The organism is Gemmatimonadaceae bacterium, assembly GCA_036273715.1.
In the GTDB taxonomy this organism is placed as follows: Bacteria; Gemmatimonadota; Gemmatimonadetes; order Gemmatimonadales; family Gemmatimonadaceae; genus JADGGM01.
On record DASUHB010000037.1, the window covers coordinates 1 to 57671 of the forward strand.

The 57671-nt window shown below is 68.4% G+C and carries 53 protein-coding genes and 1 other RNA gene (1 of these 54 running past the window's edge); 18 read left to right on the forward strand and 36 right to left on the reverse strand.

The annotated features are described in order from the left end of the window. The 5 genes from VFW04_08415 to VFW04_08435 form a co-directional block, all read right to left on the reverse strand. The coding region (locus VFW04_08415) for a hypothetical protein (GenBank protein HEX5179337.1) at positions 1 to 618 on the reverse strand (618 nt) is incomplete at its 3' end. Between the two features lie 164 nt (positions 619 to 782). Next, positions 783 to 2132 carry a hypothetical protein gene (locus VFW04_08420; GenBank protein HEX5179338.1) on the reverse strand — a complete coding sequence of 450 codons (1350 nt, stop codon included), beginning with the start codon at positions 2130 to 2132 and terminating at the stop codon, positions 783 to 785. 9 nt (positions 2133 to 2141) lie between these two features. Continuing rightward, positions 2142 to 2516: a hypothetical protein gene (locus VFW04_08425; protein HEX5179339.1), complete on the reverse strand. Its 375-nt coding sequence runs from the start codon at positions 2514 to 2516 to the stop codon at positions 2142 to 2144. A gap of 44 nt (positions 2517 to 2560) precedes the next feature. Next, positions 2561 to 2845, reverse strand: coding sequence for a magnesium chelatase domain-containing protein (locus tag VFW04_08430; protein ID HEX5179340.1), 285 nt, complete (start codon positions 2843 to 2845; stop codon positions 2561 to 2563). A gap of 115 nt (positions 2846 to 2960) precedes the next feature. Further along, the gene (locus VFW04_08435; protein HEX5179341.1) at positions 2961 to 4202 is read right to left on the reverse strand and encodes an acyltransferase; all 1242 of its coding nucleotides are present in this window, start codon (positions 4200 to 4202) and stop codon (positions 2961 to 2963) included. Between the two features lie 213 nt (positions 4203 to 4415). On the opposite strand from VFW04_08435, the gene VFW04_08440 reads away from it, so the two are divergent. After that, positions 4416 to 6764, forward strand: a complete 2349-nt coding sequence (locus tag VFW04_08440) for a response regulator (protein HEX5179342.1) — start codon at positions 4416 to 4418, stop codon at positions 6762 to 6764. A 19-nt stretch (positions 6765 to 6783) separates the two neighbouring features. On the opposite strand, the gene VFW04_08445 is transcribed toward VFW04_08440, so the two are convergent. The 10 genes from VFW04_08445 to VFW04_08490 all read right to left on the reverse strand — a co-directional run bounded on the left by VFW04_08445 (position 6784) and on the right by VFW04_08490 (position 21680). After that, positions 6784 to 9357 (reverse strand): ABC transporter permease, encoded by a 2574-nt coding sequence (locus VFW04_08445; protein ID HEX5179343.1) that lies wholly within the window; start codon positions 9355 to 9357, stop codon positions 6784 to 6786. A gap of 220 nt (positions 9358 to 9577) precedes the next feature. Continuing rightward, positions 9578 to 10021, reverse strand: coding sequence for an NUDIX domain-containing protein (locus VFW04_08450; GenBank protein HEX5179344.1), 444 nt, complete (start codon positions 10019 to 10021; stop codon positions 9578 to 9580). Between the two features lie 44 nt (positions 10022 to 10065). Next, positions 10066 to 11349, reverse strand: coding sequence for a hypothetical protein (locus tag VFW04_08455; GenBank protein HEX5179345.1), 1284 nt, complete (start codon positions 11347 to 11349; stop codon positions 10066 to 10068). Continuing rightward, on the reverse strand, positions 11298 to 12434 hold the full coding sequence (locus tag VFW04_08460) for a hypothetical protein (GenBank protein ID HEX5179346.1): 1137 nt from the start codon (positions 12432 to 12434) through the stop codon (positions 11298 to 11300). Before VFW04_08460 ends, VFW04_08455 begins: the two co-directional genes overlap by 52 nt. A gap of 44 nt (positions 12435 to 12478) precedes the next feature. Beyond that, complete coding sequence (locus VFW04_08465; protein ID HEX5179347.1) at positions 12479 to 13768, reverse strand: DUF445 domain-containing protein; 1290 nt, start codon at positions 13766 to 13768, stop codon at positions 12479 to 12481. A gap of 74 nt (positions 13769 to 13842) precedes the next feature. After that, positions 13843 to 14724, reverse strand: a complete 882-nt coding sequence (locus tag VFW04_08470) for a hypothetical protein (GenBank protein HEX5179348.1) — start codon at positions 14722 to 14724, stop codon at positions 13843 to 13845. A gap of 67 nt (positions 14725 to 14791) precedes the next feature. Beyond that, positions 14792 to 15166, reverse strand: a complete 375-nt coding sequence (locus tag VFW04_08475; protein ID HEX5179349.1) for a plastocyanin/azurin family copper-binding protein — start codon at positions 15164 to 15166, stop codon at positions 14792 to 14794. Positions 15167 to 15366: 200 nt separating this feature from the next. After that, positions 15367 to 16137, reverse strand: coding sequence for a LytTR family DNA-binding domain-containing protein (locus tag VFW04_08480; GenBank protein ID HEX5179350.1), 771 nt, complete (start codon positions 16135 to 16137; stop codon positions 15367 to 15369). Next, entirely contained in the window at positions 16134 to 17456 is a 1323-nt protein-coding gene (locus VFW04_08485) for a histidine kinase (GenBank protein ID HEX5179351.1), read from the reverse strand. The genes VFW04_08480 and VFW04_08485 overlap by 4 nt, the downstream gene beginning before the upstream one ends. A gap of 150 nt (positions 17457 to 17606) precedes the next feature. Continuing rightward, positions 17607 to 21680, reverse strand: coding sequence for an ATP-binding protein (locus VFW04_08490; GenBank protein ID HEX5179352.1), 4074 nt, complete (start codon positions 21678 to 21680; stop codon positions 17607 to 17609). A gap of 25 nt (positions 21681 to 21705) precedes the next feature. Between VFW04_08490 and VFW04_08495 the strand changes: the two genes are divergently transcribed. The 8 genes from VFW04_08495 to VFW04_08530 all read left to right on the forward strand — a co-directional run bounded on the left by VFW04_08495 (position 21706) and on the right by VFW04_08530 (position 30630). Further along, the gene (locus VFW04_08495; GenBank protein HEX5179353.1) at positions 21706 to 22446 is read left to right on the forward strand and encodes a creatininase family protein; all 741 of its coding nucleotides are present in this window, start codon (positions 21706 to 21708) and stop codon (positions 22444 to 22446) included. A 30-nt stretch (positions 22447 to 22476) separates the two neighbouring features. Continuing rightward, positions 22477 to 23184, forward strand: coding sequence for a hypothetical protein (locus tag VFW04_08500; GenBank protein ID HEX5179354.1), 708 nt, complete (start codon positions 22477 to 22479; stop codon positions 23182 to 23184). A gap of 134 nt (positions 23185 to 23318) precedes the next feature. Then, positions 23319 to 24791 carry a TolC family protein gene (locus VFW04_08505; protein HEX5179355.1) on the forward strand — a complete coding sequence of 491 codons (1473 nt, stop codon included), beginning with the start codon at positions 23319 to 23321 and terminating at the stop codon, positions 24789 to 24791. An 11-nt stretch (positions 24792 to 24802) separates the two neighbouring features. Beyond that, positions 24803 to 26104, forward strand: coding sequence for an efflux RND transporter periplasmic adaptor subunit (locus VFW04_08510; protein ID HEX5179356.1), 1302 nt, complete (start codon positions 24803 to 24805; stop codon positions 26102 to 26104). Continuing rightward, positions 26101 to 26895, forward strand: a complete 795-nt coding sequence (locus tag VFW04_08515) for an ABC transporter ATP-binding protein (GenBank protein HEX5179357.1) — start codon at positions 26101 to 26103, stop codon at positions 26893 to 26895. The genes VFW04_08510 and VFW04_08515 overlap by 4 nt, the downstream gene beginning before the upstream one ends. Positions 26896 to 26898: 3 nt before the next feature. Then, a complete protein-coding gene (locus tag VFW04_08520) occupies positions 26899 to 28143 on the forward strand; it encodes an ABC transporter permease (protein HEX5179358.1) in 1245 nt (414 codons plus the stop codon). A gap of 4 nt (positions 28144 to 28147) precedes the next feature. Then, on the forward strand, positions 28148 to 29407 hold the full coding sequence (locus VFW04_08525; GenBank protein ID HEX5179359.1) for an ABC transporter permease: 1260 nt from the start codon (positions 28148 to 28150) through the stop codon (positions 29405 to 29407). Between the two features lie 32 nt (positions 29408 to 29439). Then, positions 29440 to 30630 carry an ABC transporter permease gene (locus tag VFW04_08530; GenBank protein HEX5179360.1) on the forward strand — a complete coding sequence of 397 codons (1191 nt, stop codon included), beginning with the start codon at positions 29440 to 29442 and terminating at the stop codon, positions 30628 to 30630. A 60-nt stretch (positions 30631 to 30690) separates the two neighbouring features. On the opposite strand, the gene VFW04_08535 is transcribed toward VFW04_08530, so the two are convergent. Both VFW04_08535 and VFW04_08540 read right to left on the reverse strand, forming a co-directional pair. Further along, the gene (locus VFW04_08535; GenBank protein ID HEX5179361.1) at positions 30691 to 33408 is read right to left on the reverse strand and encodes an ABC transporter permease; all 2718 of its coding nucleotides are present in this window, start codon (positions 33406 to 33408) and stop codon (positions 30691 to 30693) included. Next, entirely contained in the window at positions 33405 to 33776 is a 372-nt protein-coding gene (locus VFW04_08540; protein ID HEX5179362.1) for a helix-turn-helix transcriptional regulator, read from the reverse strand. Before VFW04_08540 ends, VFW04_08535 begins: the two co-directional genes overlap by 4 nt. A gap of 199 nt (positions 33777 to 33975) precedes the next feature. Here VFW04_08540 and VFW04_08545 point away from each other — a divergent pair, with 199 nt between their 5' ends. The 3 genes from VFW04_08545 to VFW04_08555 are packed head-to-tail and all read left to right on the forward strand — an operon-like array spanning position 33976 to position 36852. Continuing rightward, on the forward strand, positions 33976 to 34356 hold the full coding sequence (locus tag VFW04_08545; GenBank protein HEX5179363.1) for a hypothetical protein: 381 nt from the start codon (positions 33976 to 33978) through the stop codon (positions 34354 to 34356). 19 nt (positions 34357 to 34375) lie between these two features. Further along, entirely contained in the window at positions 34376 to 35617 is a 1242-nt protein-coding gene (locus VFW04_08550) for an ABC transporter permease (GenBank protein HEX5179364.1), read from the forward strand. Beyond that, on the forward strand, positions 35614 to 36852 hold the full coding sequence (locus VFW04_08555; GenBank protein HEX5179365.1) for an ABC transporter permease: 1239 nt from the start codon (positions 35614 to 35616) through the stop codon (positions 36850 to 36852). Before VFW04_08550 ends, VFW04_08555 begins: the two co-directional genes overlap by 4 nt. 110 nt (positions 36853 to 36962) lie before the next feature. On the opposite strand, the gene VFW04_08560 is transcribed toward VFW04_08555, so the two are convergent. Continuing rightward, positions 36963 to 37373 carry a plastocyanin/azurin family copper-binding protein gene (locus tag VFW04_08560; GenBank protein HEX5179366.1) on the reverse strand — a complete coding sequence of 137 codons (411 nt, stop codon included), beginning with the start codon at positions 37371 to 37373 and terminating at the stop codon, positions 36963 to 36965. A gap of 166 nt (positions 37374 to 37539) precedes the next feature. Here VFW04_08560 and bshB1 point away from each other — a divergent pair, with 166 nt between their 5' ends. The 3 genes from bshB1 to VFW04_08575 are packed head-to-tail and all read left to right on the forward strand — an operon-like array spanning position 37540 to position 39652. Then, on the forward strand, positions 37540 to 38259 hold the full coding sequence (gene bshB1, locus VFW04_08565; protein HEX5179367.1) for a bacillithiol biosynthesis deacetylase BshB1: 720 nt from the start codon (positions 37540 to 37542) through the stop codon (positions 38257 to 38259). After that, a complete protein-coding gene (locus VFW04_08570; protein HEX5179368.1) occupies positions 38256 to 39035 on the forward strand; it encodes a tryptophan 2,3-dioxygenase family protein in 780 nt (259 codons plus the stop codon). The genes bshB1 and VFW04_08570 overlap by 4 nt, the downstream gene beginning before the upstream one ends. After that, positions 39032 to 39652, forward strand: coding sequence for a cyclase family protein (locus VFW04_08575; GenBank protein ID HEX5179369.1), 621 nt, complete (start codon positions 39032 to 39034; stop codon positions 39650 to 39652). The genes VFW04_08570 and VFW04_08575 overlap by 4 nt, the downstream gene beginning before the upstream one ends. Positions 39653 to 39667: 15 nt before the next feature. On the opposite strand, the gene VFW04_08580 is transcribed toward VFW04_08575, so the two are convergent. Beyond that, on the reverse strand, positions 39668 to 40060 hold the full coding sequence (locus tag VFW04_08580; GenBank protein ID HEX5179370.1) for a hypothetical protein: 393 nt from the start codon (positions 40058 to 40060) through the stop codon (positions 39668 to 39670). A gap of 66 nt (positions 40061 to 40126) precedes the next feature. On the opposite strand from VFW04_08580, the gene VFW04_08585 reads away from it, so the two are divergent. Genes VFW04_08585 through mnmA form a run of 3 tightly spaced genes read left to right on the forward strand, consistent with a single transcriptional unit; the run spans position 40127 to position 43239 of the window. Next, positions 40127 to 40912, forward strand: coding sequence for a helix-turn-helix transcriptional regulator (locus VFW04_08585; protein HEX5179371.1), 786 nt, complete (start codon positions 40127 to 40129; stop codon positions 40910 to 40912). Between the two features lie 51 nt (positions 40913 to 40963). Continuing rightward, on the forward strand, positions 40964 to 42127 hold the full coding sequence (locus tag VFW04_08590) for a cysteine desulfurase family protein (GenBank protein ID HEX5179372.1): 1164 nt from the start codon (positions 40964 to 40966) through the stop codon (positions 42125 to 42127). Beyond that, positions 42127 to 43239 (forward strand): tRNA 2-thiouridine(34) synthase MnmA, encoded by a 1113-nt coding sequence (gene mnmA / locus VFW04_08595; protein HEX5179373.1) that lies wholly within the window; start codon positions 42127 to 42129, stop codon positions 43237 to 43239. Before VFW04_08590 ends, mnmA begins: the two co-directional genes overlap by 1 nt. Before the next feature lie 37 nt (positions 43240 to 43276). Here mnmA and dnaJ read toward each other — a convergent pair whose 3' ends face one another. The 17 genes from dnaJ to VFW04_08680 form a co-directional block, all read right to left on the reverse strand. Further along, complete coding sequence (dnaJ, locus tag VFW04_08600; protein ID HEX5179374.1) at positions 43277 to 44419, reverse strand: molecular chaperone DnaJ; 1143 nt, start codon at positions 44417 to 44419, stop codon at positions 43277 to 43279. Between the two features lie 16 nt (positions 44420 to 44435). After that, the gene (locus VFW04_08605) at positions 44436 to 45008 is read right to left on the reverse strand and encodes a nucleotide exchange factor GrpE (GenBank protein ID HEX5179375.1); all 573 of its coding nucleotides are present in this window, start codon (positions 45006 to 45008) and stop codon (positions 44436 to 44438) included. A gap of 140 nt (positions 45009 to 45148) precedes the next feature. Continuing rightward, positions 45149 to 46405, reverse strand: coding sequence for a competence/damage-inducible protein A (locus tag VFW04_08610; GenBank protein ID HEX5179376.1), 1257 nt, complete (start codon positions 46403 to 46405; stop codon positions 45149 to 45151). Positions 46406 to 46438: 33 nt separating this feature from the next. Further along, a complete protein-coding gene (locus VFW04_08615; protein HEX5179377.1) occupies positions 46439 to 47074 on the reverse strand; it encodes a CDP-alcohol phosphatidyltransferase family protein in 636 nt (211 codons plus the stop codon). Between the two features lie 31 nt (positions 47075 to 47105). Then, positions 47106 to 47783 (reverse strand): GTPase domain-containing protein, encoded by a 678-nt coding sequence (locus VFW04_08620; GenBank protein ID HEX5179378.1) that lies wholly within the window; start codon positions 47781 to 47783, stop codon positions 47106 to 47108. A gap of 17 nt (positions 47784 to 47800) precedes the next feature. Next, complete coding sequence (locus tag VFW04_08625) at positions 47801 to 48286, reverse strand: roadblock/LC7 domain-containing protein (protein HEX5179379.1); 486 nt, start codon at positions 48284 to 48286, stop codon at positions 47801 to 47803. 12 nt (positions 48287 to 48298) lie between these two features. After that, positions 48299 to 48571 (reverse strand): hypothetical protein, encoded by a 273-nt coding sequence (locus VFW04_08630; protein ID HEX5179380.1) that lies wholly within the window; start codon positions 48569 to 48571, stop codon positions 48299 to 48301. After that, a complete protein-coding gene (gene recR / locus VFW04_08635) occupies positions 48571 to 49158 on the reverse strand; it encodes a recombination mediator RecR (GenBank protein HEX5179381.1) in 588 nt (195 codons plus the stop codon). The genes VFW04_08630 and recR overlap by 1 nt, the downstream gene beginning before the upstream one ends. Positions 49159 to 49160: 2 nt before the next feature. After that, positions 49161 to 49478 (reverse strand): YbaB/EbfC family nucleoid-associated protein, encoded by a 318-nt coding sequence (locus tag VFW04_08640; GenBank protein HEX5179382.1) that lies wholly within the window; start codon positions 49476 to 49478, stop codon positions 49161 to 49163. 40 nt (positions 49479 to 49518) lie between these two features. Further along, the gene (locus VFW04_08645) at positions 49519 to 52188 is read right to left on the reverse strand and encodes an ABC transporter permease (GenBank protein HEX5179383.1); all 2670 of its coding nucleotides are present in this window, start codon (positions 52186 to 52188) and stop codon (positions 49519 to 49521) included. A 19-nt stretch (positions 52189 to 52207) separates the two neighbouring features. Beyond that, positions 52208 to 52552, reverse strand: coding sequence for a PadR family transcriptional regulator (locus VFW04_08650; GenBank protein HEX5179384.1), 345 nt, complete (start codon positions 52550 to 52552; stop codon positions 52208 to 52210). A gap of 98 nt (positions 52553 to 52650) precedes the next feature. After that, positions 52651 to 54423 carry a DNA polymerase III subunit gamma/tau gene (dnaX, locus tag VFW04_08655; GenBank protein HEX5179385.1) on the reverse strand — a complete coding sequence of 591 codons (1773 nt, stop codon included), beginning with the start codon at positions 54421 to 54423 and terminating at the stop codon, positions 52651 to 52653. Between the two features lie 136 nt (positions 54424 to 54559). Next, positions 54560 to 54655: signal recognition particle sRNA small type (ffs, locus tag VFW04_08660), an RNA gene on the reverse strand. Between the two features lie 77 nt (positions 54656 to 54732). After that, positions 54733 to 55746: a GntG family PLP-dependent aldolase gene (locus VFW04_08665; protein ID HEX5179386.1), complete on the reverse strand. Its 1014-nt coding sequence runs from the start codon at positions 55744 to 55746 to the stop codon at positions 54733 to 54735. 42 nt (positions 55747 to 55788) lie between these two features. Next, positions 55789 to 56703 (reverse strand): YihY/virulence factor BrkB family protein, encoded by a 915-nt coding sequence (locus VFW04_08670; protein HEX5179387.1) that lies wholly within the window; start codon positions 56701 to 56703, stop codon positions 55789 to 55791. 50 nt (positions 56704 to 56753) lie between these two features. After that, entirely contained in the window at positions 56754 to 57245 is a 492-nt protein-coding gene (locus tag VFW04_08675; protein HEX5179388.1) for a YtxH domain-containing protein, read from the reverse strand. Between the two features lie 20 nt (positions 57246 to 57265). Then, positions 57266 to 57671 carry the 3' end of a sigma-54 dependent transcriptional regulator gene (locus VFW04_08680; protein ID HEX5179389.1) on the reverse strand. It continues 1061 nt past the right edge of the window, so only the last 406 of its 1467 coding nucleotides appear in the window; the start codon falls outside the window, past its right edge; its stop codon occupies positions 57266 to 57268.

Genomic DNA, 57671 nt, shown 5'->3' on the forward strand with positions numbered 1-57671 from the left:
CGTGGTGCGCGCACCCAACGTGACCCGGCTCGCTGCACGACGTGCGGCCTCACCCGCGAACGGCAGTCCGCCGCCGAGGGTCGCCATTGCCAGGCCGCCGGCAAGCGGATCGTTCGGCGTGTACGCGGCGCCGACCGGGAATGCGCCGACTGCGCCGCCGGCCGCACGACCGAACAAGGCAGCGCTACCGGCGTCAGTCACCGGCGTCAGGAGGCGCCGAGCGAACACGCTCGTGCCCTCGGCCAGCGGCAGGCTCGCAGCGTTGGCCACGGTCTGTGTCGCCGCCTGGCGAAATTCCTGCGGCGTGATGCTGCTCGGCGTGTTCGCTGCCGTGACGGTCGTCCCGGGCGTGAGTCGCGGCGTGACACCGGGCACGATGCCCACCTTGCCCCCCAGGTACTCCGTCGGCGTGATCTGCGTGCCTTGGACCGGCGCGAGAAACGTGCGGTACGCCGATTCGAGCGGCGCCGTAACCATGCCCTCGGCGGTCGTGATGGGGTGCCTAACCGCCCCCGTTGCGAATTCGCCAACCTGCTGGATGGCGCGCTCGGGAAGGTTCGCCGAGGCGGCGTATCGCTGTGGCGTTGTCGGAAGCGCGGCTGTGACATCGGGCCGCACCCCAGGGGCGGAGCCGGTAAGCGAAAGCCGCGGCGACGGGGTCGGCCCTGGCGTTAGCGAGCGATCGACGCCGAGCCCAGCGTACGGATCAGCCCCGCCGCCGGCGGCCGGCGCACTTTGGCCCAGGTCCGCGTAGGGGTCCTGCTCAGGCCTAACCGGAGGACTCATCGCGGCGCCTTCTGGCGTGCGACGCGCTGCTGGTAGATCGCCGCAGCCTGCTGGAACTGGCGGGCCTGTTCGGCAGGATCGCTGACGTTCTGCGCGATCCGGCGCACGGCCGCATCGTAGAGCGCCCGCTCAGAGGCGCCACCGGCACCCTGACTGACCGTCGGGTCGCCAGGGCTCCGGGGCAGGTACGTCGCCGTCGGCCGCGTGCTGGTCGACTGGTTGGGGACCTGCCGGTTGCCTAACGTCGTGCTCGGCGCAACGCTTCCCATCGGACGAAGCGTCGGCGTGAGGTTCGAGGCCTCCGTGCCGGAACGCGGAACGTGCGGCGCCACCGACGAGCCGCTCGAGAATGGCCGCGCGCCGGGCGTGGTGACGAGGCCTGTCGGCGCGTTGTTCAGCGAATCCAGCCGCGACTGATCGGTCGTGAGTCGTGCCTGCGCTGCGGCGCGCCGGTTGTAGAAGGCAACCGAATCACTCGGGTTGAGGAACCCGAAGGCCGGTGGCTTGGGCATGCTGCGCGTATCGGCATCCACGGCCTGCTGCGCCGCCCGCACAGCCGCGGCGCTCTCCGTGGCGCGCCGATGGGCAGCGAGATCGCTCTGGGCGGCCTGTCGAGTCGCGAGTGCCGCCGCTGCGGCCTGTCGCCGCTCATCTAGCACCGGGGCCTGCGTCGCGAGCGTCGACATGGTGCGGGCGCCTAACGGCTGGCCGGTGGCTGGGTCGACCGGCCCCTGACCGCCGTAGAGAAACTGGTCAGTCTGCCTCGTTTGGTCGCCGCGTGCGTTGATGTCGGCGAGTTGCCCTTGGTTCCGGGCGTTCACGACGCCGGTTCGCAGGTAGTACTCACTGCCCGGCTGGTAGTTGCCGTTAGGATCGACACCGCCGTAGCGCTGCTCCAATCCCTGATTACGGATCTGCCCTCCGTAGATCGCCGCCATGAGCCGCCCGTTGAGTTCGGCCTGGGCGTAGGGCAGCGACTTCGTGATGTCGTAGTAGCCTGGCACGGTCGTGGTCTTGTAGGAGCCCGTGGTCCGGGCCATCGCGTCGGGTGAGCCCATGACCGTGCCGTTAGAACTCGCGCCCATCGTGGAGGTGCCCGGCGTTGGCGACGGCACGTTGCCCACCGAGACCATCGAGGGCTGCGCGAGGCGACCCGGCGTGTAGACCTGCTCTTGGTGCGCGGGCTGGTAGCCCGCCTCGGCTTGCTGGAGCCCGAACTTCTGCCGCTCCAGGTCCAGCATCCGCCGCTGGTAGATCGCGTTGGCGATCGCGCCCGTCCCTTGCTCCAAGCCCTGCGCCCACGAGGGGTAGGGCTGCATCGGGGTGACGCCAAAGACTCCGGCCATAGTGGCTCCTTACGTCAAGAGAGAGTGAAGGGCGACGCCGTTAGGCGAGACGACATCGGCGAGTGCGTCCCGCACTGCCGCGAGATCGACGTTCTTGGCCAGCCGCCTCTCGATCGGCGTACCCGAGAGTACCGCACCGACCGCCTCGACCGAGGCGTGCAGGGTGCAGTAGGTGCTGATTACGTCGCCGATGCGATCGAGAAGGCGGGCACGCAGCTCAGCGGTGTGCACGACGACCGCGGCGATTGTACGAAGCGTCGCGGGATCGCTCAGCGATGCGTCAAGCTCGACGCCGAGGATGTGCAACGCGCTCACAGGGTCATCGAGAATGAGCGCCGTGGCTGCCACGACCTGCGCCTCTTCACGACGTTCGGCATCGGTCATGTCACCGCCCCTCCCCGGCCGCGCGTGCGCGGCGCCCCGTACCGTTAGCCGGCCGCAGTGCTGGCAGCCGAATTACGCGCCGGACGAAGCGCCGATCTTTTTGCCGTTGTCCATCCGGCCGGTGCGAGGTTCACGGTCACCCGGCGAGGCGGGAGCGTGAAACCGGAGTTGACTAACGCTGCGCCGACGCGTTCGCGGCTTTCTTTCACCGCGCCGGCGGGGAGGCCGACGATGGTCCAGGCCGGCAGGCCGCGCGCGGCGTCGACCTCGACGGTGATGTCGTAGGCTTCGATGCCGAGGATGGCGGCGGATTGAATCGCGGCAAGCATGGGGGCAACTTGCCGTGCATCGACGCGCGGACCCGCAGCAAATGCGCGCGCGACGGCGCGAAACATTGCGCTGATGGAACGGCGGCGGACCGCAGTGCGAGCAGTGCGGTCGCTGTCAGCCGGCGCCCGCGATCGCCGCACCCGGCGCACCGGCCGCCTGTGGCTGCTCGGCTTGCGCCGGATCGCGCGGCGCTCGCACGGATGGCGCGTACGCGAAATACCGCTTGAGCTTGAGGAATTGTTTCTCGTAGACGTTCCAGCTCACGAAGGCAGCCGCGAAGGCGAGCAGCCCGCATAGCACGCCTAACGCAAGCGACGGCAGGATGTGCGAGCCGAACACCGCCGGCACGCGGTTCCCGGGGAACACCAGCGGCTGCACGTGCGCCCAGATCGGCACGTGGAAGACGTACATCGCATAACTGTACTTGCCTAACGCACGCAGCCAATGGGCGCCGAGCACGCGCGCCGGAATGGTGCCGCGCACCGCCGTCGCGCCCGCGGCCACGAGCCCGCCCCACCCGATCGCCATGATCGTGTAGCCCGGCCCTTCCTCCCACCCGCCGTACGTCCACAACCCGCCGTGCGCGTGGAACACCGCCACCGTGATCGCCGCCGCCATCACGCCAAGCCCGATGAAGATCCGCGAGCCGACGTACGCGAGACGGTGGTCGGCCAACACGATCGCCAGGAGCGCGCCCACCGCCAGCGAATCGAGACGCGCCGGCGTGAGCGCATACGGAGCGATCAGCGCCGCGTGGTGCGCGCGCAGCCACAACCGGAACACGGGCGCGCCGACGATGACGGCGCCGCAGACGATCGCCAGGCGGCGCCGCGTGAGCAGCAGCACGAGCGTCGGCCACAGCAGGTAGAACTGCTCCTCGACGGCCAACGACCAGAACGGGCCCGTCCAGAAATAGTTAGGCGGCTCGGTGCGCCGCACGAACGCGAGCCACCAGTTGTCCAGGTAGCTCCACCACCACCCCTGCTCGTGCCACAGGTAATGATCGTCGGCCGTCGTGCCCCGATGGACGACGAGCAGGAAGTACAGCGCCAGAAATCCGTAATACAGCGGGAAGATCCGCAGCGCCCGGCGGCCGTAAAACGTACGGTAGTAGTGCGGCGCGCCCTTCGCGTCGAGCAGCAAGGTCGTGATCAGCAGACCCGACAACACGAAGAACAGGTCGACGCCCGCCCAACCGGCGCCTAACACGCGGTGGACAAGGCGGTCGCCCGACGTGGCGTCGGGCATGCGCAGCGTGAAGTGAAACGCCATTACCGCGAGGATCGCCACGCCGCGCACGCCGTCCAGCGCGGGCACGTGGCGCCGTGCGGGATGCAACTCCGTCGGCTCTGCCATGGAGCAGGGTGTCGACTGCCAGGAGCGTGCCGTCCTCGACGCCATTGCCGGGGACGTCGCGCACGATGACGGACGCGTGCCTCTACGCGTCATCTCAACGAGAGTCAGCGGAACCCGTCCCGACGTTTCAGCCCGCCACGGCTGGCGCGCTACCCGGTTTCCATCTAGATACACGAGCACTGCCGTGCCTCCACAATGCCGCGCCCGTCTGCAATGACCAACGTCCAGCCCCCCTCCGTCCTCGACCGAGCGAACGTTCGCGCGGTCGTCCGCCGGCTGTTCGGGCTCGGTCTCCTGGCGCTCGGCGGTGTGATTGCGACGCTCTCGTTGATCGCCATCGTTCAACTGGTGAGCCGGAGCGAGATCCTGCAGGGACGCCAGGTGACGCTGCTCGCCCGCGACATCAACACGCTCCTGATCGACCGACAGGCCGGCGTGCGCGGCTACCTGCTCACCACCGACACGACGGGCCTCGCGTCGGGCATCGCCAGCCGCGCGCAGCTGTACGCCTCGCTGGATTCGCTGCGCTCGGTGACCGGTGATGATCCCGCATGGCAGGGCCGCATCGATCGGCTGCGGCGGCTCGTCGGACGCTGGGACGCGTCCTTCGTCGATCCGGAGCTGGCGGCGGCCGGCCGCGGCGATTTCGACTCGGCGCGGCGCATCGCGGCTCAGAGCACGGCGCTCACCGACAGCGCGCGCCAGACGTCGGCCGACCTGGTAGCGCGCGCCGTATCGCGGCTGCGAGAACGCGATCGCAGCATGGTCGCCGTGCGTTGGGCCTCTGCCGGGACGCTGCTGCTCGAGATCATCGGGCTCTTCCTGATCATGCGGCGCATGCGCTCGCGGCTGCTCGCGCAGGCGGAGGAAGTGTTCCAGCAGCAGGAGCACCTCGAGATGCAGGCGACGCAGCTCGAGGAACAGCAGGCCGAGCTCGAGCAGCAGATGGCGGCGCTGCAGCAGATGACGGGCGACCTCGAATCGTCCAACGCTGAGTTAGGCAGCGCGCTCGATGCCGCGGCCGCGGCCGGCGAAGCGCTCCGCGAGCGCGATGCGGAGCTGCGCCGGACCAACGCTCGGCTGGGTGCGCTGTTCGAAGCCGCGCCGCTGGCGGTCTGCGCCGTGGATGCGCAGGGCGTCGTGCGCCAGTGGAATCCCGCCGCCCAACGCATGTTCGGGTGGACCGCGGCCCAAGCCGTTGGGCAGCGACTGCCGATGTTTCCCGGCAGCGGCGAGCTGCCCGTGCTCAACGGCGACACGCGCGCCGTGAAAACCGACGTGCCCGGCGTGGCCACCCGCAGCGACGGCAGCACGTTCGAGGTGAGCATGTCCTGGGGACCGGTCGACGACGACCCGGCCAACGGCTACGTCGTGACCTTCGCCGATATGACCGACCGCAAACGCCTCGAAGCGCAGCTCATGCAGGCGCAGAAAATGGAAGCGGTCGGCCGGCTCGCCGGCGGCGTGGCGCACGATTTCAACAACATGCTGACGGCGATCAAGAGTTACAGCCAGCTGCTGCTGCAGGATGTCGCCGCCGACGATGCGCGCCACAAGGACATCCAGGAGATCGACCTCGCCGCGGACCGCGCCGCCCGCCTGACGCGCCAGCTGCTCGCGTTCAGCCGCCAGCAGATGCTCCAGCCGCGCGTCCTGGACGTGAATCAAACCGTGAGCGAGCTGGAGAAGATGCTCCAGCGCCTCTTGCTCAAGGACATCACGCTGTCGACGCGGCTCGCGCCCGAGCTGCACGCCGTGCGCGCCGATGCCGGTCAGCTGGAGCAGGTGATCGTCAATCTGGTGGTGAACGCGCGCGACGCGATGCCCGATGGCGGGCGCCTAACGGTACGGACGCAAAACGTCACGCTCGATGCGGCATCGGCGCGGGAGGGCTGGTCGTTCGCGGTGCGCCCGGGCGCGTACGTGTTGATCTCCGTGACCGACACGGGGCTCGGCATGGACGAGGCGACCAAGTCGCGCATCTTCGAGCCGTTCTTCACCACGAAGGATCGGCACAAGGGCACCGGGCTCGGCCTGTCCACGGTGTATGGGATCGTGAAGCAATCGGGCGGATACATTCGCGTCATCAGCGCGCCCGGCGAGGGGTCGACCTTCGAGGTGTTCCTGCCGGTGGCGGACGGCGCCGCCTCGCCCGCCGGACAGCCGCCGCGGCCGCAGACGAGCGGCGGCAGCGAAACGGTGCTGGTGGTGGAGGACGACGACGGCATCCGCGCGGTGATCAAGCGCATTCTCGAGCGAGCGGGGCATCGGGTGCTCGAAGCGACCAACGGCGCCGAAGCGCTTCGGATCTGCGATGCGTCGGGCGACTCGATCGACCTCGTGCTGTCGGACATCGCGATGCCGGAAATGCAGGGTCCCGACCTGGCGCGGCGCATCCGCGAGCTGCACCCGCACATGGCGATGCTGCTCATGTCCGGCTACGCAGAGTCGGCGAGCCAGCAGGAGGGGTTCCTGACGGACGGCGTGGAATTCCTGGGCAAGCCGTTCTCGCCGGACGCGCTGACGCGCAAGATCCGGCACATCCTGGACGGAGCCGCCTAACGCCTAACGGCGCCCGCCGCTATTCGTGGCGGAGGGCCACCATCGGGTCCACGCGCGTGGCGCGGCGGGCGGGCATGAGCGCCGCCAGCACCCCGACGATCGCCAGGCCGGCCACGGTACACGCGAACGTCGGCACATCCGTCGGGCTCACATCGAAGAGCAACGTACGCATCACGCGCGTGAGGCCGAGCGCGATGACGATGCCGGCCGCGGCGCCGGCGGCGACCAGGCGCAGGTGCTCGCGCAGCACCATGCGCAGGACGTCGCTCCGCTGCGCGCCTAACGCAACGCGGATGCCGAACTCGCGCGTCCGCCGCGTCACCGTGTACGCCGCCAGGCCGTACATCCCGATCGCCGCCAGCGTCATCGCGACCGCCGCGAAGAGCGACACCAGCGCCATCGTCAGACGCCGCGCCGCCGTCTGCCGCTCGATCAGTTGTTCCAGGCTCACGATCTCGCCGATCGGCTGCTGCGGATCGGCGCGCGACACCGCTTCGCGCACGGCCCCGGCGAGCTGCAGCGGATGGCTCGACGCGCGCACCGACACCCACGCTTGCAGCAGCGGCCCGGACTGCGCCACCGCCTCATAAAGCTCGGGCTGCGGCGGCGCGTCCATGCGACCCGAGCGCAGGGCGGCGATTTCGCCAACCACCGTCGCCGGCGCCGACCCTCCGCCGCCGCCGTGCAGCGGCATTTGCTTGCCGATCGGCGACTGACCGGGCCACAGCTGTTTGGCGAGCAGATCGTTCACGATGATGACGCTCGGCGAGCCGGCGCGGTCGGACGGGCCGAAGACGCGCCCGGCGAGCAGCGGGATGCGCAGGGTGGTGAAGTACTGCGCATCGACGACATCGAGGCCGATCATCAGCACCTGATCCGGATCGTCGGCGCGCACCTCGCGCGGATCCATGCCTAACATCATCGTCGCGCCGCTGAGCGGCAGCGTGCGGGAGAGCGAGACGCCCATCACGCCGGGCCGGCGCATCAGGTCTGCTTCCACCTGGTCGAAAAAGTCCTGCTGCTGCTGCACGTTCTGATAGCGCGACGGCGTGAGGCGGATGCGCGCCGCGAGCACGTTCTGGGGATCGAATCCGGGGCGAACCTCGCTCAGCCGGACGAAGCTGCGGACGAGGAGTCCGGCCCCCACGAGCAGCACCAGCGCGAGGGCCATTTCGGTCACCACGAGCACGCCGTGCGAGCGCCGGCGCGCGCCGGTGCTCGCTGCCGAATCGTCGCGCAGCGTGCGCTCGACATCGGGCGACGCGGCGCGCAGTGCGGGCACGAGCGAGAAGGCGACGCCGGTCGCGAGGGCTAAGGCCAGCGTGAACGCGAGGGCGCGCCCGTCGATGTCGATTGTGCCGACGCGTGGCAGCACGCCCGGCCAGGTGCCGAGAATCCCGTCGAGGCCCCAGGCGCCTAACGCCAAACCGGCGCCGGCGGCGGCCAGCGAGAGCACGACGCTCTCGGTGAGCAGCTGCCGCACGATGCGTCCCCGGCCTGCGCCTAACGCTCGGCGGACGGCGATCTCGCGTCGCCGTCCGCTCGAGCGCGCCATGAGGAGACCGGCGGCGTTCACGCAGGCGATCAGCATCACCACGCCAACGGCGCCGAAGAGCACCAGGATCAAGCTGCGTCCGCTGCCCACCACCGACCGGCTCAACGCCTGCAGCGTGAAGGACGGCGTGTCGAGTTGGTCCTTGAGGCCGCCCGCCGCTCCGCCCGGCGGTCCGCCGGACCGCGCGATCACGACTCGTCGCACGGCGCCGCTCGGCGCTCCGGCGCCTGGTGGCGGACCGGCCGCGGGACCGTTCGCTCCGGCGGACCTGGCATCGCCGGCTTTCGGCGCGGACGTCTGAGTGGATGCCTCCGCCAATCGCTTGGAGAACAGCGCGAGGTCGGCGCCGGCGCGTTCGACCGACGCGCCAGGCGCCAGGCGGCCCACCACGCTGAACGCGAAATAATCGGCATTCACTTCGAGGTCGGGATTGTCGGCGAACGCGACGCCGATGGGCAGCCACAACTCGGTGCGCTCATCCGGAAACCGCGCCGCCGGCGGAAGGACGCCGATCACCGTGTACGCACGGCCGTCGAGCATGATCGTCTTACCTAACACAGAGCGGTCCCCGCCATAGCGGCCCGTCCAGGTCGCGTAGCTCAGGACCGTCACCGGCGCGTGCACATCGGCCGCCGTGAAAGCACGCCCGATCACCGGATGCACGCCCAGCACCGAGAACAGGTCCGGCGAGACTACCGCCGCCTGCACCTCGATGGGATCGCCGATGCCGGTCATGTTCGATCGCTGCGTCGTGTAGACCGCAACGCCAGCGAAATCCTGCCGCATCTTGCGGATGTCTAACGCATGTGGATACGAGAGACCCATCCGCCCCGGAAAATTGCCGCCCAGCCCGTTGGACCAGATATCGACCAACCGGTCGGACTGGGGGTACGGCAGCGGCCGCAGCAACACCGCATCGACGACGCTGAAGATCGCGGTACTGGCGCCGATGCCCAACGCAAGCGTGAGCACGGTGACGGCGGCGAATCCGGGGCTGCGGAAAATCGTGCGGAACGCGTACCGGAGGTCGTTGAGCATGTGGATGAATGTCGGCGGCCGGGGTGGACGCGGCGCCGTGTGCGCCGCGGTAGATCAGTCGCGAGCCTGCGTGTGCGCGAGGGAATAGTCGTGCCGCGCACCGCGCAGCCAGCATCTTGCACGCGCATCAGATGTTACCCGGTGCAGCCCTCCGTCCGTTGGCAGCACCGGTGTCCGGCTTTGGGATCGGTCGTGCCGGAATCGAACGCCCGTCCGTGCGTCACGGCGGCGGCTCGGTGAGTCCCGATCCGTGAGGCGAGGCGCTCCGCACCTCGATCGGCAGCGCCACGTCACGATCCAGCGCGAGCGGCACGAGCCAGCGCAGATTGTCGATCACGTTCGCGGGCAGCGCATGCACCGGCGCCCGGAACACGCGCTGATCCTCGGCGGTGCACGCGCTGCTTGCCGCGTCGTCAAAGGCACGAAGCACGTGCATCGTGTACTGGGGATCGCGCCAGACGAGCACCGTGTCCCACGCGGCGACATCGACACCTGCTTCCTCGCGCACCTCGCGGCGGGCGGCCTCCGCGGCGCTCTCGCCCGGCGCGAGCTTGCCGCCTAACGCATTGACGCGCCCGCGCTGCCACGCCGGCCGCGTTTTGTCCATCAGCACGACCTGTTCGCGATCGGGTGTGAAAAGAAGCGCGAGAACGTAAGCGTACATGCCGGAACGGGAGCCGCCCGCGTCGCCGCGCGCGCGTCCCTGCCCTACTGGTACATGATGAAGACGGGAATCGGCTTCAGCCGCAGCACCTGCTCCGGCGTCAACATCGGCTTGTCGTTCTTGTAGAAGACCTTGAATCCGGCGAACTGCACCGGGTGGTCGAATATGTAATGCAGGTACGAGCTGCGCTTGAGCGTCGGCGCGCCGAAACCATCCATGTCAATCACCATCTGCACGCGCGGATCGAGGTGGATGCGCTCGTGGTTGGTGAGCATCGGACGGGTAAACCGGTGCACGATCAGCATTTTTGGCGGCAGCTGGTACTGCGTGACTAACGCGGCCAGCGTGTCGGCGGCCACGTTCACCTGCGACGCGTCGAGCGTGCCGATCACGTGCCCTGGCACTTTGGTCGGCAACATCGCGAACTCCGGATCGAGCGCCAGGTGCACCGTCGGGCGCTGCAGATACTTGATGAGCGGCGCGATCTCGCTGCGCACCGAGCTCCGCCCCACCTGCACGTCGAGGATCAACAGATAGCCGCGGCGCTCCGCCCACGACGCCACTTTGTCGATCACCGAGTCGGGCATCCGGGCGCGATACATCCCATCGCGGCCCGCCGCCCCCTGGGCAACGGTCACGATCAGCTCGAGCGCCGGCAGCACGGGCGTCGTGCTGTCCGCATGCACGTACGCATCGGCCTGGCGCTGCAAGCGGTCGAGCATCGAATCGGGATTGATCTCGCCCAGAATCCCCATCCGCTTCGAGAACGGATTGCCGTAGTACGCCACGACGCGACAGCCCGGAAACAGGGAGCCGGGCAGCGGCGTCTGCCCCAGCGCACGCCGCGCGACTTCGCCGTGCCACGACGCGGGATGCGGGGCCGCGGCCGGCGTGACGCGGTGCGCGCGGCGGGCCCGGCGCCGCGCCGGCGCGTGCGCCGGATGCGACGCACCGTCGTGCGTGCTGTCGCCCGCGCCTAACGAATCGGCCGACGCCAGTGCCATGCTGTCTCGCTGCGCCCCGCGGATCGAGTCCGCGCGGGCCGAATCGCTGTCGGCGCGGACCTGTGCGAGCACGTTGGTCATCCGCGCATCCGACGCGCAACGCTGCTCGAGGCGCGCCGTCACCGCGTGCGCAGAATCGAGCATCGTGTCGGCGTGCGTCGCCGGCGCCGTGTGCGATGCGCGGCGCGCCGCGGCGCGCGGCGGATCGCCCCGCGCATCGGCGCACGCAATGACCACCGCGAGCGCCAGCAGCGCTGCAACCCCGCGCGGGATCAGGCCGCGTCTCGCATGGCGGATGGATCCAACCCCTCGCGGGTGCACCATTCCTCGTAGGCCAGTGGTGAAATTTCAGAGGGCTTGATCTCGCTGCGTCCGCCCCAGAACACGTTCGTGTAACTCACGTCGATCGACGCCTCGGCGAGGTGCGCATCGATCGCCGCCTTGTGCGCCAACACGAGAGCTTTGTCGGTGCCGTGCGCCACCGCCATGATGTTCACGTTTGCGAACGCCGGGCCCCCCTCCCGCCAGTACGCGTGCGTGAGGATGTGATGACGACCCACCTCGCATCCGGCCTCGAGCTCGCGTCCCGGCGGCACGCGCCAGTGAAAGAGCGCGTTGTATCGCGTCACGCGCGTGCCTGCCGCCGAGGGTTTCACGTGCTCGAGAAATGTCGAGAACCGTCCAATCACGCCTCGCTCGTCGAGGGCGCGCGCCACGCGCAGGAATTCATCCAGCGAGACCTGCGCCTCCTCGGCGCGCGCGCGCCAGGGGTCGGGGACGATCTCGTCCACAGACAGCTCGCGCTTGAGGCGCTCCAGCACCCGCCACTCGATCTCCGTTAGGCGCACGATGTGCGTATCGAGAATCCGGCCCGGGGCATCCGACCGGCTGCCCGGTTCCATCCCGCGCCGCCGCACGTGACCGACGCCGAGCGTGAACAACGCCTTCGCCGGCATGAGCAGGAACGACTCGGCGCCGACGCGTCGCGCCAGGTGCTCGGCGTGGCGCGGCATCGAAAACCCTTGCGGCACTTTGAGCGTGGTCCACAGTCGATACGCCGATCCCTCGGTGTCCGTGTCGGTGGACCGGATCACCACGTGACCCGAGAAGGGATCGTCGCGCACCATGAAATCGAAAGCGGCGTCGAGCCGCGCGGCCGGCACGCGCCACGCCACCAGCGCGCCCGGCGCGAGATTGGTGGAGAGCAGCGTTTGACGCACGCGCCGGATGGTGCCGGCGGCCAGCATGGCCCGCACGCGCTCCAGCACCGTGCCTAACGGAACGCCGGACAGCCGCGCGATCTCGTCGAAGGGATCGGCGTGAAACCCGGCCACGCGGTCCTCGGACACAGCGAGGATGCGCGCGTTGACGGGATCGTGTATCTCGGTAATGAGGGCTGGTGCGGCCATGTTTGCTGCCTACAAGAATAATCACGAAGGAACGCGCGCGCCGGTCACCAGAGCCGGGACACCGCGTAAATGATGAGTCCCGCCAAGCCGCCGACGAGCGTCCCGTTGATGCGGATGAACTGGAGGTCGCGGCCGATCGCCAGTTCGATCCGGCGCGACGTCGCGTCCGGATCCCAGGCCGCCACCGTGTGCGCGATCAGCTCGCCGACCTCGTGCCGATACTGCTCGACCACCGTCAGCGTCGCGTCGGTGATGAATCGGTCCAGCTCGCCGAGCATGGCCTCGTTCGAGCGCATCGCCGCGGCGAAGGACACGATGCCGCGCTCGAGCGCGCCCGGCGCCGCGCCTTCGGCCGGCTCGCGATCCGCATAGCGCACGAGCCCCGTGCGCGCGGTGCGCCAGATCGACGTCGCAATCTCGTCCAACACCGGCGCACTGAACAACTCCTCCTTGAACGCTTCGGCCTTCTCGATGACGTCGGGCGAGTTGCGCAACTTGTCGGTGAACCGGACCAGCGCCTCGTGGAATTTGGCGCGCAACGGGTGATCCGGCGACTCGCGCACCTCGTGCAGGAGATTCTCGATCGCGCTCACGATCTTGAGGTAGATCCGCTCGTCTACCACCTCCGGCACCCACCACGGGGTTTCTTCCGTGACCTTCACGCGGATGATCTCGCGATTTTCGCGCACGGATTGCTCGATGAGTCCGAGCGCGTCGTCGAGCAGATCCTGGTGCCGGCTATCGGTCGTAATGAATGTGAGAACCGATCCCAACACCGGCGCCGCGCGCGTCGCGTGCACGCGCGCCGCTAGGCCTTCGCCAATGAGCCGGCGCGCTTCGTCGTCCGGCAATGCTTCCGCCGAGCGTGCGAGACCGAGTGCCACTTGATGCGCGATGAGCCGCGCGTGCGCGGGATCCGAGAGCCACGTGACGGCGCGATCGGCGATGCGCATGGACGCGAGGCGCCGCGCTACGACGTCGCGCGCCAGGAAGTTGAACTGGACGAAGTTGCCTAACGTACGCCCGATCCGGTCCTTGCGTGCGGCGACGATGGCCGTGTGCGGGATCGGAAGACCGAGGGGATGGCGAAACAGCGCGGTGACGGCGAACCAGTCGGCCAACCCGCCCACCATCGCGGCTTCGGCGGTCGCGCGGATGAAACCGAGCCACGGCAGGCGGCTCTCGTACCAGCGCGTCACGCCGAAGATCGCAGTCGCCAGCACCAGCAGGCCCGTGGCCCGCCGCTTCATGCGGTCGAGCTGGGCCTGCCGGTCCGCGTCGTCCGGCCGCGAAAGCGGCATCGAAACCGTGGGAGGCGCGATCTGATCGGTCACTAATGGAAATCAGTGACTTTTGCCGCGCCGCGGCAAGCTCGGTTGGCGAGGCGCGCCCGCGGCGCGCCGCGGGATCAGCGCAGGATATAGCCGGCGGCGAATCGAACCGTCGTCACATCCGCGGGCTGCGAGTACACCTGCGCCGAGAGGTCGAAGAGGCGCGTCACGTGCGCCGTCACCCCGCCGAAGACGACGCCGCGCGTCAGGTTGATCTCGACGCGGGTCGAATCGGTGAAGCCGGTGGCGTCGGTGAAGCCGACCTGGAATCGCGGCTTGAGCCAGTTCACGCCGCCGCCGGCCCAGAACGCCCAACGCCGGTCCCGCGTGGTGAGTGAGAATGTGCCTTCCCCGCCAATCATATACGGATGAAACGTGTCCTTCGACGGGTTGGTCCCGAAGCAGGGCGCGTTCGGGTCGTCGGTCTGCAGGCCTTTCGTGGGACAGGTGATCGGGCCCTGCACCTGGCCCACGGTGCCGTGCGCGCGCAGCAGCAGCGTGAGCGATCCGCCGCCCACCGACGACACCCGTTGGGCGCGCGACAGCGCGAAGCTGCCGAGGTTAGGCTTGGCATCGTACAACTGGATGGGCGGGACGTAGCTCCCCTCGAAGATGAACCCCGCCGGCAACCCGATCATGATGCGCGGACGGCCGAAGATCGGCGATAGCCGCGTGTTCTCGCCCTTGCTCGTGAAGCAGACGTGGGTCTGCTCGATCTGATCGTTAGGCGTGGGCATCGGCTCGACGTCGACCGACACGCGGATCGATCCGGGCGCGAGCGTCATCGGCGCGGCATCGATGCCGAAGGCGATCGGCGCCGAGTAGAACGCGAGCAGCTTCGCTTCGTTGCTGTTCTCCGGCGGCCGGCACTGCGCCGCCGCCGGAACGGCCGCCATCATGAGGCCAAGGACGGCGGCAGCGCCGCACATGCGCGCTTTCGCCGGGCAAACGAGCCGCACGGGATCTGGCAATGACAACTCGTTCGCTCGCGACGGAACACGCATGCGCTCTCCAGAGGTGAAGGACTTACTGCACGGTGATCGAGCCCGACATCACGGCTCGTCCATGAATCTGACAGTAGTAGGTGTAGGTTCCAGCCGTCGTGAACGTGCGCGAGAACGTGCCGCTCGATTTCGCACCTGAACCGGGCGCGCCATCATCGAATGTCACGGTGTGCGCAGTGCCGCTCGAATTCCACGTCCACGTGACGGTGGTGCCCGTGGCGACCGTCGTGCTCGACGGACTGAAAAAGTCGTTGCCGATCGATATCGCGTTGCTGGTCGAGTTTCCGCCGCCGCCCTGCATGGTTCCACCCGTCCCGCCGTACGGTCCGGTCGAGCCGCCGCACGCGGCGAGACTCACCAGTCCGACCACCACACACGCACACAGCATTTTCCGCATGGTCACCCCTGGTTCATGGTGTTGCCGTGACGCTCGGCGCACGGCCGGTCCTTGCATTGGCTGCCGCCCGCATTCGGCGCGGGCCGCACTCAATGTCCAACGAACCACGACGAGACCCTATCGCTGCGCAGCGCACTCCACGCGAGCCGGGGCGAGCGCTGCGCACCGTGCGGCCGCAACGCGCTGCGGACGTGTTCGCCTTACAGACTCTGCCGCAGAAACCGCTGCACTTGCGGGCGGTGGCTGCGCCCCGAGGTCAGGCGCGTGCCGTCGCCCAAGATCAGCACGAAGTCGCCGCCGAACCACGGTTGGGCTTCGACCACGCGGCTCACGTTCACCAGCGTGGACCGATGGATGCGCAGGAATCCCGATGCGAGTCGGCGCTCGAGGTTCGTGAGCGTGCCGCGCACGACGTGGACGCGGCTGCCCAAGTGGAGCCGCACGTGGTTGTCCATCGCCTCGACCCAGTCGATGTCCTCGATTTTGAGAAAGACGATGCGGCCGTCGACGCGGATGGCCAGGCGTTCCGGGTCCGACCCCTCTCCGTTAGGCGGACCGGCCGTGTCGGTGAGCCGGATGCCGGCGTCGTCGCGCTGCACGGGCGCCTGGATCGATTTCACGCGCGTCAGCGCCGCCTGGAGCTGCTCCGGCTGCACGGGCTTGAGCAAATAGCCGACGGCGAACACGCCGAACGCGTCGAGGGCGTAGGCGTCGTGCGCGGTCACGAAGATCACCGCGGGCATCGACGCCGGTCCGATCTCCCGGACCACATCGAGCCCGCTGAGCTCCGGCATCTGGATGTCCAACAACACCAGCGAGGGTTCGAGCTCGCGCACCATGTTCACCGCGTCGCGGCCGTTGCCGCATTCGCCCGTGATGTGCACGTCGGGGTGCGCCGAGAGCAGCTCGCGGAGGTGCGTCCGCGCCAGCGGCTCGTCGTCGACGATCAGGGTGTCGAGACGCATCGTCATGCTACAACCTCCAGAATGGCCGGTGATGTGGACTCCGCGGCATCGCGGAACGGAATTTCGATGTGGACTTCGAAACCGCCTTCGGGTCGTGCGCCTGCCTCGAACCGGTGCGCGTCGCCGTACAGGTGGCGCAACCGGGCCCGCGTATTGCCTAACCCAACGCCGCCGCCCGACGAGCTGGGCGCGCCGTCCCCGCCCCGCCGCGCCCGCGCTGCCGCGCCGACGCCGATGCCGTCGTCCGTCACCGTCAGCAGCACCGTGTCCTCTTCGCGCTCGATCAGCACTCGCACCGACCCGCCCGAGGCGCGCGGCGCGATCCCGTGATGAATCGAGTTCTCGACCAGCGGCTGGAGGAGGAAGCTCGGGACCAACGCTCGACGCGCGCGCGGATCGACCGACAGCTCGACGCGCAGCCGGTCGGAAAACCGGTATTGCTGGATCTCGACGTACCGCCGGAGCAGCTCCAGCTCCCGCTCCAACGACACTTCCTGCTGCGCGGCGCCGCGCAGCGAGAACCGCAGCAGCTCGCTCAGGCCGGCCACCACGCGCTCGGCCGCGCGCGCGTCCGAGCGCAGCAAGGCCGTGATCGTGTTGAGCGTGTTGAAGAGAAAGTGCGGGTGCAGCTGCAGCTCGAGGCTCCGCAGCTGCGCGCGGGCCAGCGCGCTCTCCAGCTGCTCGCCGTGACGCGTCTGCTCGTGATAGCTGCGCAGCAGCCGCGCCTGCCACGCGGTGGCGTACACGGCGACGCACCCAGACACCGCGAGCAGCAGCACCTTGGCGCACTCGTCTAACGGAGACAGCCCGAAGCCGACCGCCGCCTCGACCGGACTGGACACGATGCGCGTCCCGCCGGCGAGCAACAAGCCTAACGCAAGCGCCGTGTACTCGCCCACCGCCAGGGCGGCGGTCGTCGCCGCCAGCCGCGTCGACGAGGTGATGGGCCGCGAGGCGAGCACGGCGAAGTACGCGAGAAACATCGGCGAGCGCAGGCCAAGCTCCACCCGGCCCGCGAGCGCGTATCCGCCCATGAGCAGCGTGATCCACGTGACGTCGATCAGCGGATTGGCCACCGTGAGCCAGCGCGGCAGCTGCGGACGTCCGCGGAACGCGATCCATTGCCCGACCGTCCAGGCGAGAATCGGCGCGAGCAGCAGCAGGTTGACCCGATTCACCGCCGCCGGCAGCGACGATGCGTAGAACGCTCCCGTCGCCGCGAGCAGCATGAGCACCACCGCCCGCATGCCGTTGAGCAGCCGCTCGGCCTCCGAACGGTGTTGGTCGAGGAGCGGCTGAATGCTGGAGTCGTCTTTGGCGGACATGCTCTGTTGGGCTACGAATGCCGGGCGAGGTCGCGATGCACGAAAAGAATCCGGCCTTGGGGTGAATGGTTCGCGCGATCTGGCGCGAGCGACGCGACCCGGGCGAATGTACGATAGCAAGTGGCAGACGACACTGCTTGCCACCCCGCGCTAGGCACGCCTCGCCGGGCCGGGAGTGTCGTTTGCCCCGCCTGCCAGCAGATCGACGCGGACGGTCGTGCCGCGATGTTGGTCGCTTACGATTTCGATCTCTCCGCCCCAGCTCTCCACCAACTGCCGGCTGATGGCGAGACCCAGGCCGCTGCCGGACGTGCGGGTCGAAAAGTGGGGTTCGAAAATACGCGGCAACACTGTCGCGGGGATCCCTTGTCCGTTGTCCGCGACTTGGATCACGACGCGTCCATCATCGCGACTGAGGCGCACGAGGACGCGGGTCGCCGCGGCGAGGCGCGCGTTCTCGAGCACGTTGAGCAGCACTTCGCGCAGTTCATCGGTGCGGGCCTTGGCGAGCATCGGCTCATCGGCGCCGTCGAGGCGCCACTCCACGGGGCCGCCGCCGGCGGCGCCCATGCGCTCGAGCTCGAGCACGTCGCGGGTGACGGCCGCCACGTCCACGGACTCGGGCGGCTGTCGCTCGGCCGGCGCGGTGCCGTAGCGGCTGAACGCCCGCGCGATTTCGTCGAGGCGATCGATCTCGGACAGGATGCGGCTGGCGTTCTGATCGAGGATGCGATCGAAGTCGCCGCGCGCGTCGGCGTAAGCGCGCTTGAGGTGCTGGACGCCTAACCGGATGGGCGTCAAGGGATTCTTGATTTCGTGCGCCACCTGCCGCGCCATTTCGCCCCAGGCGAGCACGCGTTGGGCGCGGGCGAGGTCGGTGACGTCGTCGAGGGTGAGCACGACGCCGCCGCCGCCCGTGAGGCGGGTGAGCCGCGCCTGGAGCTGCCGCCCGCCCACGCCCAACTCGAACTCCTCCTCGTCCACGCTGCGCGCGTGAAACGCGCGCAGCCGCTCCGCGATCTCGGGCGCTGCTTGGTCGAGCGTTGCCCCTGCGGGCAACGCTCGCCCGAGCAGCGCCTCGGCGCGGGGGTTCGAGAGCAGCACGGCGCCCGGCGCGGTGAACGCGACCACGCCGCTCGCCACGTTGCGCAGCACCTGCGACGTGCGCCGTTGGGCCGACTCCAGCGCGGCGCGGCTCGCCCCCAGGTCCGCGGCCATGCGGCGGAACGCGCTGAACACCGGCTCGAACTCTTCCGGCGGCGCGCTGGAGAGCGGCGGCTCGGTTTCCTCCGCCGCAATCGCGAGGGCCGCGGCGCGCAACTGCCCGATCGGCTTGGCCAGCGAGCGCGAGGCGACGCGGCTCAACAGCAGCGCCGCGATCGCGCCCAGCACCGTGGCGAACATGACCAGGACGCCGAGGTCGCGGCGCCGCTGGTCGAGCACTTCTTCGCTGCCGCGGGCCGGCGCGGCGATGACTAACGGAGCACCGGGCCCGCTCTGCACGGTGAGGTAGCCGAAGAGCGCGCGCGAGCTGCCGACGCGCATCGGGCGGGCCACGTACACCTCCCGTCCGTCGCGCAGATCGGCGTATACCTCGGACGGCATGAACCGTCCGGTAGGTGCGAGCGCGTCGAGCATCGGCTCGCTCGCCTCGCGCAGCTGGCCGTCGGTGTAGGTCAGGAGCGGCGTGTCGAGGCGGCCGCCGGCCGTGGCCAACGACTGCGGGTCGGCGCCGCCCGCATACGAGTGGAGCGTGGCCCGCACGAGAAGCTCGCGCGCCTGTTGGTCCTCGAGCTGCAGTCGCTGGTAGCTCCAGAACGCGAACGCGAGCGCCGGCAGCACGAAGAACGCGAACAGGCCGACCGTTAGTCGCGCACGATAGCTGCGTCGCCACCGCCGTGCGCGACCGCGCAGCAGCCGCCACAGCGCGCGCTCGGGGAACACGCTGGCCAGCCACAGCACCGAGAGCAGGATGAGATCGACGAACACGATCAGCGTCCCGCCCTGCACGAGAATCGCCTGCGAGCGGAGATCGATCTCGATGTGGGCGCGCATCTCGCCCGAGCCCGTCTCGACGAGATGATCGCCGTGGAGCTCGTCGCCCGAGCGATACCATCGCGTGTGTCCTGCCGTGAGGCCCAACGCAGGATCCGCATCGACGAGTGCGACGGTGTACGGCGGCTGGCCGCGTTCGCGCTCCTCGATGCCGAGCAGCGCGTGAAACGGATCTTCGGGGATGAGGCGCGTGCGCGGCGCGACGATCACCGCCGTGACCGCGTTGCTCGGATGCGGCACCGCAAGCACCGCGTACATGCCGGGCATGCCTAACACGGTATGGAGCACGGTCGCGCACGTGATGCGCGCTTCGTCCACGGCGGCGCGCACGCCGGAGTCGGGCGGCATCACCGGGTCGAGGCGCACGGCGGCCTGCAGGCTGTCGTCGGCCGTCCAGTTCTGCATGGCCGAGGGATACCCGGAGCCCAGGAGGTCCGACTGCATGTAGGCGCGCACGAGGTCGGCCTGCGTGCGCGGCTCCGGCGCATCGGCAAGGGCGTCGCCGAACCGGCGCAGCGCCGCGGTGACGTCGGACTGCACCACATCGAGCGACGACACATCGCGGTTCGCCAACGCGATGCGACCGCGCACGCCGGCGTTCCAGGTGAGCGCCGTTGCGCCTAACGCAGCCACGGCGCCGGCCGCGAGCACCAGCCGCCGGTGCGGCCGCGAGAGCACCAGACACACGACGGCGAAGATCCACACCGCGAGGTACCATCCCGGCCAGACGCCTGGCGACTCGAGCGCACCCGGTGCGAGCAAGGCCGCGACCGCCGCGACGAGCGGCGCAACCACCGGCGGCACGCCGAAGGTGCGGCCACGGATGTGGATGTCACCCGCGGCGCCGGCGATGGCGATGAGCAGCGTTGCCGTCACGAGGAAGAGCGACACCTCCCACGCCAGCCACACGGCGCCGCTCACGCCGCCCGGCGGCGGGGCGACGCCGTCGGCGAGGGCGCGCAGCAGCAGGGGGCCGAGCGCGGCAACCGCGATCAACACGACGAGGCGGGCCCGTCGCGGCACGGCCAGCGCGCGTCCGTGCCGGCGCTGCAGCAGCAGCAAGCCGAGGAGCACCGCCCCCGCGGCGATGCCTAACGCGCCGACGGTGCCCGTGAGCGGGCCGCCGAGGGGCGCGTAGTACACGGTGGGATCGAACAGCGTCGAGTCGCTGGACAGCGCGCTGAGCGGCGCCAGCGCCACGGCGATGAGCCACACGCCTAACGGAACGAGCCGCCACCCGAACGCCCGCTCCTCGCGCCACACCGCCGCCAGAAAACAGAGGAGCGCCAGCGCGAGCGTGACCGTGCCGCTCGTCCGGGCGCCTTCCAGCGCCACCAGCCGCGCCTCCTCGCGTTCCGGGGGCACCGCCCGCGCCGCGAACAGCGTGTCCTGCGCCGGCGCGAACACGAGCGTGCCCGCGTTCAGTTGGGCATTGCCCGCGTCCAACGCGGCGCGGGCGCGGGCGTCCACCACCACCACGAATCCATCGAGGCCCACCCGGCTCGCCACACGATCGGCCAGCGCGGACACCAGACTGTCGCCCGGCGACTCGGCGTGGATCACCGCGCTCGCCACCGCGCGCGTCTCCCCGCGCGAGGCCGCCGCGTACACCGTCACGTAGAACGGCGACTGCACGACGCCCACCGGCGCGACCAGCGTGTCCGTGGACACAACGTTGGTCCCCGCCCACGCCGCGGGCCGGCCGCGCCGATACAGCACCACGCCTAACCCGGGCCGGTGATGCACGTCCTGCCGCAGCGCGCTAAACGCGTCCGCCTCGCTCGCCGGCGACGCGAGCGCGTCGATCGCCGTCGCGCGAATCCGGCGCATCACCGCGTCCAGCTCGTGCGACAGCTCGAGCGTGCCGTGGCGCACGATCGCCATCCGGTACATCGACCAGTCGTCGTCGATTCGCCCCAACTGCCGCTGCGTGCGGATCGCCAGCGCGCAGAAGACCACCGCCGCCGTCACCGCCGCGTACGCCCAACCGCGCGACCGCCTCGGCAGCCCCAACGCGATCAGAATCGCCACCCCCGTGGCGGCGACGCTGGCGAACAAGTAGCGTATGCCGGGATTGCGGAGCCACGACGCGTCCGCGACGAGTGCGACGCCCGCACTGAGCGTCCACACGTGCGCGGCAGCACTCCGGATCGCCGGCCATCGCGTCACCGGCTTCACTTCACCGCCTTTCGCAATGCCGCTTCCGCCTCCCGCCGCGAGCGCTGCGCCGCGACGACTCAAAGAAATGGGCCCGGCTCAAGTGGCTGCCATCATCGCCGCCGATCCGCGTTTGATCGTTCCCGTCGGCACGTGCGAGCAGCACGGCCCGCACCTTCCGTTGGGCTGCGCCACCATCATCGCCCAACGATTGGCCGATGATCTCTCCGCCGCCACCGGGGTCATTGTCGCACCAACCCTCGAGTATGGAGTGAACGGCAACACCGATGTCGTGTTCCCGGGCAATGCAACGCTGCGGAAGAAAACGCTGCACCGCATGCTCAACGATCTCTTGGACTCCTGGGAGACGACAGGGTTCCGGGAATTTATCCTGCTCACCGCGCACGACTACGACGCGCATCAAGAAGCGCTCGACACCGTCATCACACGCGCGGCGCGCGTCCGCGTCGTCGACATTTACGCCGTCAATATGAGCGACATCCTCGAAGGACAGACCGAGCACCTCCACGGTGGCGAGGCCGACACGTCGCTCCTCCTCTACCTCGCGCCCGAGTTGGTCCACATGGAGTGGGCACGCGACTTCATTCCCTCCGATGCGAAGCGTTACCGCCGCGGCAAAGTGCGCGTCCCGAAAGACAGTGCGGGATCGGTCGGACGGCCTACCCTCGCCACCGCCGAGAAGGGCAAAGCCCTCTACGAGCGGCTCCGCGAGCGGATCGGGGATCGCATCTTCCTCGTTCCCGCCCCCGACGCCTGAACCCTCCTCCCGCCTTCGGGGTACTTTGTTGTGACAATGCGCACCCTCGGCTTCTTGTGCCTTACCGCGCTCGCCGTGCCGATGCCCTCCGGCGCGGCCGCTCAGGTATCCGTCATCGACGAAGGCAGCTTCACGATTACGCGAAACGGCGCCCGGAGCGGCAGAGAAACGTTCACCATTCGGCGAACGGGCCTCGGCGCTGCCGACGCGTACGTGGCCAACGGGTCGATCGACCTCGATGGACGACGCCTCGTTCCTGCCTTGCAAGCCGATGCCGACTTTGCGCCGATCAAGTACCAACTGGAAGTGCGCAAAGGCGACGACGTGCTCGAGCGACTCAAGGGAATCGCGGGACGCGATCGCTTCAGCACGCAGGTGCGCACCGCGAAGGGCGAATCCACGCGCGAGTTCATCGCGGCGGACAACGCGGTGCTGTTGGACGACGACGTGTTTCACCAGTACTATTTCGTCGCGCAGCGTGCGCAGAAGTTGGGCGCCGCGGGCGGAGCGATCCCCGTCATCATCCCGCAGCGCGCCGAGCAGCAGGTGCTGCGCGCAAAGTGGGACGCGGATGAGACGATCACGATCGCGGGGCGGCCGGTAACAGCACGTCACCTCGTGCTGACGGAGCCCGCCGGCGGCTCGCAGAACGTCTGGGTCGACGCGACGGGCCACGTGCTCAAGGTGTCGATCGATTCGCGCAGCCTGGTGATTCAGCGCGACCAACTCCCTCACTAGATTTCGGCGGCGCGTACAATCGGTAGGACGTGGCGAGCGCCCCTGCGAGACAGGGCGCTCGCCGTTTGCGCACCTGAAACCCAGAAATCCAGCGACCCGTAAGACAGCCAGACACCGCTCAAAAGGATTCCACGATGCAACTCAGCAAGCTCGTCGCGGCGGCGCTTTGCGCGGCCATCCCGGCGGTCTTCCCGCACATCGCGCGCACGCAGGCGGCTGACTCGACGAGTGCTCCGGTTTTGACGGTCGAACAGGCCGTCTCGCTGGCAGTGCACCACAACCCGATCCATCTATCGGTTGTGAACGATCGTTCGAGCGCGACTGCCCTGCGCATGAACGCGTACGGACAGCTCCTCCCCCGCTTGGACGCGCAGCTCAGCGGCAACTACACCAAAGCCGGCGAGGCACCTATCAACTCGGTGCAGTTCGCGACGCAGTCTGACGTGTATCAGTCGTTCTATGCGATCGGCCTGACGTACAACCTCAGTTGGGCGACGCTTGTCGGTCCGAGCCGGCAGAACGCAAACGTTCGCGCCGCCGACGCGGACATTCGGGGCTCAGAAATAAATGTGCAAACGACCGTAACCCAGGATTATCTGACCGTTCTGCAGGACCAAGCGAAAGTGACGCTGCAAGACACGCTCATCGCGCAAGCACAGCTGCAGCTCGATCTCGCGAAAGCGAAAGTGGCCGTTGGATCGGGAACGCAGTTGGATGTGTCGAAGGCGCAGGTCACGCTCGGACAGGCACAGGTAGCTGCCATCCAGGCGAAGAATCAAGTCGATGTCGACAAGCTTCGGCTGTTCCAGGAAATGGGCGTGCCCGAACCGCAAAACGTTCAGCTCACGTCGCAGTTCACCGTCGAGCCGCCAAAGTTCGGCCTCGACTCGGTGCTCGCGCTTGCTCGGCTGCAGAATCCGACGCTCAACGCGCTCAAGGTGCGCACCGACGTGGCATCGTTCGACGTGAAATCGGCGCGAAGCTCGTATTTCCCATCGCTGCAGGTGACAACAGGGATCTCGGGATTTACCGACCAATTTGCGAACCCAAACGTACTCATCGGACAGGCCATGCAGAATGCGGCGGGTTGTTTTTCCGAGGACTCACTCCGCGTTCGCACCGGTCTTCCGAGCCTCGGGTGCGGCCCGGTGACTCCAGAGAGGATCGCGAAGATCCGCGCCGACAACAGCCAGTTCCCGTTCAATTTCTCCAAGCAGCCGTTGTCGGTCACGGCCACACTGTCACTTCCCATCTTCGACAATTTCCATCGCGAGCAGGCCGTGGAGCAGGCTGAGGCCACGAGAAACGACGCTGACTACAAGGCGAAAGCCCAGGAGTTGCAGCTCACTGCTGACGTCACAGCAGCGTATCTGACGTTGCAGGCGCAGGTGCAAACTGTCGCGCTCCAAGAGCAGAACGCGGCGCAAGCCCGGCAGCAACTCGATCTCGCCGAAGTCAAGTACAAGGCGGGCGCGGCCACCTATCTCGACATCGCCGACGCTCAGGCGACGTATTCCACGGCAGAGAACGACCGCATCAACGCGATCTACCAGTACCACAAGGCGTTCGCCGCGCTCGAAGGCGCGGTGGGCCACCCACTGCGTTAACAGGGACACCCATGACTAAAGGGGCGAAGTTAGGCGTTGCCGGTGTGCTTGTCGCGATCGTTGCCGGCGTGCTCGTGCTCGCGGCGGCGACGCGCGGGAACAAACCGACGGAGGTCCGCGAAGAGAAAGTGCAACGGCGCGACCTCGTGGCGTCCGTCACCGCCAGCGGCCAGGTCGAACCAAAAACCAAGGCTGACATCTCCTCCGACGTGAGCGGTCGCATCGTCAAGCTCGCCGTGAAGGAAGGCGACATCGTCAAGAAAGGTCAGTTCCTGTTGCAGATCGACCCGGCAACCTATGAGGCAGCGGTCCAGCAGCAGGCGGCGGCCGTCGCGAGCTCGCGCGCCGACCTCATGCGCGCCAAGGCAAACCTCGAGCAGTCGCAGAGCGCGCTCCGCCGATCGCAGGAAATCAAGAAACAGAATCCCACCTTCGTGTCCGACGACACGATGGAGCAGTTGAGCACCGCCGTCGATGTGAACGAGGCGCTCTACAACTCCGCGCAACACGCCGTGGATCAGGCCGAGGCCGGACTCAAGAACGCGCAGGCAAGTCTCTCGAAGACGACCATCGTCGCGCCGATGAGCGGCCAGGTGACGCGTCTCAACGTGCAGCAGGGTGAAACGGCGATCCAGGGCGAGTTCAACAAGGACGCGGCGCTGCTCCTAACGATCAGCGACATGAAGGCGCTCGAGACCAAGGTCAAGGTCGACGAAACCGACGTGGCGCGCATCCAGGTGGGCGACTCGGCCCAGGTCGAGATCGACGCGTTCCCGGACACGACGTTCGTCGGGAAGGTGGTCGAGATCGCCAACAGCTCGCTCACCGACCCCACGGCGACGACCACGGCCAGCACTACGGGGGACCAAGCCGTTGATTACTACGTGAAGGTGCAGCTGCTCAATCCGCCGCCCGATACGCGGCCGGATTTCTCGGCGACCGCGAAGATCATCACCGACACGCGCAAGAACGTGTTGAGCATTCCGATCATCGCGCTGACCGTGCGCCAGCACCAGGACACGACGTTAGGCGACACCGCTCAGCTCGCCATGGGCGGCCGCCAGCCGGCGAAGCAGGTGGGCCAGCAGGACGTCGAAGGCGTGTTCGTGATCGGCAAGGACAACAAGGTCGTCTTCCGTCCGGTCAAGGTCGGCGTGGCGGGTGAGGAATACTTCGAGGTGCTCAGCGGCTTGAACCAAGGCGACAACATCGTCGCCGGCAGCTATCAGGCCATCCGCGACCTCAAGGAGGGCATGCAGGTGAAGGAAACCAAGACGGACACGACGAAGGCGAAAAAGGAGAGTGGCGCGTGAGCGCTGACGTACGCGAGATCCCGCTCAGCACCACCGGTGAGCGGCAGGCCGTGGTCGGGAACGCGGGGGCGGTCCCGGGTCAGGACTGGGTGATCGTGACGCGCGGGATCACGCGCGACTACGACATGGGCGGCGAAATCGTGCGCGCGCTGCGCGGGGTCGATCTGGCCGTTCGGCGCAACGAGTACGTGGCCATCATGGGTCCATCGGGCTCCGGCAAGTCGACGCTGATGAATCTGGTGGGCTGCCTCGACACGCCGACCTCCGGCGAATACTGGCTCAACGGCTCGCTCGTATCGGACATGAAGGACGATGCGCTGGCGCGGGTGCGCAACCGCGAGATCGGTTTCGTGTTCCAGACGTTCAACCTGCTGCCGCGGGCGACCGCGCTGCACAACGTGGAGCTGCCGCTCGTGTACGCCGGCGTCGGGTCGGCGGAGCGGAAGAAGCGAGCCGTGGAAGCGCTGGAGCGGGTGCAGCTCAAGGACCGCATGGACCACCGGCCTAACGAACTGTCCGGCGGCCAGCGGCAGCGCGTGGCCATCGCGCGCGCGTTGGTGAATCGCCCCGCGATCCTCCTCGCCGACGAGCCGACCGGCAACCTCGACTCGGCGACGTCGGAAGAAATCATGCGCGTGTTCGAGGAGCTCGCCGGCGCGGGGCAGACGGTGATCATGGTCACGCACGAACCCGACATCGCGTCGCACGCGCGGCGCGTCGTGGTGCTGCGCGACGGCCGCATCTCGTCCGACGAGCGCCGCGAGCACTTCGTCAAGCGGCTGGAGAAGTAGCGCGTGCCGCTGTACGAGGCGGTGCGTCTCGCGCTGGCGCAGATCCGTGTGCAGAAGCTGAAGAGCTTCTTCACGCTGTTAGGCGTGACCATCGGCGTGATGTTCCTCATCGCCGTCGTGTCGATCGTCCAGGGCATGTCGAACTACGTGACCAACGCGGTGGCCGGCAAGTTCCTGGGCGTGAACACGGCCACGCTGCGCAGCTTCCCCAATTTCCAGACCGGCAACGTCACCGAGGCGATGTGGCGCATGTGGATGCGCCGCCCGCCGATCACGATCGCCGACGCCTACGCCGTGCGCGACGCGCTCCCGCCGGGCGCCGGTTGGGCAATCGATGACATGCGCTGGGTCAACGCCGAGAGCAAATACACGAACGGCGGGCCGCAATTGCTGGCCCACGCAGCCACGCCGCAGCTGTTCGCGATCAAGAACCTCAAGGTCACCGAAGGCCGCATCTACAACGAGGAGGAGGAGCAGTTAGGCCTCCCCGTCGCGGTGATCGGCATCGAGGCGCAGCAGTATTACTTCCCGAACATCGACCCGATCGGGCGCGACATCAAAATCGGCGGGCTGCCGTTCCGCGTGATCGGCGTGCTCGACAAGCAGGGCACGGTGTTCGGGCAGCCGCTGGACCGCGTGGTGTATGCGCCGTTTCACTCGGCCATGCAGCGCTTCACCGGAGCGCGCGTCAACCTGGCCGGCGTGCTCGTGCAGGCGCCGTCGCCGGCGGCCATGGACGAGATCCAGGAGACGGTCACCGAAGTCATGCGCCAGCGGCACAAGCTGCATCCGTCGCAGGAGAACGACTTCGTCGTGGAGACATCGGCGTCGGCGCTGAGCGCGTGGGACAAGATCCGGGGCTACCTGGTGGGCGCGGGCATCTTCCTGCCGGCGATCGGCCTCGTGGTGGGCGGCATCGTGATCATGAACATCATGCTCGTCGCGGTGGCCGAGCGGACGCGAGAGATCGGGATTCGCAAGTCGTTAGGCGCGCGGCGGCGCGACGTGATGGCGCAGTTCCTGGCCGAGGCCACGACGCTCAGCATCGCCGGCGCGGCGATCGGCATCGGGCTGGGATTCGGGCTCTCCCAGATTCTGTCGTCCGCGTTCAACCTGCCGTCCGGCGTCGCGCCCTGGTCCATCGTCGTGGCGCTTGCGTTAGGCGGCGGCGTGGGCATCGGCGCCGGCATCTATCCGGCCAGCCGCGCCTCGCGGCTCGACCCGATCGTCGCGCTGCGGGCGGAGTGACGCCGTGAAGATCCTCGACCGGCTCAAGATGCTGTCCGAAGGCATCGCCATCGCGTTCGACTCCATTCGCGTCAACAAGGTGCGCGCCGCTCTGACCATCCTCGGCATCGCCGTCGGCGTGTTCGTGGTCACCGGCATGTCGGCCACCGTGCAGGGCATCAATTCCGGCGTGTCGGCCAGTCTCGCGGCCGCAGGCCCAACGACGTTCTTCGTGACACGTTGGCCGGCTGCGATCAACTCGTGCAACGGCTCGGCCGATAGCTGCCCGTGGCGTCACAACGAGCCGCTGAGCCTCGACGACGCGCACGTGATCCAGCGTCAGCCCGGCATCCAGAGCGTGATCGTGCACGTCGGCTCGTCGGCGCAGGTGAAGTACCGCGGCAACAACCTGCCCTCGGCACGGGTGGATGCCTACACGGCCGACTGGACGGAAGTGAACGGCGGCGACATGGTCGCGGGCCGCAATTTCACACAGGGCGAGAACACAGACGCATCGGCAGTGGTCGTGATGAACGTCGCCCTGCGCAAGCAGCTCTTCCCCGACCTGGAGAATGCGCAGGCGATCGGCAAGGAGATCATGATCGGCGCCAATCCGTTCCGGGTGATCGGCATCTGGGACCAGACGGGAAGCCTCTTCGATGACGCCGACGAGCCCAAGGCCACGGTGCCCTTCGAAGCCGCGTATCGGAAGCTGCGCTTCGGCATCCGCTGGCTGGATCTCACGGTCAAGCCGCGTGATGGCGTTCCGCAGGACGTTGCCATGGACCAGGCGATCGCGGCGCTGCGCATTCGCCGCCAGCTCAAGCCGGCCCAGGACAACACGTTCTTCGTGAGCACGCCGGAAAAGGTGATGGAGCTGTACAACGACATCGTCGGCAAGTTCTTCTCGTTCATGATCGGCCTGTCGGCCATCGGTCTCATGGTCGGCGGCGTCGGCGTGATCGCGATCATGATGATCAGCGTCACCGAACGCACGCGCGAAATCGGCGTCCGGAAGGCGTTAGGCGCGACGCGCGGCACGATCCTCTGGCAGTTCCTGGTCGAGGCGGCCACGCTCACCATGATCGGCGCCGTCGCCGGGTTGGTGGTCGGCGGCGCGCTCACGTACGTCATCCGCGCGAACACGTCGATCAAGGCGTCGATCCCGCCGCTGGCGATCGTGCTGGCGTTGGCGGCGGCCGCGCTCACCGGGATCTTGTTCGGGCTGTTCCCGGCCTATCGCGCAGCCCGGCTCGATCCGGTCGAAGCACTCCGCTACGAGTAGGAGCGCCTGGCGACCGCCGCCCGGCAACGCGCATGCGCGATCGTCGATTCCCGTTTCTGGCACTGATGGCCGAGGGCGCGACGAGCGCCATCGACGCGCTGCAGGCGAGGACGCTCCGCACGACGCTCCTGCTCGTGATCGTAGCCGCGAACGTGTGCGCCGCGTTGGTCGCCGGCGCCGCGACGCGCGGCGCGGCCGTGCGCGCCCGGGATGACGCGGCCCGCGACGGCGCCCGCGGATTCGTGGTCTATCCGTGGCTCGCGGGCGGCGGCGCCCCGTTAGGCAACGAGGACGCGCGCGCGGTTGGCGCCCTGCCCCAGGTCGCGGGCGCAGCGGCCCACCAGGCGGTGCGGCTGCCCGTGGGCGACGACGCGCACGCGGATATCGGGGCGATTGTCGATGGCTACGACAGCGCCGGACCCGTGCTCGCCGACGCCGACCTGTTGCGCGGCCGCTGGTTCAGCGCCGATGAAAATGCGCGCGCGGCCCCCGTGGTGGCGCTCGGCGACCGCCTCGCTGCGCGCGTCGCGCACCCCGGCAGCCCGTTAGGCACGCGGATTTACCTCGCCCATCGCCGGTTCCGCGTCATCGGCGTGTACCACGACACGGCGCCCGGCTTTCATGCCGTTGTGCCGATCGAGACCGTGCGCCGTCTGCTCGGCGCCTCACCCGAGTGGACCGATATCGTCGTCCGTGCGCGCGATGGCGTCGCCGTCGACGACGCCGAGCGCGCGGTGGCTGCCCGGCTCGGAAGCGATCGGCGGTCCGGCAACGCGCCGCGCGTCGTCGTCGCCGGCGCCGATCGCCTGCGGGCCGGCGCCCGCATCGTCCCGTTCGTCTCGCGCATCACCACCCGCGAGCTCGCCGCCATTGGCCTGACGCTGGCCGGCCTCGCACTCGCCGCCGTCATGATGCGCAGCGTGCGCGACCGCACGCCCGAAATCGGCCTGCGTAAAGTGCTCGGCGCCACACGTGCCGCCATCCTGCTCGAGACGGTAGCCGAGTCGACGACGCTCGCGACCATTGGCGGCGCCGCCGGGCTCGCCGCCGGACGCGTGATCGCGATGCTCCTCGCCGGCACGACGCCGATTCCCGCCGCGGTGAGCGCGGCCGCCGGGCTCACCGCCGTGTGCCTAACGATCGCCGGCGGCGCTGCCTTCGGCGCCCCGCCGGGACTCCGCGCCGCCCGGCTCGACGCCCTTCAGGCGCTGCGCGCCAGATAGCCGGGCCCGAGTAGACCGCCGCGATTCCCGGCGACCGGCGAGCAGGCGCGCCGGCGAACACTACTCGTTCCGGATCGCGATCACGGGATCCACGCGAGCCGCCCGGCGCGCCGGCACCGCGGCAGCAATGACGGCGACGACGCCGAGCGCGATCGCCACGCCGGCGAAGGTGAGCGGATCGTTAGGCCCGACCTCGTACCACATCGACCGGGCCAGACGCGCCAACGCGAACGCCGCGGCGAGGCCGATGACGACCCCGGCACACACCATGGGTGCGGTTTCCCGGGCCACGAGGCGGCGCACATCCTTCGGCCGGGCGCCGAGCGCCAGTCGGATGCCGATCTCCCTCGTGCGTTGGGCCACCGCGTACGACAGCACGCCGAACACGCCCGTGGCCGCGAGCAGCAGCGCAATGCTCGCGAAGGTTCCGAGCAAAATCGCGATGAGGCTGTCGCCGGCCATGGAGCGGCTCATCACTTCGTCCATGGTACTGACATTGGCGAGCGCGATGTTGGGATCCATGGCGTGCAGCTCGCGCCGGACGACGTCGAGTGCGTCTCTCGCTCCCCCGCGAGCGCGCACCGTCACGATTCCTTGATGCCAGGCGTTGTGCTGCGCGTACGGCACCCACACCAACGATCGGCTCGAATCGGCGGCGCCGTAATACTTGACGTCGCGGACCACGCCGATGATCTCGCGCTCGACCCTTTCGTCGCGCGAGGACATGGCGCGCCGGCCGATCGGATTCTCCGTGCCGAACATCCGCTTGGCGAACGTCTGGTTGACGATCATCACCGGCGGCGCCGCGGTGTCGTCAGTCAGGCGAAAGTCGCGGCCCGTTACCAGCGGGAGGCCCAGGGCGGCGAAATACCCCGGCGTGGCGACGTTCCAGTTGACCGACACCTCGTTGGCCGGCACCGGATCGCGTCCCTCGGCCACCATCTCGCGGCCCAGGTAGAATCCGCCTCCGCCTAACGGACTGGCGCTGGCGATGCCGGCCGCCTCGATGCCGGCCGCCGACGCCAGCCGCTCGCGGAGCTGGTACAAGAACCCCACCACTTTGTCCGGCGTGTCGTACTTGATGCCGGGCAGGGCGATCGATGCGGTGAGGACGTGCTGCCGGTCGAACCCGGGGTCGACGCGGCGCAGATGCTCGATGCTCCGCACCGCGAGCCCGGCGCCGACCAGCAGGATCACCGACAGCGCCAGTTCCGCCGTGACCAGGATCCGGCGTGTCCTGGCGCTGCCGCGGCCGGCACTGGTCCGCTCGCCGCTCTCACCCATCACGACGTGGCTCCGCTGCCGCACGGCGTGCAGCGCGGGCGCCAGCCCGAACAGCAGGGACACGCCGGCCGAAATCGCGACGGCAAAGCCCAGCGTCAACCGATCCAGCGATGCCGCTTCGATGCGCGGCACGTCGGGCGGCGCGATGGCCACGAGACCTTTGACCATCCAGATCGCAACGGCAACGCCGAACAGACCGCCGGCCAACCCGAGCGCGCCGCTCTCGACGAGGCTCTGTCTCACGAGCCGCCAGCGGCTCGCGCCCAACGCCACGCGCACCGCGAGCTCGCGCTGGCGCGCCGCGGCACGTGCCAGCAGCAGGTTGGCCACGTTCACACAGCCGATGAGCAAGAGCAGCGACACGGCGCCCAACAGGAGCCACAAGGTGCGCGGCGTCGATGAGCCGAGAATCGCCTGGCTGATCGGGATCGGAACGGTCGTCACACCACCGCGGATATCCGGATGCTGGGCGGCCGCGCGCGCGGCGAGCGTCGCCATGACGGCGCGCGTGCTCCCGAGGGTCGCGCCCGGTGCGAGGCGCGCGACTGCCCCGAAGATGAAGTTGTCGCGTCGCTGCAGGTCGGGACCGAGCTCCGACACGATGTGTAGCGGCATCCACAGATCGACGTCGATCGGCCATCGCGCGTCGCGCGGCAGCACGCCGACCACGGTCTGCTTGATCGCGTTGATCTCGACCGTGTGGCCGATGATATCGGGCCGCGCGCCGAACTGGCCGCGCCAGAGGCGATCGGAGATGACCACCGGATATCCCGCATCCGGCGCGTAGTCCGACGCGCGCAGCCCTCTGCCTAACTCTTGCCTGACGCCGAGCGCGGCGAAGAACTGCGGGCTCACCGCCGCGGCCGACACACGGATCGGCTCGCTGGGGCCGGTGAGATCCATGTCCTGCGGCCGGTACACGGCCACGGACGAGAAGACGTGCTGGTCGCGCCAGTCCATGAAGTCGGCGTAGGTGACGGACCAAACTTCATCGGTGCCGATTTTGCGGGAGTCGGGCTCCACGACCCGTCCGGCATCGGGGAACGGCAGCGGCGCGAGGAGCACCGAGCGGACCACGCTGAAGATCGCGGTCGTCGACCCGATGCCTAACGCAAGGGTGACGATGGCCGCCGCCGTGAACGCGACGCTCCGGCGCAGCGAGCGGACGGCCTGCGCGGCCTCGTGCAGGATGATCGACATCCGGTCCTCCGCGGACATCCGCGGTACGGGTGATGGGGCCACGCGCCTGGATCGGCGCGCGGCCACCGAGCGCCATCGTTCGATGACCACCAACGACACGAGATCGAGCGCGCCGCGGAGCCACACGCGAAACGGCCGCTCGGCCGAGTCGCGCGCATCGATGAGGCGGTCGCGGTGGAACACGGCGATCGCGGCGCCATAGCGCGCGCGGAACTCGCGCGGCAGCAGCCGGATGAGCCAGCGCCACGCGCGCGGGACACGCACCGGCGTGCGCTCGTTCGGCGTGCGCGTCACGCGCGCCCCGGCGCGATGATCTGCCGCGCGACGGCCAACCGCACCAGCGCTCGCAATCGCAGCATCTCGGCGGCCAGGACGCGATGGCCAAACGGCGTCAATCGATGGTAGATGCGGCGTTCATCGCCTTCGGCCTCACGCTTTTCCGGCGCTTCTTCGATCAGCCCTTTCGATTCCAGACGGCGCATGTGGCGGTACAGGTTGCCCGCCTCGAGCTCGATCGTTCCGTTCGAGTGCGCGAGGATGTCTTGCCGGATGCCGTAGCCGTGCCGATCCCCCGCCGCGAGCATCGTGAGGATGAGCGTGTCGACGGACTTGAGCGGCAGGAGCGATTCGGGCTCGGGCCCAGCTTTGGGAGGCGGCGGCATCGGGGGCTCTCTGGTATAGTCAAAACGACTATAGCACTTTGACACCCAGTCGGCCAGGATGGTTTGTACGGGGCGCCGCCGATCGAGGGCGGGGCGACGGCCCCGGCTGTTCAGCGCGCCCGCCGAACGCTATGATAGTAGCCGGCCGTGACTAACCCTGTTGGGCAAAGCCACGGCGCCCACCCTTTCTGGAGGTTCCATGCGCGCTCGCGTCGTCGCCTGCTCCCTCGTACTCGCATTCTCGGCCTGCGCGACGGCCGGCGGCCCCCACACCGGTGGCGGCCGCGACTCCAACCTCATCACGGCCGCGGAGATCGAAAACTCCCACGAGACCGACGCCTACGATGCGGTCCGCAATCTTCGCCCGAACATGCTGGTCACCCACGGTCAAACGACGTTCAACAACTCCGATCCCGGCATCATCGTATTCGTGAACGGCTCCCAGTTCGGCACGGTGGAGTCGCTGCACCGCATCGCCGCCTCGGATGTCGACGAGATCCGTTTCTACTCGGCGGGCGAGGCGAGCATGCGGCACGGCACAGGCTACCCGGATGGCGTGATCGAAGTGAAAACGAAATAGAAAACGTTATGTTGCATCGGTGAATCTCGCCGACGTCCTGCGCACCGCGCTCGGGCAGATCCGGGCGAACAAGCTGCGGTCGTTCTTCACCTTGTTAGGCATCATCGTGTCCGTCGGCTTTCTCGTGGCCGTGGTCGCGATCATTCAGGGGATGAACGCCTACGTCAAAGAGAATGTGGCCGACGCGATCGTCGGCGTGAACACGTTCCAGGTGCGCCGGATTCCGATCAAGATCGGCCTCTTCACCGACGACGAGCTGCGCATCATCGAGCGGCGGCCCAAGATCACCATGGCCGACGCGGCGGTGGTGTCGCGCGCCGTGCCGGGCGCCGACGCCGTCGCGCTGCAGAGCGGCTTTCCGACGCCCGCGGCGCAACTGGTCTGGCACGGCCGCTCGCTCGACAACGTGTTCGTCTTCGGCGTCACCGCGCCGTACCAGACCGTCCAGGATTACCGCTTCACGAGCGGCAGCCCGATCACCGACGTCGATGTGCGCGAGCGGCGCCAGGTGATCGCCATCGGCGCCGACGTCGCCGAGAAGTTGTTCGGCGATGCCAACCCGGTTGGGCATAGCCTGCGCATCATGGGCGCGCGGTTCACGGTCATCGGCACGATCGCGCCGAAAGGCCGCGTGCTCGGCCAGTCATTCGACTCGTTCGTGATCATGCCGATCACGAGCTTCGAGCTCCTCTATGGCCGGCGCAACACGACCACCATTTCAGTCAAGATGCCGAACGCGGAGTCCATCCCGGCGGGCATGGCGGCGGCGGAGGAAGCGATGCGCATTGCGCACCACCTGCGCCCGGCCCAACCCGACGATTTCACTGTCGAGACGGCCGACGCGTTGGTGGACTTCTGGCGCAACCTGACGCGGGTGCTGTTCAGCGTCATCCCGGCCGTGGTTGCGATCGGCATCGTCGTGGGCGGCATCGTGATCATGAACATCATGCTCATGGCGGTGAACGAGCGGACGCACGAGATCGGGATCCGCAAGTCCGTGGGCGCGCGGCAGCGGGACATCCGGCGGCAGTTCCTGGCCGAGGCCGTCGCCCTGGCCACATTAGGCGGGCTCTTCGGCGTCGCGTCGGGCTGGGGGCTCGCCTTCATCATCGCCAGCGCGTCGCCGCTGCCGGCGCGCGTCACCGGCTGGTCGGTGGCCGTCGCCATTGCGTTAGGCGCCGGCATCGGGGTGTTGTTCGGCGTCTACCCGGCCAGCCGCGCGGCGCGCCTCGACCCCATCAACGCGCTGCGGGCCGAATGAGAGCGGCCGAACGCCTCAGCGAGAACATCGCGATCGCGATCGACACCCTGCGCGTGAGCAAGCTGCGCAGCGGCCTCACGATCCTCGGCGTCGTCATCGGCGTCGCGACCGTGATGGCGATGGCGGCCATCGTCCAGGGCGTCCGGCAGCAGATCGTGCACACCATCGAGATCGCCGGCCCAACGACGTTCTACGTCACCCGATCGAAGAATCCGGTCAACCCGGGCAATCCTCCGCCGGAGATTCGCGATCGGCCGGAGATCAAACCCGCGGAAGCCGATCGCGTGCGGCAACTGCCCGGGATCGCGTACGCCGGCATCTGGGGACAGGCGCAGGCGCGCATGTCTTACCAGGGTACGCGCACGCAAAACGTGGCGATCTTCGGCGCCGACAATCGATTTACCGAGATTCAGGGCGGCGACTTGTCCGAAGGACGCTGGTTCACGCGACCGGAATTGGCGAGCGGCAGCGCGGTCGCGGTCATCGAACAGGACATGGCGCGGACCCTATTCGGCCGCGTGGATCCGCTCGGCAAGCTGGTCGACATCGGCGGACGCCCGGCGCGCGTGATCGGCATCTATGTGCCGCCCGGCAACATCTTCAATCCGCCCGGCCAGTCCACGGGCGCGATCGTGCCGTTCGCGATGCTCGACCACCAGCTGCCGTTCGACCGCACGAACGCGCTCTGGATCGTCGTCAAGCCGCAGCCTAACGTCACTGTGGCCGATGCCGAAGAAACGGTGATGGTGGCCCTGCGCCGCATGCGGCATCTCCGGCCGGCCGAGCCCAACTCGTTCGACCTGCTCACGCAGGATCAGATCCTCGACACGTTCAACAAGCTGACGGGTGTGTTCTTTCTCGTCATGATCGTTCTCTCGGCCGTGGCGCTGCTCGTCGGCGGTATCGGCGTCATGGCGATCATGATGGTGTCGGTCACCGACCGCACGCGCGAGATCGGCGTTCGGAAGGCGCTCGGTGCCACGCGGCTCGATATTCTGCTTCAGTTCCTCGTCGAGGCGTCCACGCTCACCGGGATCGGCGGTCTGGTCGGCATTCTCTTCGGGTTAGGCTTCGGGCGGATCGCCACGGCCGCCATGCGGATCGAGGCGACCACCCCGATGCTCTACACGCTCGTGGCCGTGGTCGTGTCGGTCGGCATCGGGGTGGTGTTCGGGTTGCTGCCGGCCAACCGGGCGGCGCGGCTCGATCCGGTGGAGGCATTGCGGTACGAATGACCGGCCCGGCGCACCGCTGCGCCGCGCCTAACGATCGCCGGAACGGACGCGAAACGGCCAGCCGGCGCGCGATCGGTCCGGCTGGCCGTTAGGCGTCGGCGCCGCGACCGTCACGGCATCACGACGATCGTCCCGACGAACGACGGATACTGCGACGGCGGATGGAACATGCAGTGATAGCTGAACGATCCCGCCTGCGTGAACGTGAACTGGAACGTCGAACCGCCCGTGCTCGCGGCGTACGAACCGGTCCCGCCCGATGGTACCAGCCCGCCCGAGTTCCACAAACCCGTGTCGCTCGTCGTGCTGTGCTCCGATGGACCGTCATTCACCCATTGCACCGTCGTCCCCACCTTCACCGTGTCCACCGCCGGCGAGAACTTGAAGTCGGCGATCGTGATGTTCACACCGTTCGACGGTGGCGGTGGATTCGTGACGCCGTTCATCGAACTGCTGCCGCTGCCGCCGCACGCGAGCGCGACGCCGGCAATCCCGAGACTGACGAGATGAAATGCACGCACGTGGCCTCCTCTGCTGTGAGGAACGCACGCCGCGCGAGCGGTTGTGCTCGACAGCGCCGCGTTCCTCGGGACCAACGACAGGCATATTCGCCGGCTCCGAAGATGGTTCCGCGACTGACGACCTCATCGACTCGCTTGGGGCTCGACGCGCGATATATTCTGCGCCATGACACATGTCGATGTGCTCGCCATCGCCGCGCACCGCGATGACATCGAGCTCACCTGTGGCGGCACACTCCTCAAATCGCAGTCACTCGGCCACCCGACGGCGATCATCGATCTGTCGCAGGGCGAGACCGGCACCCGCGGCACAGCGGAGGTGCGCGCACAAGAAGCCAGCCGCGCCGCGGAAATCCTCGGTGTGAGCGCGCGCGTCAACCTCGGATTTCCCGACGCGGCGATCGTCAACACACCGGCGACACGCATCGCCGTCGCGAAAGCGATCCGTCAATTCACGCCGCGCATCGTCATCGCGCCATCGGAGCGCGGCCGTCACCCGGACCACCGTGTTACAGCCGAGCTGGTGCGCGATGCATGTTTCATCGCGGGGCTCGCTAAAGTCGAGCCGGGTGTGCCGGCACACCGTCCGCACAAGGTGATTCACTGCCTCTCGTTTCGAGAGGACTACATCAAGCCTACGTTTGTCGTCGACATTTCGGATGTGTTCGAGCGGAAGCTCGAGGCGGTGCGCCAATACGAATCGCAGTTCGCCGGCGTGCGCCAAGCGGGCGAGGTGTACCCGAACGGAGAGCCGTTGATCGAGATCGTCAGGCATCAGGCGGCCCATTACGGCTCGCTCATTCGGGTGCGCTACGGCGAGCCGTTCTACACCGCCGAAACCATGCGCGTCGATGACGTGACCACGCTGGAGGTATCCACCTTTTGACGCCGCGTACCGTTAGGCATAAGGAGGAAGCGGCCAGCTACGGCAGCTACCTGGCCCTCGATGAGCTGCTCGGCCTGCAGCGCCCGCTCTCCGAACCGGAACATCCGGACGAGCTGCTGTTCATCGTCGTGCACCAGGCGAGCGAGCTCTGGTTCAAGGTCATCCTGCACGAGCTGGATGCCCTCGTGGGAGCGTTCGACGCTGCCGACGTGTCGGCGGCGATGATGGTCGTGAAGCGTCTCAATGCGCTCGTGCGCATCGTGGCCGATCAGCTCTCCGCACTCGACACGCTACCGCCCCAGCGCTTCGCACAATTTCGCGGGTACCTCGGCAGCTCGAGCGGGTCGCAGAGCGCGCAATTCCGCGCCATCGAAGCCGCGTCGGGCTTGCGCGACGCGCACTTCGTCCAGGCCATTTCCGAGCATGGGCCGCCGCCGGCTGTGGTGCAGCGCTGGCTCGACCGGCCAACCCTGCAGTCGTTGTTCGAGCGCCTGCTCGAACGCCGCGGACGCACGCTCGAACAGGTCTACGGCGACGGAACGCCCTCGGAGCTCTTTCTCCTCGCCGAGGAATTGCTCGAGTACGAGCAGGGGTTCGCGCGCTGGCGGTTCCTGCACGTCCAACTGGTGGAGCGCATCATCGGCCCGGGCACGAGCGGCACCGGCGGCACGTTAGGCGCGCGGTACCTCGCCCGCACGGTGTCGCAGCGATTCTTCCCGGTGTTGTGGGACGTGCGCGCGCGCTTTTTCGGTGCCCCGCCCGCCGCCCGCGGATGACGGGGCGCTGGCACGACATCAGCATTGCGTTAGGCCCGGGCACGCCCGAATGGCCCGGCGACACACCGTACTCCTGCCGCTGGACCCAGCAGGTCGCCCGCGGCGACACGGTCAACCTGTCGGCGGTCACGACGAGTCCGCACGTGGGCACGCACGCCGATGCCCCGCTCCACGTGCACGACGCCTGGCCGCCGTCCGATGCATTGCCGGTCGACGTCTTTGCGGGGCCCGCCGTGGTCTGCTCCCTCGACCGGCTCGATACGCTTTCGGACAGGCGTGTCGAGCGCCTGCTGCTCCATACCGGCGCGTCGATCGCCGGCGGTGCGTTCCCCGCCGACTGGCCGGCGCTCACCGTTCGCCAGATCGAAGCGCTTCTCGCCCAGGGGCTCCGCCTCCTGGGAGTGGACGCACCGTCGGTGGATGCGCGGCACAGCACGGCCCTCGAGGTGCACCACGCGCTGTTCGCCGGCGGCGGGTACAACCTCGAGAACCTCGATCTCCGCGACGTGCGCGACGGCGACTACGATCTCGTCGCGCTGCCGCTCAAGGTGATCGGACTCGACGCCGCGCCGGTGCGCGCCGCGCTTCGGCCTGACGACCGCACGCCGCTGCGTTAGGCGCGGCGCGCCGCCTCAGCCCGCCCGTTGGGCGAATACCATGGTGTGGCCGCCGGCCTCCCTGATCCCGATTTCGTCCATCCCATAGAACGTCCGGCGGCGCGGCAGCACCACCGGCTCCCCCGCAATCTGGCGCTCGACCTCATCCAGGTCCGACACCTCGATGAACAACCCCACCGACGTCCCCGCCGGCCGCACCGGCCTCGTACCCAAATCGTTTTCGATGCTCGCCCAGGTCTGGTACATCACCTCGACACCATCTTTCTCCAGAATCACGAACCCCAGACGATCGCCTTCCGGCACCTCCACTGTCTTGGTCCAACCCAGGCGCTCCGTCCACAGCGGCAGGCACGGTTCGATCGCGTCCACCATGAGCACGGGCGTCAACTTCTTGGTAACGTTGGGCATGGTCATCTCTCTCAGTTCGCGTGATGCAATCAATCTGGCTGGGAACCGCCTGAGCGTCTTGGAAAAATGGAACCCCACGTGAACGAGAGCGGCGTGCCGGAAGGATACGTCGAGCATGCGCCGCCTCCGGACCTCGCCGCTGTCGTCGTCTGCGCGTGGACACGTCGCGTCAGCGGCGGCGTCGATGTCGCCGTGCATCGCGTGCTGCCCGACGGGTGCTGCGACGTCCTGTTCGTGGTGGACGATGGCAATGTCGCGAGTGCGACCGTCGTGGGCGCCATGACGCGACCGATTCTCGTGCACGGTCCGCACCCTCGTTTGTACGTGGGCGTTCGTCTCGCGCCAGGGTACGCCCAGTCGGCATTTCGCCTTCCCGCATCGGACCTCACCGACCAGAACGTGGAATACGAGCTGCTCGTGCCGGAGGCGGCCGAGCACGTCGATGCACTCGCTGCAGCGAGCGATGCCCAATGCGTCGCCATCGCCTTCGACATCGTGCGACAACGCCTCGCCCGCGGATCCGCGGTGTCACGCTCCGTGCTCGCCGCCGTGCGCCGCATCGTCCAATCCGACGGCAACCTCAGGGTCGCCGCGTTGGCCGGCGAGATCGGCGTCACCCGTCAGCAGCTGGCGCGGCAATTCGCGGCGCACGTCGGCCTGACTCCCAAAATGTTCGCGCGCGTCGTTCGCGCCCGTGCAGCGCTCGGCCGCGCAAACGCAGCCCGGATGGCGCATCCACACAACGTGAATTGGGGCGCGATTGCGTACGATCTCGGCTACTACGACCAGCCCCATTTCATCGACGACTTCAAGGAAATCACCGGGCAAACGCCCGGTGAGTGGCTCGGCTAGGAGGGCGCCCCGAGGGCGGGCAAGACCGGCTCGAATTCGCTAACTTGGAGAATGCCCCAGCCCATCTATCTCGATCACGCGGCCACCACGCCGGTGCGGCGCGAGGTGTTCGAGGCCATGGAGCCGTTTTACGGCCCGCGCTTCGGCAATCCCTCGAGCACGCATCGATGGGGACGCGACGCCCGCGCGGCGCTCGACGATGCGCGCGATCGTCTGGCTCACTGCCTCGGCGGCCAGCCGTCGGAAGTGTTCTTCACCTCGGGCGGCACCGAAGGGGACAACGCCGCCATCGTCGGGCCCTTCCTGGCCCTGCACGCATCGGGCAAGCGCGCGGTGGTCACGACGCCGATCGAGCACAAGGCTGTGTTAGGCGCGGTGCACTTCGCGCACGCCCAGGGCGCCGAAGAGCGGATCCTCGGCGTGTCGCACCAGGGCGTGGTGGACCGCGCGTCGTTCGACGCGCTCGTCCGATCCGACGTCGCCGTATGCTCCGTAATGTGGGTGAACAACGAGATCGGCGTCGTGCAGGACGTCCCGGCGCTCGCCGCGGCGGCGAAGGCGCGCGGCGTGCTCTTCCACACCGACGCGGTGCAGGCGTTCGGCAAGTTGGCGATCGACGCGCGGACGGTCCCGTTCGATCTGCTCACGTTCTCCGGCCACAAAATCGGGGCGCCCAAGGGAATCGGCGGGTTGTACGTGCGGCAGGGGACGCCGTGCGAGCCGTTGCTGCACGGTGGATCGCAGAACCGCGGCCTTCGCCCGGGGACGGAGAACGTGGCCGCCGCGATCGGCCTGGCGCGTGCCGCCGAGCTGGCCGTGGCCGAGCGCGCGGACGAGATGCGCCGGTTAGGCGCGCTGCGCGACCGGCTCGAGCGTGCGCTGCTGGCGCGCATTCCCGACCTGGTGGTGAACGGCGGCGGCGGACCGCGTGCGCCGCACATCCTGAGCGTGTCGGTGCCGGGCACGGACAGCGAGTCGATGCTCATGGCGCTCGACCTGGCCGGCGTCGCCTGCTCGTCGGGCTCGGCGTGCACGAGCGGGAGCGTCGACCCGTCGCACGTCCTGGCTGCGTTAGGCGTACCGCGCGAGCTGGCGGTGTCCGCCGTCCGCATGAGCCTCGGCTCGCTCACCACCGACGCGTGCATCGACCGCGTCGCCGAGCTGTTCCCGGCGCTCGTCACCAAGGCGCGCCGCCTCGCGGACGCGGTGGCCTGATGCCGGCGGCGCGGGGCCGCGTGCTGGCGGCCATGTCCGGAGGCGTCGACTCGTCGGTTGCCGCGGCCACGCTCGTCGAGCAGGGCTACGAGGTGATCGGGGCGACGATGAAGCTCTTCTGCTACGGCGACGACGTTCCCGACCGCCCGTGCTGTTCGCTCGACTCGATCGATGACGCGCGGCGCGTCTGCGAGCGCATCGGCATCCCGCACTACGTGCTCAACCTCGAGAGCGCCTTCGGCCGGGATGTGATCGAGAACTTCGTCAGCGAGTACGCGGCGGGGCGCACGCCGATTCCATGCGTTCGCTGCAACACGTTCACCAAATTCCGCGACCTGCTCCGGAAGGCGGACGCGCTGGACTGCGACTGGATCGCCACGGGGCACTACGCGCGCGCCGAGGCCGGCGAGCTGCTGCGCGGCGCGGATCGCGCCAAGGACCAGAGCTATTTCCTGTGGGGCATCGACCGGGCGGTGGTGCGCCGGATGCTCCTGCCGGTTGGGGCGCTCACCAAGGCGGAGACGCGGCGGCGCGCCCACTCGTTAGGCCTCGAGGTCGTGGCCGAGAAGCGCGAGAGCCAGGACATCTGCTTCGTTCCCGATGGCGATCACGCGCGCGTGCTGGCGCGGCACCTGGCCGCGGACGCGCCGGCGCTGGCGCGCGGCCCGTTCGTGGATTCCGCCGGCCGCGCGTTAGGCGAACACGATGGCTACGCGCGGTTCACGGTGGGCCAGCGCCGCGGGCTTCCCGGCGGCTCGCGGGAGCCGCTGTACGTGGTCGCGATTCGCCCGGCGACGCGCGAAGTGGTGATCGGCCCCCGCGCCGAGTTGTTGGGCCGCGGCGTGATCGCGCGCGATCTGAACTGGCTGGTCGACGCGCCGCCCGCCGTCGGCGCCCACGTTCAGGTGCAGGTGCGGCACCGCGCGCCAGCGGCTCCGGCCGAGATCGTGCGGCTGGACGACGGCGAGATCGAGCTCGCGCTCGACGAGCCGGTCGCAGCCATCACACCCGGCCAGTCGCTGGTGCTGTTCGATGGGGATCGCGTGTTAGGCGGCGGCCTGATCGCCGCCTCCCGCGCCGCGCGTCCGACCCTGCCGGTGCTCGCCGCGTAGGCCGGGTGGTGTCCGGCAGTGTCCGGACTTGTCCGTCCTAGTACTTCAGTCCGCCCGCCGCCGCGAACTGCTTGAGCATGTCCTCCTGCTCCGGCGACAGCTTTTCCGGGACCACGATCGACACCTCGACGATCAGGTCGCCGTGCTCGCCGTTCTTCTCGATGCCCTGAGCGCGGACGCGAAACCGCTTGCCCGATGGCGTGCCCTTGGGGATCGTGAGCTTGACCCACTTCCCCTCCAGCGTCTTGAGCCGCACCTTGCTGCCTAACGTTGCCTGCGCGATGTTGAGCGGCACGCGCGCGATTACGTCCAGTCCTTCGCGTCCGAAAAACCGGTCCGCGCCCACCTGGAACGTGATCAGGAGGTCGCCCGGCGGACCGCCGTTCACGCCCTTCCCACCCTGGCCCGTCAAGCGGACGCGCGTCCCCGTGTCCGTGCCCGGCGGCACCGTGATGTTCACCGTCCGGCGCGCCCGCGTCTCGCCGGCGCCGTTGCACGTCGGACAGCGCTCGGTGGGGATCTGCCCGCGGCCCAGGCACATGGGGCACGGCCGGTTCACCGCGAAGCCGCCCTGGCCGAACGAGACCACGCCGCGCCCGTTGCACTCGGGACAGATCTTGAACGAGGCGCCGGGCGCCGCGCCCGAGCCGTGGCAGGTCGGACACTCCTCGTTCACCTCGAGCGTCACCGGCACCTTGCCGCCTAACGCCGCGACGCGGAACGGCACCTCGACCGACACCTCGACGTTCTGCCCGCGCTCCGCCTGCCGGCTGCGCGCCGCGCCCTGACGGCCGCCGCCGCCGAACATCGACGCGAACATTTCGCCTAACCCGCCCAACCCGCCGATGTCGAAATCTTCGAAGTGGATGCCGCCCGTGTTGGGCGCCCCGCCCGCGCCCGGCGGCGGCCCGCGGCGCGCCGTCCCGGCCGGCCCGCCGCCGCCGAACCCCTGGAAGGCGCCTAACCGACGCATCTCGTCGTATTGTTTCCGCTTGGCCTCATCGCCCAGCACCGTGTACGCTTCCGAGATCTCCTTGAAGCGCTCCGCCGCCTTCGCATCACCCTGATTCGTATCCGGGTGAAATTTCTTGGCCAGCTTGCGGTATTGCTTCTTGATCTCGTCCTGCGACGCCGACGCCGACACGCCGAGGACGGCGTAGAAGTCCTTGCTCTGCGCCATGCTCGCTACGCGCTCGTCACTCGGACCACTGCTTCACCACGACCCGCGCCGGACGCAGCAGCTGCCCCTGAAAGACGTAGCCCGGTTGGTACACCTGCGCGATGAGATGATCGTCCTCGGGCGACAACGCCCGCTCCGTCGCCACCGCCTCGTGCAGCTCGGGGTTGAACGGCTGATCCACCGGATTCACAACCTCGAGCCCAACGTTCGACAGCGCCCGCAACAGCTTCTTCTGCACCGCCTCCACGCCGGTCACGAGCGCCGCCGGATCCACCCGCTCCGCATCCACCGACGTCACCCGCCCAAGATCGTCGACGGAATCGAGCAGCTGCCGAATCAGGTCACCCTGCGCCCGCACCACCACATCCTGCCGCTCGCGCGTCACACGCTTGCGGAAGTTGTCGAACTCGGCCGCGAGCCTCAGATACTTGTCCCGCTGATCGTCGAGCTGTTGCTTGAGCGCCGCCTCTGCGGGCGACACCGCGGCCGCAGCGTCGCCTCCCGCCTCCGCGGTGTCGTCGCGCGGCTCGTCGTCGGCTGGCCTTCCGCCTTGCTCCTTCGACGCACTCGTTCTGAAATCGTCTGGCACTCTCGATCCTTGTTTGCGCAGTGAACCACGCCGCCCCGCCGAGCAATGCGCCGAGCGACGGGAAATCGTAATCTCCGTCGAGCGGCCGCTGGGTGCAACGGGTGTGCCCCGCTTGTCTGCCAGAGCGGCAGCGAAAGCCCTCAACTCACTCCCTTCGCCGAGCGCCGAACCTGATCGAGCGCTGCCTGCGTACTCCGGCGTCGGACATCTTCGCGATCGCCGAGATATCTGCGGCCCGATGCGCGCACGTCACCGCTCACATCGGTCGCGATCCATACCGTCCCGACCGGTTTGTCCGGCGTTCCACCTGTCGGTCCTGCGATCCCCGTAATGCCAATGCCCACCTCGGTGCCGAGCGCCGACCGGACGCCCGTGGCCATGGCCCGCGCCACCTGCTCGCTCACTGCACCGTGCTCGCGAATGACCGACGCGGGCACGCCGAGCTCGGAGGTCTTCACGCGGTCCTCGTAGGCCACCACACCGCCGACGTACACATCGCTCGCCCCCGGAATCGCCGTGATCCGTTCGCCCAACATTCCCCCCGTGCAGCTCTCGGCGGTGGCGATGTGCCAACGTCGCGCCCGACACGCATCGAGCACCACGGCCGCGAGGTTGGCGCCGTCGAGCCCGTACACATATCGGTCGGCGTGCGAGCGAAGTTTCGCTTCGGCGCGGTCGAGCGCAGCCACGGCCTGCTCTCGCGGGAGATCGTGGGCCGTAAGGCGTAAGTCGACGCCTTCCCAACCCGGCAAGAACGCGAGCGGAAGCCCTTCGACCGTGTCGTGGCCGTCTTCGTCCAACAATTCGGCCAGCGCGGACTCGCCGATACCCGTCGTGCGAATCGTTCGCGACAGGACCACGGCACCGTTGGGCGAATAGCGCCTCGTGAGCATCGGGACGATGACCTCGGTGGCCATCGAGCGCATCTCGTGCGGGACACCGGGCAGCATCGCGACCCATCGTCCCCGCTCGTCCTCGATCCAGAGACCGGGAGCGCTTCCGTTGGGATTCTCGAGAATGGTCGCCCCCTCGGGCACCATCGCCTGGACCGAGTTGGACGCGGGCATGCTCGTGTATCCGTACTTCTGGAAACGCGCTTTGATGCGCTCCATCAACGCGTCGTCCATGCGCAGCTCGCGACCGAAGAGCCGGGCGATGGCTGGTCGCGTGCGGTCATCGGCGGTCGGTCCCAGTCCGCCGGTGGTGATGACGGCGCCGGTTCTGTCCAAGGCATTGCGCACCGCCTGCACGATGCGTTCGGGATCGTCGCCCACCGTCGTGCGCCACGCGATTTCGGCGCCGATCTCCGAGAGCGTCCGCGCCAGGAACGCGGCGTTGGTGTCGATGGTGAAGCCGAGCAGCAGTTCGTCGCCGATGGTGACCAATTCGAGGCGCATGGGAGCGTCAGTGGGAGAAAGCGCTGCCCGGCCTCACGCGAACACGCGGCCGTACCGGCGCAGGTACAGGCCGAGCGAGTAGATGGTGAGCAGCACCGCGACCGTCATCGTCACAACGCCGACGACGCCGTTGAAGTTCGCGAACGCCCGCCACACATCGCTATCCCACTGGTAGCGGAATGCGGCGGTCCGGGCGGCGAACCAGAAATAGGCGGATCCGACCCACACACACTGGAAGCCGGTTTTCCATTTGGCGGGGCCGATGGCCGCGATCACGGTGCCGCGGCGCGCGGCCGCCTGCCGGAAGACCGTCATGAACAGCTCTCTGCCTAACACGACCACGAGGACCCATAGCGGCAGGCCGGCGTCGCCCCACGGCGTCACGAAGCGCATCGAGAGGAGGGTGCCGTGTCCCGCCTGCAGCAGATAGATGGGGACGAGCGTGCCGAGGAGCAGCGCTTTGTCGGCGAGCGGATCGAGCAGCTTGCCGAGGTCGGTGACCAGATTGCGGGTGCGCGCGAGCTGGCCATCCCAGTAGTCGCTCACGGCCGCGATCACGTACACGACGAAGCCGGCCAGCTTGAGCTCCCAGCGGTCGGCGAACGGCAGCAGAAAGATGAGCGGCGTCGCGATGATGCGGCTCAGCGTCAGCGCGTTAGGCAGGTTCATGCCGCCCGCGCTCCGGCGCCGCCGCGAGCCGTTAGGCGAGCGTCTTGAGCACCAGCTTGCTCACGGCCTTGAGGGTGTCGAACACGCCCTCGCCCGTGACCGCTACTGCCTCGAAGTATGGGGCGCGCTCCACCCATTCGCCGCTCGGGATCTGCTCGATGAGGTTCTCGCCGGCGTGGTAGGGATCGGGCGTCACCCGCTGCTTGGGCGCGTCCCGCACCTCCCAGCCCGGATTCAACGCGCTCTGCAATTCAGCCACCTGGGCCGCGTTGGGCAGGTCGCGCTTGTTGTACTGCACCACGAAAGGCATCGTGGTCAAGTCGTACCCGTACTCCTGCATGTTGTCGTACAGGTTCTGCATCGCCTCCAGATTCGCTTCCATCCGCTCGAGCTGCGAATCGGCGACGTACACGATCCCGTCGACTCCCTTCAAGATGAGCTTGCGACTCGCATTGTAGTAGACCTGCCCGGGTACCGTGTACAGGTGGAACCGGGTCTTGAAGCCGCGAATCGTGCCCAGATCCACCGGCAGAAAATCGAAAAACAGCGTGCGCTCGGTTTCGGTCGCGAGCGAGATGAGCTTGCCGCGCGTGTTCGGCTGCACCCGCCCGTACACGTGCTCGAGGTTGGTCGTCTTCCCGCCCAACCCCGGCCCGTAATACACGATCTTGCAGTTGATCTCGCGTGACGCGTAGTTGATCATCGACATCGGCTGCGCACTCCCCTCTATTGAAACAGCCGGTCGATTTCATCCTCGGCGCCGGCGAGGATGTTAGGCGGACCCGCTTGCTCCCGCCCCCGCTGGAACATCTCGGCGAACAGACGGGTGAGCTCCTCCACGGCGTGCTTTACCTTGAGGCGCACCAGGCCCAGCGTGGTTCTGTTGTCGAACAGAATCACAAGGATCACCCGGCGCGCGATGTCCACCAGATACATCGACTCCTGCTCGCCCTGGTGGAACAACGAATTGAATTCGGTTTCGCCGATGAGTCGCGCCAGCTGATCGTTGGCGCTGAAATCGGCCGCGGTCAACGTGGCAAACGCGGTGGGATCGAATTGGGGCGGCTCGCCAACGGTCGCGACCAGCTGGCCCGACCGGTCGACGAGCAGTGCGGACCGTGCGTTGCTGTCGTAGAGAAATTGCTGGAGCGATCTCAGGATCGCGCCGTAATCATCTTCGGTGAACGACCAACTCGCGGCACCGACGGGCATGAGCGCTCCGGACTAAACGAGAGACTTTTCCATGCGGCGCAGTATCCGCTCCCCGCGCCTGCGCAGCCTGGCATGGCGCTCCCACGCGACATAATCGCGCAGCAAACGCACATTCTGTGGACTTCGTTGTCCGCGCAGGTAGCCAAGCGCCGCCAGCCGGCGCCACGGCTGAATGCTGAAGAGATCGCGCCGGGAGCGTTCAGTCTGTTGACTCCAGACGATCATCCCCAGCGCGAGGCCACCGACAAAGCCAAGCGACACCGCCACTACGCTCGATCGACGCATCACATCTCCCGCCGGGCACTGATCGCCTGTGCGATCGTCACCCCGTCCGCGTACTCGAGGTCCCCGCCCACTGGAATGCCGCGCGCGATGCGCGAGACCGTGGGCACATGTCCCGCCAGCTGCCGCTGCACGTACAGCGCCGTCGCCTCGCCCTCCATGCTCGGGTTCGTCGCTACAATGACCTCCCGAACCAGGCCGGACGACACACGGTCCACGAGCGACTGAACCGCCAGATCCTCCGGCCCAACACCGTCCAACGGCGACAAGCGCCCGCCGAGCACGTGATACAATCCACGGAACTCGCCCGCCCGCTCTATCGCGCCGATGTCCGACGCGTCTTCGACCACGCAGAGAAGGCCAGCGTCACGCCGCGGATCCGCGCAGAGCGCGCAGGGATCCTGCTCGGTGAGGTTGTTGCACACGGAGCATCGCCGGACGCGAGCAACGAGCGCCTCGAGCGCGGCCGCGAGACGACGGCTCTGATCCGGATTTTGCTTGAGCAGATGGTATGTGAGACGCAGGGCAGTCTTCCGCCCAATGCCGGGAAGCTTGGCGAGCTCCGCGGCGAGGTCGTCGATCACCGACATGTTTACAACGGCAGCTTGAACGGCAGCGACAGGCCTCCGGTCAGACGCTTCATTTCTTCCTGGGCCAACTCGGCTGCCTTTTTCTGCGCCTCCGTCACGGCCGAGAGCACGAGGTCTTCCAGCATCTCGATGTCGTTCGGATTGACGACGGTCGGGTCGATCTTCACCGCGCGCACCTGTCCCTTGCCGTCCGCGGTGACGGTGACCATGCCGCCGCCGCTCGACGCGGTCACGGTCTTGTTCTCGAGCTCCTGCTGGAGCTCCTGCAGACGGCCCTGCACCTGCTGCGCCTGGCGCAGCATGTTCATGAAATCAGCCATGGTCGGAAAGGTACGTCGACCGAGCTAGTCTGGGAAAGGCTCACTCGGCGCGCAGGGCGTCCATCGGGTCGGCACGACTCGCGCGTTTCGCCGGACCATAACTCGCGGCGAGTGCCGCGGCGCCAAGGATGAGCACCGCCACCACGTACACCAGCGACTCGCGCGCGCTCACGCCGTACAGCGTGGAGGCGAGCCATTTCGCGGAGAGCGTCGCACCGCCCACGCCGAGGACGACACCGATTCCTGCGAGGGCGCATGCGTCGACCATGACCATTCGCGCGACGCGCGATGGCTCGGCGCCGAGCGCGACACGGAGTCCCAGCTCGCGCGTGCGGCGCGCAACGACGAATGAGATCAACCCGTAGAGCCCGGTCGCAGCCAGCACGAGCGCGATGCCGGCGAACGCGATGAGCAGCTTGCTCAGCGAGCGCGTCGTGAGCGTCGCTTCGTCGAACACGTCCTGCAGCGTCCTGACGTTGAAGATGGGCATCGTCGGGTCGATCGAACGAACCACACGGCGCGCGGCCGCCGCTACCTGCGCAAGATCGCCGCGCGCGCGGACGGCGAACACTGCGCGCGTCCAGGGATCTTCAGCGTAAGGCCGGAAGAATTGCGGCTCCGGCGCGCCGAAAATCGTGGCCTGCTTCACGTCCTGCACGACACCGACGATGGTCGCCTCACCGATGCCGGTGTTGACCTGGTGGCCGAGCGCGTCGCCGTTAGGCCAATACGTGTTGGCGAGGGTCTGGTTGATCACCATCACGCGCGGCGCGGTCGCATCGTCGCCCGCGGTGAAGGTGCGCCCGGAGAGAACCCGCACGTGCAGCGTCGCGAAGTATCCCGGCGTGGCGATCGTGCCGGTCACGAACGGCTCGTGTCCCTCGCTCACGGGCCGGCCGTCGATGACCATGGGAAACTGCGAGCAGCATCCGTCGATCGGCATGCGGTCGGCGGCGCCGGCGTCGATCACGCCGGGGATGGCGCGCAGCTGCGCTTCGACCGCGGCCACCAGCCGTGCCCGGGCGGCGGGGTGGTCGTAGCGTGCGCTCTGCATGGTGATTTCGAAGGTGGCGACGCCGTCGGGATCGATGCCTAACGGAATGCGGCTCACGCGCCGCACGCTTTCCAGCGCCAGCGACGCGCTCACCACGAGCATGACCGAAATCGCGACCTGGGCGATCACGAACCCCCGCTGCAGTCCGGAGCGCGATCCGCCGACCGTCGCGTTGCGGAGCGCCGTGGCGGCGCGAGTGTCGGCCAGCCGCAGCGCGGGGGCGACGCCGAACGCGATGCCGGCCAGGACGGACACGGCGAGCGCGAAGAGCAGCACGCGCCCGTCAATGTCGAACGTCATCCAGGCCGGCGTGGACGGCGCGACGGCGCGGCGAATGAGCTCGCGCGCCCAGACGGCGAGCACCACGCCTAACGCGCCGCCGCCGAGCGACAAGACGACGCTCTCCGTGAGCAGTTGACGGACGATGCGACCGCGGCTCGCGCCGATCGCCGTGCGGACGGCGATCTCGCGGGTCCGCGCCGCCGCGCGGGCGAGTTGGAGCGCGGCGACGTTGGCGCACGCGATGAGCAGGACGAGCAGCGTCGCGCCGATGACGGCGTAGAGACTGCCTCGAATCTCGCCGACGTACTCGTCGCGCATCGGCCTCACCGCCGTCGTCATCTCCGCATTGGAGCGGGGCCAGCCGCGCCGCAGGCGCGCCGCGACCGCGGCCAGCTCGCGCCGTGCTCCGTCGAGCGAAACGCCGCGACGCAACGTGCCGAACACCTGCAGATTCCGATTCCCGCGCGATGACGGATTGTCCACGCCGTTGGTGAATCCGCTGTAGCCGCCGCTGGCGAGCGGGAGCCACGCCTCGCCGTGCGACGGAAATCGCCACCGATCCGGAATCACGCCGATGATCGTGCGCGCGACCCCGTTCAGCAGCACGCTCTGGCCGAGCGCGGACGACGGCTCGCCGAACTCCTGGCGCGCAAACGCATCGGACACGACCATCACCGGCGCCGCGCCCGGTCGGTCATCGTTCTCGCTGAACACGCGGCCGAGCTCGGCGGTGACGCCGAAGGTCGGGAAGAAACTGGCGCTGACTAACGATGCCGACACGCGCCGCGGCTCGCCGTGCAGCATGGTGACGTCCGTCTCGCCGATGGCCGCCATGTCGTCGAACGAGTGCTGCGCCGCTCGCCAGTCGCGATAGTCGAGGTACGAGCTGACGCCGGTGCTCGAGGACGACCCGATCTGCTTGGTGCTGATCGCCACCAGCCGATCGCCAGTCGGATAAGGCAGCGGCCGGAGCAGCAGCGTGTCGGCAACGCTGAATATGGCGGTGGTCGCGCTCACGCCCACGGCGATGCAGAGCGCGGCGGCCAACGCGGGCAGCCACTGGCGGCGCAAGACGCGCAGCGCATACGTGGTGTCCTGCCTGAGCGCAGCGAGCACCTGCGCGTGGCGCTCGGCGCGCGCCTGTCGCCGATCGATTTCGGTACAGGCATCGCGCGCGCGCGCCACGCTGCCGAACCGCTGCCCGGCGCGGGACCGGGCGTCGTCAGCCGTTAGGCCGCGCGCCGCGTATTCGGCGGCCCGCATGTCGAGGTGGAATTGCAATTCCTCGTCGACATCGGCGGCGACGTCGGAGCCCCAGAAGTCGAGGTACCGGCGCCACGCCGGCGGCCGGCCGGGCTTGGATCGGGGGGTCATCGGCGCGTGAGCTCTCCGATCACGCCGGGCGCGGCGGCGCTTCCAACGCGGCGAACACCGCGTAGGCAAACCGCGTCCAGGTGGCGGACTCCAGTCGGAGCTGCGCCCTGCCCTTGGCCGTGAGGGTGTAGAAGCGCGCGCGCCGGTTGTTGTCGGAGGTGCCCCATTCGGCGTCGATCCATCCGCGGGACTGCAGCCGGTGGAGTGCGGGATAGAGCGAGCCCTCTTCGATCCGGAGGACGTCGTCGGTGGCCTGCTCGATCCAGCGGGCGACACCGTAGCCGTGGGTGGGACCCCAGCTCACCGCCTTGAGGATCAGCAGGTCCAGCGTTCCGCGCAGAACTTCAACGTTGGCTTGTGTCATGTCCTTCCATAGAAACTCTATGTAGGGACATTATCGGTCGGCTTCCATAGGAAGTCAATGGGGCTGGCTGCCCGTCGGCGCCGGTGCGCCCGCCGCAGCTACTCCATGAGCTCCAGGTCGAGCGTCTCGACGGCGGCATCGAGCGTCGGATCTTTCTTGCGCAGCATCGACAGCCGGTCGCGGCGGACGCTCTCTTCGGTGAACCGGCGCGCCGACGGCAGCTCGTCCGGCCCCTGATCCGCCAGGCGGACCGTTAGGCGTGTCGCGCCGTCGAGCAGCGCGCCGATCACCGACAGCACGTCCGGCGCGTTCGAGGCGAGGGGTTGCTGAAAGACCTCGCCGGCGGATTCGAGCTCGAGCGCGATCTCGCCGGCGGCCGAGACGGACACCGGCCTGGCGTGCTCGACGGCACCGGCGAGCGCCATGCGGCCCTCGGCGCGCAGCCGCGACACGATGTCGTCCCAGTGTTCAGTTAGGCGGTCGAGCGTGACCCCCGCCCGGTCCCGCGATGCCGGCGCGGAGGGCCGGGCGGCGGCCGGCGGAGCGGCCGCCGGCGGGTCGGGACGCGGCTCTGGGGCACGCGCCGGGGCGTCGGCGAGCGCGGCCTTCGGCGGGGCGGCCGCCGGCGGCGCGGCGCCGCCGCGGTCACGCGGCGGCGGCGCGTCGCCTAACGGGGCGGACCGCGGGCCCGACGGGGCCCGCGGGGCCGGCGTCCCGTCGTCCCCCGACGCGCCGCCGGGCCCCATCTCGCGCAGCAGATCCTCGATCGCCACCGTCCGATCGAGCAGCGCGAACCGCACCAGCAGCGTCTCGAGCAAAATCTGCTGCTGCCCGCTCCGCCGGAACTTGGGCTCGAGGTCGGTGAGCGCGGTCAGCATCCGCACCAGATCGCCGGGCGTGAAGCGCGATGTGCGCGCCGAAAGCCCATCGCGCAGCGTCTCCGACAGGTCGCCGCCATCCCCGCCCAACGACATGGCGAGCGCCGCCCGGAGCGCCTCGGCGAACGCGGCGAGGAAGAGTCCGAGATCGGCGCCGGCATCGGCCAGGCGCGCCACCGCGGGGAACACGTCCGCCGCCCGGCGCTCGGCCACGATGTCGAGCACGCCCAGCACCTCGTCTTCCGGCACCAGGCCTAACGCATCGCGCACGCGCTGCGCGGTGAGCGTGCCGTCGCCTAACGATAGCGACTGGTCGGCCAGGCTCAGCGCGTCCCGCATCGACCCGTCCGCCGCGCGGGCCAGCAGCATCAGCGCGTCCGGCTCCGCCTCGATGCCCTCAGCCGCGAGCACGCTGGCCAACCGCGCGCGCACGTCGGCCGTCCCGATGCGCTTGAAGTCGAACCGCTGCAACCGGCTCATCACCGGCGCCGCGGTCTGCGTGATTTTCTGCGGCTCCGTGGTCGCGAACACGAACACGACGCGCGGCGGCGGCTCTTCCAGAATCTTGAGCAGCGCGTTCCACGCCTCCCGCGTCAGCATGTGCGCTTCGTCAACGATGTAGACCTTGTATCGTTCGTCGCCCGACGGCGCGTACATCGCGCGCTCGCGCAGCTCGCGCGCGTCATCGACGCCGCGATTCGATGCCGCATCGATCTCGATCACGTCCAGACTCGCCGAGCCGCCCCAGATGCGCGTGCACGATGCGCACTCGCCGCACGGCTCGCCCTCGGGCGACCGATTCTCGCAATTGAGCGCCATCGCCAGCACCCGCGCGAGCGTGGTCTTCCCGACGCCGCGCGGGCCGCACAAGAGGTACCCGTGCGCCACACGTCCGCGCGCGATCGCGCCGCGCAGCGTGTTCGACACGTGCGTCTGCACCGCCACGTCAGCAAACGTGCGGGGACGATATTTGCGCGCGAGTGAGAGATACATAGTCAGAAGGGTCCCGCGCTGGGGGAAGTGCGGCTTTACGACCGCGTTGGCAATCGTCGCTCAGGGATGACGCACATTGGCTGGGACCACGAGTCCCGACGCGACCGAGGTCGCGATTCCCTGGATCTTCCCCCAGTGCCCCAGGCCTGACGAAGCTGCGCTCGACACCACGTACCGCTGCTACCTTTCGGTCCTGACGGAGTTGGTGGGCTGACGCCCTTCGGGACCTGGGACGCGCGAAATATAAAGAGCGGACGAAGCCAGACAAAGCCGGTCAAACCCGGGCAGGGCCGTCGGCGCCCCGACTGACTACGCGCCGCAGATCACTCTCGCCGCTTTTTCGGTGCCCGCGTCGTCCACGTCCATGTGAAAAACGGCGCGCAACCGCGTGCGCGTCCACGCCGAAATCAACACGTCCTGCGTCGCCGCGCGCTCGGCGACGGCGCTCGCCTCGCACCCTGGCGGCAAGTCGATCATCACAATGTTGGTGTCCGGCGGCACGACGCGCATGCCCTCCACGCCGTCCACCGATTTCGCGAACCGGCGCGCGCGCGCATGGTCATCCGCCAGCCGCTCCATGTGCGCGTCGAGTGCGTAGAGCACCGCGGCGGCAAGAAACCCCGATTGCCGCATGCCGCCGCCGAACCGCTTGCGCACCATCCATCCCTCGCGCATGAGCGGCGCCGGCCCCGCGAGCGCCGCGCCAACGGGGCAGCCGAGCCCCTTCGAAAAGGAGACCATCACGGTGTCGGCGCAGGCCGCGAAGTCCGCCAGCGGCGTGCCCGACGCGACGTGCGCATTCCACAGCCGCGCGCCGTCGAGATGGACGCCTAACGAGTGCTCGCGCGCCACGTCGCGAATGGCGCGCATCTCGTCGAGCGGGGTGATCACACCGCCCGCGCCGTTGTGCGTGTTCTCGATGCACACCAGGCTCGCCGACATCGTGTACGGCGTGTATGGCCTGATCGCCGCGCGCAGCGACTCGGCGTCCATCACCAGGTCGGCGCCCTGCACCGGCCGCACCTGTGCGCCGCACAGCGCGGCGGCCGCGGCGGCCTCGTACATCATCACGTGCGACCCCGTGCCGAGCAGAATCTCGGTGCCGGGACGCGAGAGCAGCCACACGCCGGTTTGATTGGCCATGGTGCCGCTCGGGAAAAACAACGCCGCCTCTTTCCCGAGCAACGAGGCGATGCGCGTCTCGAGTTTTCTGACGGTGGGATCGCCGTCCAGCACATCATCGCCGATTTCGGCGGTGGCGATCGCCTGCCGCATTGCAGCAGTCGGACGCGTGACGGTATCGCTACGAAGATCGATCGGCATAGTACCCAAAGTGAGAACGCAGCAACCGTCCGGGTGCGACGGCTACTCCTCGAGCGTCTCGCGCTGGAGACGCCGCACGCGGCGCAGCTCGTACACCCGGCCGACTTCTCCGCCCAGGATGAAAATCACCGCTGCATAATAGACCCACATCACGATCACGACGAGGGCCGTCAGCGCGCCCGTGTACAAGCTGCCCGGATTGAACCGCCCAACGTACGACGTGAACAACGCCTTGGCGAGCTCGAACAACGCGCTCGTCACGATGGCAGCGAGCAGCGCGTATTGCCATCGGATTTTTCGGTTGGGCAGAAACTTGTAAAGAGAAAAGAACAGCAGCACCATGAAGGCCGATGCGATCACCGAGCCGATCGCGTACTCGAGGCGGCCCATCACGTCCTTCTGCAAGCCGATCCGCTGCAGCACGGCGACGCCGTGCGTCGTCGCGAGCCGCAGATAGGCGTTCACCGCCGTGTATGCCACGAAGAGGATCGTGCTCACCACGGTGATCTCGATGTCGAACACCTTCCCGGCGATGATGCTGCGCTCGTGCTCGATGTCGAAGACGTCGGCGAGCACGCTGCGCAGCGTGCCGAACAGTCGCGTCGAGAACCACACGAATCCGATCAGACTGTAGATGCCGACCGAGCGCCGTGCGCGGATCACATCATTGATGATCTTGTAGATTGGCGAGTTGGCATTCTGGCTGTGCGGCGGCAGGAGCTGATCGATGAAGCGCCACAGATTCGCCGCCGACTGCGCCTCGGACTGGTTGAGGAGATAGCCGAGTCCCGAGAACAGGAGCAGCACGAACGGGACGGCGGCCAGCAGGATGTTGAACGCAATGCCGCCGGCGAGGAAGAAGATGTTGTCTTCGCCCGCGTTGTCCCAGATTCGCTTGGCGTAATCCTTCGTTGCCGCCCAAAAACGTCGGGGCAGAGACACCGGCTGGTTGGGCATGGCGGGGGCCGCGGTCGTCGGCCCAACGAAGGAAGAAGAGATGGGAGCTCCTACTCGGACTCCCGGTCGGCCGAGTTCTTCGCGTCTTCGTTAGGCGAGAGCGTGGATCGCCGCGCGACCCGTGCCTGGCTGGTGGCGGCGCGGTAGTTCGCCTTCGATTGCGCGATGCGCGCCTCGAGGTCCAGCCGCGCCTGCTGCGCCGCTTCGCGCCCTGCACGGAAGGCTTCCTGTGCCTGGTGCTTGCGAATCTCGAGCGCCTCGCGGGCCGAGTCGAGCCGGTCTTCCACGCTCCGCTTGGCTTGCTCGTATCGGTCGACGACGTTGTCCGACAGATCGCCTGCCGCATCGCGGGCCAGGTGTGCCGCGCGGCGCGCGCGCCGGCGCAGTTGGCGGCGAGTCTCTTCGCCGGTCTGCGGCGCGAACAGCAGAGCAACGCCTGCCCCGACCGCGAGCCCGACGAGGAACGACGTCGCGCCGCTGCCGCGGCGTTCGATCACGACGTACGGCTCGTCATCGTCTTCGTAGCGCGTCCTGTGCTTCATGTCCTCATCTCCATGTCTCTTCACCGGCGACCTTTCGATTTCTGTCGGACCACGTCCTTGTCCTTGACGGATCCGAAGCTCTTCACGTTTCGCGCCGCCGCATCGGGCTCGGCGTCGTCTTCCGCCGGGTCCACCAGCGCGGTGAGTTCGGCGCGAACCTCTCCCGGCGTGGCGCCCAGCATGTGCGCCGTGCGTTCCACGTCGCCTCCGGTCATCGACAACGTCTTGAGCGTAAGTTGTCGCCGTGCATCGGCCAATGTCGATCCGACAGGAAGCGACACCGCCGCCGGCGCCTCGGTCGAATTGCGCAAATGGCGTGGAACGACATCGGTCAGCCCGATGGTGGCGGCGCGCGACATGATGACCGCCCGCTCCACGGCGTTCTTCAGCTCGCGCACGTTCCCCGGCCACTGATACGAGAGAATC

Bases quoted from the DNA above. Each gene is read 5' to 3' on its own strand.
- VFW04_08480 (HEX5179350.1), bottom strand. From the start codon at position 16,137: ATGACGATGCGTCTCGACACCCTGATCGTCGACGACGAGCCGCTGGCG.
- VFW04_08540 (HEX5179362.1), bottom strand. From the start codon at position 33,776: ATGCCGCCGCCTCCCAAAGCTGGGCCCGAGCCCGAATCGCTCCTGCCG.
- bshB1 (HEX5179367.1), top strand. From the start codon at position 37,540: ATGACACATGTCGATGTGCTCGCCATCGCCGCGCACCGCGATGACATC.
- VFW04_08425 (HEX5179339.1), bottom strand. From the start codon at position 2,516: ATGACCGATGCCGAACGTCGTGAAGAGGCGCAGGTCGTGGCAGCCACG.
- VFW04_08615 (HEX5179377.1), bottom strand. From the start codon at position 47,074: ATGAACCTGCCTAACGCGCTGACGCTGAGCCGCATCATCGCGACGCCG.
- VFW04_08610 (HEX5179376.1), bottom strand. From the start codon at position 46,405: ATGCGCCTCGAATTGGTCACCATCGGCGACGAACTGCTGCTCGGCTTC.
- recR (HEX5179381.1), bottom strand. From the start codon at position 49,158: ATGTCGGTGATCGACGACCTCGCCGCGGAGCTCGCCAAGCTTCCCGGC.
- VFW04_08625 (HEX5179379.1), bottom strand. From the start codon at position 48,286: ATGCCCGTCGGTGCCGCGAGTTGGTCGTTCACCGAAGATGATTACGGC.
- VFW04_08505 (HEX5179355.1), top strand. From the start codon at position 23,319: ATGCAACTCAGCAAGCTCGTCGCGGCGGCGCTTTGCGCGGCCATCCCG.
- VFW04_08485 (HEX5179351.1), bottom strand. From the start codon at position 17,456: ATGTCCGCCAAAGACGACTCCAGCATTCAGCCGCTCCTCGACCAACAC.
- VFW04_08475 (HEX5179349.1), bottom strand. From the start codon at position 15,166: ATGCGGAAAATGCTGTGTGCGTGTGTGGTGGTCGGACTGGTGAGTCTC.
- VFW04_08510 (HEX5179356.1), top strand. From the start codon at position 24,803: ATGACTAAAGGGGCGAAGTTAGGCGTTGCCGGTGTGCTTGTCGCGATC.
- VFW04_08460 (HEX5179346.1), bottom strand. From the start codon at position 12,434: ATGGCCGCACCAGCCCTCATTACCGAGATACACGATCCCGTCAACGCG.
- dnaJ (HEX5179374.1), bottom strand. From the start codon at position 44,419: ATGGCGCAGAGCAAGGACTTCTACGCCGTCCTCGGCGTGTCGGCGTCG.
- VFW04_08430 (HEX5179340.1), bottom strand. From the start codon at position 2,845: ATGCTTGCCGCGATTCAATCCGCCGCCATCCTCGGCATCGAAGCCTAC.
- VFW04_08675 (HEX5179388.1), bottom strand. From the start codon at position 57,245: ATGAAGCACAGGACGCGCTACGAAGACGATGACGAGCCGTACGTCGTG.
- dnaX (HEX5179385.1), bottom strand. From the start codon at position 54,423: ATGTATCTCTCACTCGCGCGCAAATATCGTCCCCGCACGTTTGCTGAC.
- VFW04_08665 (HEX5179386.1), bottom strand. From the start codon at position 55,746: ATGCCGATCGATCTTCGTAGCGATACCGTCACGCGTCCGACTGCTGCA.
- VFW04_08545 (HEX5179363.1), top strand. From the start codon at position 33,976: ATGCGCGCTCGCGTCGTCGCCTGCTCCCTCGTACTCGCATTCTCGGCC.
- VFW04_08670 (HEX5179387.1), bottom strand. From the start codon at position 56,703: ATGCCCAACCAGCCGGTGTCTCTGCCCCGACGTTTTTGGGCGGCAACG.
- VFW04_08575 (HEX5179369.1), top strand. From the start codon at position 39,032: ATGACGGGGCGCTGGCACGACATCAGCATTGCGTTAGGCCCGGGCACG.
- VFW04_08620 (HEX5179378.1), bottom strand. From the start codon at position 47,783: ATGTCGATGATCAACTACGCGTCACGCGAGATCAACTGCAAGATCGTG.
- VFW04_08585 (HEX5179371.1), top strand. From the start codon at position 40,127: ATGGAACCCCACGTGAACGAGAGCGGCGTGCCGGAAGGATACGTCGAG.
- VFW04_08555 (HEX5179365.1), top strand. From the start codon at position 35,614: ATGAGAGCGGCCGAACGCCTCAGCGAGAACATCGCGATCGCGATCGAC.
- VFW04_08435 (HEX5179341.1), bottom strand. From the start codon at position 4,202: ATGGCAGAGCCGACGGAGTTGCATCCCGCACGGCGCCACGTGCCCGCG.
- VFW04_08450 (HEX5179344.1), bottom strand. From the start codon at position 10,021: ATGTACGCTTACGTTCTCGCGCTTCTTTTCACACCCGATCGCGAACAG.
- VFW04_08495 (HEX5179353.1), top strand. From the start codon at position 21,706: ATGCCGCTTCCGCCTCCCGCCGCGAGCGCTGCGCCGCGACGACTCAAA.
- VFW04_08640 (HEX5179382.1), bottom strand. From the start codon at position 49,478: ATGGCTGATTTCATGAACATGCTGCGCCAGGCGCAGCAGGTGCAGGGC.
- VFW04_08420 (HEX5179338.1), bottom strand. From the start codon at position 2,132: ATGGCCGGAGTCTTTGGCGTCACCCCGATGCAGCCCTACCCCTCGTGG.
- VFW04_08440 (HEX5179342.1), top strand. From the start codon at position 4,416: ATGACCAACGTCCAGCCCCCCTCCGTCCTCGACCGAGCGAACGTTCGC.
- VFW04_08445 (HEX5179343.1), bottom strand. From the start codon at position 9,357: ATGCTCAACGACCTCCGGTACGCGTTCCGCACGATTTTCCGCAGCCCC.
- VFW04_08590 (HEX5179372.1), top strand. From the start codon at position 40,964: ATGCCCCAGCCCATCTATCTCGATCACGCGGCCACCACGCCGGTGCGG.
- VFW04_08580 (HEX5179370.1), bottom strand. From the start codon at position 40,060: ATGCCCAACGTTACCAAGAAGTTGACGCCCGTGCTCATGGTGGACGCG.
- VFW04_08455 (HEX5179345.1), bottom strand. From the start codon at position 11,349: ATGGTGCACCCGCGAGGGGTTGGATCCATCCGCCATGCGAGACGCGGC.
- mnmA (HEX5179373.1), top strand. From the start codon at position 42,127: ATGCCGGCGGCGCGGGGCCGCGTGCTGGCGGCCATGTCCGGAGGCGTC.
- VFW04_08650 (HEX5179384.1), bottom strand. From the start codon at position 52,552: ATGACACAAGCCAACGTTGAAGTTCTGCGCGGAACGCTGGACCTGCTG.
- VFW04_08630 (HEX5179380.1), bottom strand. From the start codon at position 48,571: ATGCGTCGATCGAGCGTAGTGGCGGTGTCGCTTGGCTTTGTCGGTGGC.
- VFW04_08530 (HEX5179360.1), top strand. From the start codon at position 29,440: ATGCGCGATCGTCGATTCCCGTTTCTGGCACTGATGGCCGAGGGCGCG.
- VFW04_08645 (HEX5179383.1), bottom strand. From the start codon at position 52,188: ATGACCCCCCGATCCAAGCCCGGCCGGCCGCCGGCGTGGCGCCGGTAC.